Source organism: Alcaligenes sp. CHO6 (genome assembly GCF_037120595.1).
Classification (GTDB): domain Bacteria; phylum Pseudomonadota; class Gammaproteobacteria; order Burkholderiales; family Burkholderiaceae_B; genus Alcaligenes; species Alcaligenes ammonioxydans.
The window spans coordinates 682,199-739,869 of sequence record NZ_JBANCI010000002.1 but is presented as its reverse complement, the minus strand read 5'-3'; the positions used below and the strand labels follow the sequence as shown (position 1 = coordinate 739,869).

General features: G+C 55.2%; 49 protein-coding genes, 1 tRNA gene and 1 riboswitch (2 of these 51 running past the window's edge). Of the genes, 44 read left to right on the top strand and 6 right to left on the bottom strand.

What is annotated here, in order from left to right:
- The 4 genes from metK to metF form a co-directional block, all read left to right on the top strand.
- Window positions 1–242: the 3' end of a methionine adenosyltransferase gene (gene metK / locus V6936_RS11385; RefSeq protein ID WP_003804249.1), read on the top strand. The gene continues 922 nt to the left of window position 1, outside the view; 242 of the gene's 1,164 nt are visible here — the last part of the coding sequence; its start codon lies beyond the left edge, outside the window; the stop codon is at window positions 240–242.
- 201 nt (window positions 243–443) lie between these two features.
- Window positions 444–535: riboswitch (S-adenosyl-L-homocysteine riboswitch) on the top strand.
- Window positions 536–608: 73 nt separating this feature from the next.
- Complete coding sequence (ahcY, locus tag V6936_RS11380) at window positions 609–2,006, top strand: adenosylhomocysteinase (protein ID WP_003804247.1); 1,398 nt, start codon at window positions 609–611, stop codon at window positions 2,004–2,006.
- A gap of 42 nt (window positions 2,007–2,048) precedes the next feature.
- The gene (locus V6936_RS11375) at window positions 2,049–2,387 is read left to right on the top strand and encodes a phage holin family protein (protein WP_003804245.1); all 339 of its coding nucleotides are present in this window, start codon (window positions 2,049–2,051) and stop codon (window positions 2,385–2,387) included.
- Window positions 2,384–3,223, top strand: a complete 840-nt coding sequence (gene metF, locus V6936_RS11370; protein WP_131071227.1) for a methylenetetrahydrofolate reductase [NAD(P)H] — start codon at window positions 2,384–2,386, stop codon at window positions 3,221–3,223. Before V6936_RS11375 ends, metF begins: the two co-directional genes overlap by 4 nt.
- A gap of 139 nt (window positions 3,224–3,362) precedes the next feature.
- Here the strand turns inward: metF and V6936_RS11365 are convergent, their stop codons facing one another.
- On the bottom strand, window positions 3,363–3,992 hold the full coding sequence (locus V6936_RS11365) for a 5-formyltetrahydrofolate cyclo-ligase (protein WP_003804239.1): 630 nt from the start codon (window positions 3,990–3,992) through the stop codon (window positions 3,363–3,365).
- On the opposite strand from V6936_RS11365, the gene V6936_RS11360 reads away from it, so the two are divergent.
- Together V6936_RS11360 and V6936_RS11355 are read left to right on the top strand one after the other, a co-directional pair.
- On the top strand, window positions 3,991–6,120 hold the full coding sequence (locus V6936_RS11360) for a lytic transglycosylase domain-containing protein (protein ID WP_336579904.1): 2,130 nt from the start codon (window positions 3,991–3,993) through the stop codon (window positions 6,118–6,120). The two genes, V6936_RS11365 and V6936_RS11360, sit on opposite strands and share 2 nt — an antisense overlap.
- Window positions 6,121–6,134: 14 nt before the next feature.
- Window positions 6,135–7,277: a tRNA CCA-pyrophosphorylase gene (locus V6936_RS11355; protein ID WP_235587698.1), complete on the top strand. Its 1,143-nt coding sequence runs from the start codon at window positions 6,135–6,137 to the stop codon at window positions 7,275–7,277.
- Window positions 7,278–7,525: 248 nt separating this feature from the next.
- On the opposite strand, the gene V6936_RS11350 is transcribed toward V6936_RS11355, so the two are convergent.
- Together V6936_RS11350 and V6936_RS11345 are read right to left on the bottom strand one after the other, a co-directional pair.
- Window positions 7,526–8,740 carry a class I SAM-dependent methyltransferase gene (locus V6936_RS11350; protein WP_003804229.1) on the bottom strand — a complete coding sequence of 405 codons (1,215 nt, stop codon included), beginning with the start codon at window positions 8,738–8,740 and terminating at the stop codon, window positions 7,526–7,528.
- Between the two features lie 4 nt (window positions 8,741–8,744).
- The gene (locus tag V6936_RS11345) at window positions 8,745–8,966 is read right to left on the bottom strand and encodes a hypothetical protein (RefSeq protein ID WP_003804227.1); all 222 of its coding nucleotides are present in this window, start codon (window positions 8,964–8,966) and stop codon (window positions 8,745–8,747) included.
- Window positions 8,967–9,085: 119 nt separating this feature from the next.
- Between V6936_RS11345 and V6936_RS11340 the strand changes: the two genes are divergently transcribed.
- On the top strand, window positions 9,086–9,628 hold the full coding sequence (locus tag V6936_RS11340) for a class I SAM-dependent methyltransferase (RefSeq protein WP_336579902.1): 543 nt from the start codon (window positions 9,086–9,088) through the stop codon (window positions 9,626–9,628).
- 62 nt (window positions 9,629–9,690) lie between these two features.
- Here V6936_RS11340 and V6936_RS11335 read toward each other — a convergent pair whose 3' ends face one another.
- Together V6936_RS11335 and ppc are read right to left on the bottom strand one after the other, a co-directional pair.
- A complete protein-coding gene (locus V6936_RS11335; RefSeq protein ID WP_039943810.1) occupies window positions 9,691–10,473 on the bottom strand; it encodes a sulfite exporter TauE/SafE family protein in 783 nt (260 codons plus the stop codon).
- 139 nt (window positions 10,474–10,612) lie between these two features.
- Window positions 10,613–13,447 (bottom strand): phosphoenolpyruvate carboxylase, encoded by a 2,835-nt coding sequence (gene ppc / locus V6936_RS11330; RefSeq protein ID WP_336579901.1) that lies wholly within the window; start codon window positions 13,445–13,447, stop codon window positions 10,613–10,615.
- Window positions 13,448–13,610: 163 nt separating this feature from the next.
- On the opposite strand from ppc, the gene ilvD reads away from it, so the two are divergent.
- The 7 genes from ilvD to V6936_RS11295 all read left to right on the top strand — a co-directional run bounded on the left by ilvD (window position 13,611) and on the right by V6936_RS11295 (window position 24,383).
- A complete protein-coding gene (gene ilvD, locus V6936_RS11325; RefSeq protein WP_336579900.1) occupies window positions 13,611–15,470 on the top strand; it encodes a dihydroxy-acid dehydratase in 1,860 nt (619 codons plus the stop codon).
- A gap of 494 nt (window positions 15,471–15,964) precedes the next feature.
- Window positions 15,965–16,792 carry an ammonia-dependent NAD(+) synthetase gene (gene nadE / locus V6936_RS11320; RefSeq protein WP_336579899.1) on the top strand — a complete coding sequence of 276 codons (828 nt, stop codon included), beginning with the start codon at window positions 15,965–15,967 and terminating at the stop codon, window positions 16,790–16,792.
- Window positions 16,793–17,321: 529 nt separating this feature from the next.
- On the top strand, window positions 17,322–18,386 hold the full coding sequence (locus tag V6936_RS11315) for an AI-2E family transporter (RefSeq protein WP_003804212.1): 1,065 nt from the start codon (window positions 17,322–17,324) through the stop codon (window positions 18,384–18,386).
- A gap of 308 nt (window positions 18,387–18,694) precedes the next feature.
- Window positions 18,695–18,779: transfer RNA gene (locus V6936_RS11310), tRNA-Leu, on the top strand.
- Window positions 18,780–18,913: 134 nt separating this feature from the next.
- Entirely contained in the window at window positions 18,914–20,041 is a 1,128-nt protein-coding gene (locus V6936_RS11305) for a site-specific integrase (protein WP_336579898.1), read from the top strand.
- 61 nt (window positions 20,042–20,102) lie between these two features.
- Window positions 20,103–20,729, top strand: coding sequence for a hypothetical protein (locus V6936_RS11300; protein ID WP_336579897.1), 627 nt, complete (start codon window positions 20,103–20,105; stop codon window positions 20,727–20,729).
- Window positions 20,730–21,080: 351 nt separating this feature from the next.
- Window positions 21,081–24,383, top strand: a complete 3,303-nt coding sequence (locus tag V6936_RS11295; RefSeq protein WP_336579896.1) for a DEAD/DEAH box helicase — start codon at window positions 21,081–21,083, stop codon at window positions 24,381–24,383.
- A gap of 533 nt (window positions 24,384–24,916) precedes the next feature.
- Here the strand turns inward: V6936_RS11295 and V6936_RS11290 are convergent.
- Window positions 24,917–25,606, bottom strand: a complete 690-nt coding sequence (locus tag V6936_RS11290; protein WP_336579895.1) for a metallophosphoesterase — start codon at window positions 25,604–25,606, stop codon at window positions 24,917–24,919.
- A 405-nt stretch (window positions 25,607–26,011) separates the two neighbouring features.
- On the opposite strand from V6936_RS11290, the gene V6936_RS11285 reads away from it, so the two are divergent.
- The 30 genes from V6936_RS11285 to V6936_RS11140 form a co-directional block, all read left to right on the top strand.
- Window positions 26,012–26,281 (top strand): hypothetical protein, encoded by a 270-nt coding sequence (locus V6936_RS11285; RefSeq protein WP_054439150.1) that lies wholly within the window; start codon window positions 26,012–26,014, stop codon window positions 26,279–26,281.
- The gene (locus V6936_RS11280) at window positions 26,278–27,288 is read left to right on the top strand and encodes a hypothetical protein (protein WP_336579894.1); all 1,011 of its coding nucleotides are present in this window, start codon (window positions 26,278–26,280) and stop codon (window positions 27,286–27,288) included. Before V6936_RS11285 ends, V6936_RS11280 begins: the two co-directional genes overlap by 4 nt.
- Window positions 27,285–27,824 carry a plasmid mobilization relaxosome protein MobC gene (locus V6936_RS11275; RefSeq protein WP_336579893.1) on the top strand — a complete coding sequence of 180 codons (540 nt, stop codon included), beginning with the start codon at window positions 27,285–27,287 and terminating at the stop codon, window positions 27,822–27,824. The genes V6936_RS11280 and V6936_RS11275 overlap by 4 nt, the downstream gene beginning before the upstream one ends.
- The gene (locus V6936_RS11270) at window positions 27,821–28,816 is read left to right on the top strand and encodes a relaxase/mobilization nuclease domain-containing protein (RefSeq protein ID WP_336579892.1); all 996 of its coding nucleotides are present in this window, start codon (window positions 27,821–27,823) and stop codon (window positions 28,814–28,816) included. The genes V6936_RS11275 and V6936_RS11270 overlap by 4 nt, the downstream gene beginning before the upstream one ends.
- Before the next feature lie 25 nt (window positions 28,817–28,841).
- Window positions 28,842–29,099 (top strand): hypothetical protein, encoded by a 258-nt coding sequence (locus V6936_RS11265; protein ID WP_336579891.1) that lies wholly within the window; start codon window positions 28,842–28,844, stop codon window positions 29,097–29,099.
- Between the two features lie 364 nt (window positions 29,100–29,463).
- Window positions 29,464–30,189 carry a P-type DNA transfer protein VirB5 gene (gene virB5 / locus V6936_RS11260; RefSeq protein WP_336579890.1) on the top strand — a complete coding sequence of 242 codons (726 nt, stop codon included), beginning with the start codon at window positions 29,464–29,466 and terminating at the stop codon, window positions 30,187–30,189.
- Between the two features lie 10 nt (window positions 30,190–30,199).
- A complete protein-coding gene (locus tag V6936_RS11255) occupies window positions 30,200–30,646 on the top strand; it encodes a hypothetical protein (RefSeq protein WP_336579889.1) in 447 nt (148 codons plus the stop codon).
- Window positions 30,643–30,903: an EexN family lipoprotein gene (locus V6936_RS11250; RefSeq protein ID WP_336579888.1), complete on the top strand. Its 261-nt coding sequence runs from the start codon at window positions 30,643–30,645 to the stop codon at window positions 30,901–30,903. The genes V6936_RS11255 and V6936_RS11250 overlap by 4 nt, the downstream gene beginning before the upstream one ends.
- A 1-nt stretch (window position 30,904) precedes the next feature.
- The gene (locus tag V6936_RS11245; protein ID WP_336579887.1) at window positions 30,905–31,957 is read left to right on the top strand and encodes a type IV secretion system protein; all 1,053 of its coding nucleotides are present in this window, start codon (window positions 30,905–30,907) and stop codon (window positions 31,955–31,957) included.
- Between the two features lie 653 nt (window positions 31,958–32,610).
- On the top strand, window positions 32,611–32,844 hold the full coding sequence (locus V6936_RS11240; RefSeq protein WP_336579886.1) for an antitoxin VbhA family protein: 234 nt from the start codon (window positions 32,611–32,613) through the stop codon (window positions 32,842–32,844).
- Window positions 32,845–32,951: 107 nt separating this feature from the next.
- Complete coding sequence (locus V6936_RS11235) at window positions 32,952–34,685, top strand: ATP-dependent nuclease (RefSeq protein WP_336579885.1); 1,734 nt, start codon at window positions 32,952–32,954, stop codon at window positions 34,683–34,685.
- A complete protein-coding gene (locus tag V6936_RS11230) occupies window positions 34,621–36,096 on the top strand; it encodes a UvrD-helicase domain-containing protein (RefSeq protein WP_336579884.1) in 1,476 nt (491 codons plus the stop codon). The genes V6936_RS11235 and V6936_RS11230 overlap by 65 nt, the downstream gene beginning before the upstream one ends.
- A gap of 223 nt (window positions 36,097–36,319) precedes the next feature.
- A complete protein-coding gene (locus tag V6936_RS11225) occupies window positions 36,320–37,312 on the top strand; it encodes a hypothetical protein (RefSeq protein ID WP_336579883.1) in 993 nt (330 codons plus the stop codon).
- Window positions 37,313–37,884: 572 nt separating this feature from the next.
- Entirely contained in the window at window positions 37,885–39,096 is a 1,212-nt protein-coding gene (locus tag V6936_RS11220; protein ID WP_336579882.1) for a tyrosine-type recombinase/integrase, read from the top strand.
- A 207-nt stretch (window positions 39,097–39,303) separates the two neighbouring features.
- Entirely contained in the window at window positions 39,304–40,026 is a 723-nt protein-coding gene (locus tag V6936_RS11215) for an ATP-binding protein (RefSeq protein ID WP_336579881.1), read from the top strand.
- Window positions 40,023–40,859, top strand: a complete 837-nt coding sequence (locus V6936_RS11210) for a hypothetical protein (protein WP_336579880.1) — start codon at window positions 40,023–40,025, stop codon at window positions 40,857–40,859. Before V6936_RS11215 ends, V6936_RS11210 begins: the two co-directional genes overlap by 4 nt.
- A gap of 102 nt (window positions 40,860–40,961) precedes the next feature.
- Entirely contained in the window at window positions 40,962–41,192 is a 231-nt protein-coding gene (locus V6936_RS11205; protein ID WP_336579879.1) for a helix-turn-helix transcriptional regulator, read from the top strand.
- A gap of 4 nt (window positions 41,193–41,196) precedes the next feature.
- Complete coding sequence (locus tag V6936_RS11200) at window positions 41,197–41,958, top strand: Rha family transcriptional regulator (protein WP_336579878.1); 762 nt, start codon at window positions 41,197–41,199, stop codon at window positions 41,956–41,958.
- A gap of 747 nt (window positions 41,959–42,705) precedes the next feature.
- The gene (locus tag V6936_RS11195; RefSeq protein WP_336579877.1) at window positions 42,706–42,951 is read left to right on the top strand and encodes a hypothetical protein; all 246 of its coding nucleotides are present in this window, start codon (window positions 42,706–42,708) and stop codon (window positions 42,949–42,951) included.
- Between the two features lie 482 nt (window positions 42,952–43,433).
- Entirely contained in the window at window positions 43,434–43,655 is a 222-nt protein-coding gene (locus tag V6936_RS11190) for a plasmid-related protein (RefSeq protein WP_336579876.1), read from the top strand.
- A gap of 10 nt (window positions 43,656–43,665) precedes the next feature.
- Complete coding sequence (locus tag V6936_RS11185) at window positions 43,666–44,730, top strand: DNA cytosine methyltransferase (RefSeq protein WP_336579875.1); 1,065 nt, start codon at window positions 43,666–43,668, stop codon at window positions 44,728–44,730.
- A gap of 2 nt (window positions 44,731–44,732) precedes the next feature.
- Window positions 44,733–46,259, top strand: coding sequence for a hypothetical protein (locus V6936_RS11180; protein WP_336579874.1), 1,527 nt, complete (start codon window positions 44,733–44,735; stop codon window positions 46,257–46,259).
- A gap of 721 nt (window positions 46,260–46,980) precedes the next feature.
- Window positions 46,981–47,295, top strand: a complete 315-nt coding sequence (locus V6936_RS11175; RefSeq protein ID WP_336579873.1) for a nucleotide pyrophosphohydrolase — start codon at window positions 46,981–46,983, stop codon at window positions 47,293–47,295.
- Complete coding sequence (locus tag V6936_RS11170) at window positions 47,292–49,484, top strand: DNA/RNA helicase domain-containing protein (RefSeq protein ID WP_336579872.1); 2,193 nt, start codon at window positions 47,292–47,294, stop codon at window positions 49,482–49,484. The genes V6936_RS11175 and V6936_RS11170 overlap by 4 nt, the downstream gene beginning before the upstream one ends.
- 662 nt (window positions 49,485–50,146) lie before the next feature.
- Window positions 50,147–50,362, top strand: a complete 216-nt coding sequence (locus V6936_RS11165) for an antitoxin VbhA family protein (protein ID WP_336579943.1) — start codon at window positions 50,147–50,149, stop codon at window positions 50,360–50,362.
- 255 nt (window positions 50,363–50,617) lie between these two features.
- Window positions 50,618–52,909, top strand: coding sequence for an NACHT domain-containing protein (locus V6936_RS11160; RefSeq protein ID WP_336579870.1), 2,292 nt, complete (start codon window positions 50,618–50,620; stop codon window positions 52,907–52,909).
- Window positions 52,910–53,572: 663 nt separating this feature from the next.
- Window positions 53,573–54,799: a chromate efflux transporter gene (chrA, locus tag V6936_RS11155; protein WP_336579869.1), complete on the top strand. Its 1,227-nt coding sequence runs from the start codon at window positions 53,573–53,575 to the stop codon at window positions 54,797–54,799.
- Window positions 54,800–54,988: 189 nt separating this feature from the next.
- Complete coding sequence (locus V6936_RS11150) at window positions 54,989–55,510, top strand: ferritin-like domain-containing protein (protein WP_219235575.1); 522 nt, start codon at window positions 54,989–54,991, stop codon at window positions 55,508–55,510.
- A gap of 762 nt (window positions 55,511–56,272) precedes the next feature.
- Window positions 56,273–57,274 carry a 2Fe-2S iron-sulfur cluster-binding protein gene (locus V6936_RS11145; RefSeq protein ID WP_336579868.1) on the top strand — a complete coding sequence of 334 codons (1,002 nt, stop codon included), beginning with the start codon at window positions 56,273–56,275 and terminating at the stop codon, window positions 57,272–57,274.
- Between the two features lie 120 nt (window positions 57,275–57,394).
- Window positions 57,395–57,671: the 5' portion of a GNAT family N-acetyltransferase gene (locus V6936_RS11140; protein ID WP_336579867.1), read on the top strand. Its footprint extends 275 nt past the window's final position; only the first 277 of its 552 coding nucleotides appear in the window; its start codon is at window positions 57,395–57,397; the stop codon falls past the right edge of the window.

Below are 57,671 nucleotides of genomic sequence, written 5' to 3'. Positions count from 1 at the left end.
GCGTGGCCGAGCCAATCAACATCACCATTTACACCGAAGGCACGGGTGTGATTCCGGATACCGAAATCGCCAAGCTGGTGCGCCAGCATTTTGACCTGCGCCCACGCGGCATTATTGACATGCTGGATCTGCAGCGTCCCATCTACTCCAAGACAGCCGCCTATGGTCACTTCGGCCGCAGCGAGCCTGAGTTCAGCTGGGAGGCCACGGACAAGGCGCAGATTTTGCGTCAGGCCATCTAAGCCTTTTGGGCGAACAGGCAAAGGCCGCATGAGCGGCGCTTTGCAGACGTAGTATCGCGTTGTGGGTTCCCGATCCGGGTGCCCGCAACGTGGGATGAGGCGGGCCAGACTCGGACTCAGACAAAGAAATGATGTTTTTTACCAGTGAGGCTGTCTTCCCAAGAGGAGCCAAACAGGTACAATCACCAACAGTAAATTGCCATCCTCGAGGGGCGTTGCGACAAGACACTGATCTTGCCAGGCTCGGGGTATGGATAGGTGGTATCCACCTTGGAGAACGACGCTCACCACGACCCGCATGGCGGGCTGCTGGTGAGATTCATTTGCTCTCCGTGCAGTCCGCGTGCCGTATAACGGAGCCCGACTGTGACTTTTACCGATTACAAAATTGCCGATATTTCCTTGGCTGAATGGGGCCGCCGCGAGCTGACCATTGCCGAGACCGAAATGCCTGGCCTGATGGCCACCCGCGAGGAATTTGCCGCCTCGCAGCCCCTGAAGGGCGCACGCATTGCCGGCAGTTTGCACATGACCATTCAAACCGGGGTGCTGATTGAAACCCTGACGGCTCTGGGCGCTGAAGTGCGCTGGGCCTCGTGCAATATCTTTTCCACGCAAGATCACGCTGCTGCGGCCATTGCCGCCTCCGGTGTGCCCGTGTTCGCCGTCAAGGGTGAAACCTTGGAAGAGTACTGGCAGTACGCCCACGACATTTTTGACTGGCCCGGCGAACAGGCCAACATGATTCTGGACGATGGTGGCGACGCCACCCTGTTGCTGCATCTGGGCGCCCGTGCTGAAAAAGATCTGTCCGTTCTGGACAATCCCGGCAGCGAAGAAGAGCGCGTCATGTTCGCCTCCATCCGCGCCCGTCTGCAAAACGACAAAACCTGGTATTCCACCCGCCTGGCCCAAATCAAGGGTGTGACTGAAGAGACCACCACAGGCGTGCACCGTCTGTACCAGATGGCCAAGAAAGGTGAGCTGGCTTTCCCTGCCATCAACGTGAACGACTCGGTGACCAAGTCCAAGTTCGACAACCTGTATGGCTGCCGCGAGTCCCTGGTGGACGGCATCAAGCGTGCCACGGACGTGATGGTTGCCGGCAAGATCGCGGTGGTGTGTGGCTTTGGCGACGTGGGCAAAGGGTGTGCGCAAGCGTTGGCTGCCTTGCGCGCCCAGGTTTGGGTCACCGAAGTGGACCCCATCTGCGCCCTGCAGGCCTCGATGGAAGGCTACCGCGTGGTAACCATGGAAGAAGCTGCCGACAAAGCAGACATCTTCGTGACCGCGACAGGCAACTACCATGTCATCGACCGCTCGCACATGGAACGCATGAAAGATCAGGCCATCGTGTGCAATATCGGTCACTTTGACAATGAAATCGATGTGGCCTCGGTGGAAGACCTGGAGTGGGAAGAGATCAAGCCCCAAGTCGATCACATTATTTTCCCCGACGGCAAGCGCATCATCCTGTTGGCCAAAGGTCGTTTGGTGAACCTGGGCTGCGCAACTGGGCACCCCTCGTTTGTGATGTCGGCGTCGTTCACGAACCAGACCATTGCACAAATTGAATTGTTCACCCGTGGCGAGCACTACGAAGCAGGTAAAGTATATGTACTGCCCAAGCACCTGGACGAGAAAGTAGCTCGCTTGCACCTGAAGAAACTGGGTGTGAACCTGACTACCTTGTCCCAGGCGCAGGCAGATTACATCAACGTGCCTGTGCAAGGGCCCTTTAAGGCTGAGCACTACCGCTACTAAAACACACCGGCGTCTTCGGACGCCTGTTCTTGGAGCCCTATCATGACTTTGCTACTTGTCTGGATCCTGAATGCTGTTGCTTTGCTGGTTGTTGCCTACATCCTGCCCGGTATTACCGTGGCCTCGTTTGGCTCAGCCCTGATTGCGGCGCTGGTATTGGGCTTGCTCAATACGTTGGTCAAACCTTTGCTGATTGTGCTGACCTTGCCCATTACCATTGTGACCTTGGGTTTGTTCCTTCTGGTACTGAATGCCTTGGTGTTCTGGTTTGCCGGTTCCATTCTCAAAGGGTTTCAGGTTGAAGGATTCTGGTGGGCGGTGATTGGGGCGATCGTCTACAGCCTGGTTTCCGGGCTGCTGTCGGGATTGTTAATTAAATGAGCAAGAAGCAAACCTTGAGCCTGGAGTTTTTCCCGCCGCGCGATAGCGCGGCGCAGGAAAAACTGGTGCGCACTGCCAAGACCCTGATGGGCTTGAATCCGGCCTATGTCAGCATGACGTTTGGAGCCGGTGGCTCCACACGTGCTGGTACGGTCGATGCGGTGGCATTGCTGCAAAACCTGGGCTTGGATGTGGCACCGCACCTGTCGTGCATCGGTACGGCTCCGGCCCAGTTGGGCGAGATGCTCGATACCTACCGCGATCAGGGCATACGCCGTATTGTTGCCTTGCGCGGCGACTTGCCCTCGGGCATGGGCGGTGACACGGGTGAGCTGCGCTATGCCAGTGATCTGGTGTCCTTCATTCGAGAGCACTATGGCGAACACTTTCACATCGAAGTGGCTGCCTACCCTGAAATGCATCCTCAGGCCACCAGCCTTGAGGAAGACCTGGGTCACTTTGTGAACAAGGTCAAGGCCGGGGCGCATGGCGCAATCACCCAGTATTTCTTCAACCCGGATGCCTACTTCAGTTTTGTGGAGCGGGCCCAGGCTCAAGGTGTCACCATTCCGATCACGCCGGGCATCATGCCCATTACCAACTCGTCTCAGTTGCTGCGTTTTTCGACCATGTGCGGTGCGGAAGTGCCACGCTGGATTCGTTTGCGACTGGCCGATTTTGGTGATGATCGGGCATCGATTCGCGCTTTCGGGATCGATGTGGTGGCGCGCTTGTGTCAGGATCTGCTCGATGGCGGGGCGCCGGGTATACACATGTACACCCTGAACGGGGCCGATGCCAGCATGGCTATCTTGCCGAATCTGACTTGGCGTTAAGTTCTCCAGCATCAAAAAAACCCGCCAGATGGATTTGGCGGGTTTTTTCATGACCCGGCTCAATGGCTCACACCGAGCGTTGCGTCATACGATGCGCGGCGTGGGTAAGCCGGCAAAGCCGGGTTGGCGAACCAGGTGCTTATAGCTGCGGTGCAGGTACGGCCCAGCCTTTGTCGGTCAGCACACTGTCCAGCCGTTGGTCGTGGGGGGCGGGCTGATAAGGCAGGCCCGACAGGTCACCCACTGCCCAGGCAATACCAATGCTGGTAAAGGCATGGTTTTGCGCTTTTAGCGCCGCCAGGGTCCGGTCGTAGTAGCCTTTTCCATACCCTAGGCGGTCGCCTTGGCGGGTGTAGCCCAAAGTAGGGACCAGGACAATGTCCGGTTGCAGGGTTTGGGAGGAGCTCGGGATTTCTATGCCGTAGCGCCCTTTTTCCATTTTCGTCTCGGGTGTCCACTGAACAAAGCTCAGGGGAGCGTCCGCTTCTTTGACGACAGGAAGACAGACATTGAGGCCTTCTTCTTCCACCCATTGAACCAGCAAAGGGCGCAGGTCCGGTTCGTCGGCCATTGGCCAGAAAGCTGCAATGGTGGTGGGTTCGGCACGGCCTTGTTCACGCAGGCGAGTGCGGTTGGTGGCCAGCCAGGTGAACAGGCGGCCCCGGATCAGCAGGGCGCCCCGGTTGGTGTCAATGGAGGGCTGCCCGGCTCGCAGGTCTTTTAGTCGCGTGCGCAGCGCGGCTGCGTTATGCTCTACGTTCTGAATCATGGGTGATTTTCTAAAGGCCGTCACTATGGGTATCAACCAGCTAAAGTACCAGAAAACACCAGCTTGGGGCATGGCCGGCGCGCTTCCACGTCCGTCCTTGAGCGCCCTGGTGGTGTTCGCACTGGGTTTGGTCGGCTGTGCGGGTTCGCCCTCGCCGCAGGCCCAGACCCATTCCCCCGAAGCGACAATCACGAATCAAGCCGTACTTGTGCAGCCTGCCAAAGAGGCGGTACGGCGCTGGGATCGCGTCCCGCCTGTTCCGCCGGTGGCACGCCAGGCGCTGATCGACGCGCGGCAAGCCATGCAGGCCAAGCGCTGGAGTGCGCTTGACGCCCTGGCCCCCGTGGCAGCAGACGATCCCGTCCTGGGTTCCTATGCCCAATACTGGCGGCTGCGTCGCCTGTTACAGGACTCGACCACGCCGGTGCCAGACGAGCAAGTCCGTTTGTTTTTGGCCGGCAATCAAGACGAATACCTGGAAAATCGCCTGAAGTCTGATTGGATCGTGGCGGCAGCACGGGCAGGTAACTATGCGCTGGTGCGTGAACTGGCGCCCGTGCATGCGCCCAGCTCGGCGGTGAAGTGCGCCGTGGCGACAGCCCGAAACGTGGCCGGAGAGTCGGTCGATGTCGACGATCTGATGGCTTCTTTTGCGCCCAGCCAGGCTTGCTGGTCCGCGCTGGATCAACTGTACGCCCGCAAAGTGATCAGCAAGAATCAGATCCGTGACCTGATGCGGGACGCGCTTGAAAACAACCGTACTGCTCAGGCCCGACGCCTGGCGGCAATTATTTTCACTGCGCCGCAGATGAAGGATTACACCGCCTTGATGGCCTCGCCACAAAAATGGCTCGACCGTAATGTGAACAATAGCTCGGTCAATCCCGAACTGGTGTCGCTGGCCTTGTCTCGCCTGGCCCGCGGTCAGCGGGATTCGGCAGCAGCCTATATCGATCGCACCTGGGCGGGCAAGATTCCCCAGGAAAACCTGAATTGGGTCTGGGGCCAGTTTGGTCTGGTCAGTGCCTTGCGGGTGGAGGATGATGCGGCCAAATGGTATCGCCGCTCCGGTCGTACCCCCATGACGGATTACAACAACGCCTGGCAAGTGCGCGCCGAGTTGCGTCAGGCCACGATCGACTGGAAGCAGGTGGCTGCAGCCATCGATAAAATGAATGATGCGCAAAAGGCGGAGCCGGTTTGGGTGTACTGGTCAGGACGTGCGCATGCGGCCTTGGGACATAAAGACAAGGCTCGTGCTCTGTTTCAGTCCATTGTGGGAGACCTGGGCTTTTATGGGCAACTGGCAACCGAGGAGTTGGGGCTGACCCCGTCCTTGCCGGCGCAACCGCAGCCTTTGACGCCTCTGGATATGCAAGATGCTCGTACCAATGCGGGTCTGTTGCGCGCGGTGGAGCTGTTCAAGCTGGGCTGGCGTCCTGAAGCGGTTCCCGAGTGGAATTTCGCTTTGCGCGGCATGAACGACAGGCAGTTGCGTGCGGCGGCCGAATTTGCTCGCGAGCAGCATATTTACGATCGGGTGGTCAACACGTCCTTGTTGACCAAGAACGAGATCGACTTCAGCCAGCGTTTTATTGCTCCTTTCGAGGGGCGCGTGACCGAGCAGGCCAAATCCATCAATCTGGACCCAGCCTGGGTGTATGGTCTGATTCGTCAGGAATCGCGCTTTATTACCGATGCCCGCTCGGGTGTGGGGGCGTCGGGCCTGATGCAATTGATGCCCGCCACCGCCAAATGGGTGGCCAACAAGATTGATATGCACGATTTCTCGCCGGCACGGGTGAATGAGTTCGAGGTAAACACGGTATTGGGTACCAACTACCTGAACATGGTTCTGGGTCAACTGGGCGGGTCACAGGTATTGGCCTCGGCAGGTTATAACGCGGGACCTGGCCGTCCCATTCAATGGCGTTCGCGTCTGAATGGCTCGGTTGAAGGGGCCATTTTTGCGGAAACCATCCCCTTTACCGAGACACGCCTGTACGTGAAAAATGTGCTGTCCAACGCGAACTACTACGCCATGATGTTCAGTGGCCGGCCTCATTCGCTGAAGGATCGCCTGGGTGTTATTGCTCCTGGCGGAACGACGACGGCGTCCTTGCCTTGATGATGGCCTGCTCCATGCTTGATGACAGACAACGTGCAGCCCTGGCGGCCCTGATGGGGCCGCCAGATCCGCTGCTGGCGGGCTTGCAGGTGTATGTGGTCGGCGGCGCGGTGCGTGACGCCTTGCTCGGTTTGCCGGCCGGCGACAAGGACTGGGTGGTGGTGGGCGCCCGACCCGAAGACATGGCTGCGCGCGGCTTTGTCCCGGTAGGCGGCGATTTTCCTGTGTTTTTGAATCCTCACAGCAAAGAAGAGTTCGCGCTGGCCCGGACTGAGCGCAAATCAGGTCGCGGCTACAAAGGCTTTACTTTCTACACGGGTACCGATGTCAGTCTGGCCGATGATTTGCGTCGTCGGGATCTGACCATCAATGCCATGGCGGTGGATGCAGCCGGCAATCTGCATGATCCTCTTAATGGGCTGGCAGATTTGCAGGCTCGCTTGTTCCGGCACGTTGGCACCGCTTTTAGTGAAGATCCCGTGCGCCTGTTACGCCTGGCACGCTTTGCTGCGCGCTTTGTCCAGTTCACGGTGGCTGATGATACCTGGGCCTTGGCGCGCGAGCTGGTGGAGCACGGCGAGGTTGACGAGCTCGTGCCCGAGCGTGTTTACCTGGAGGTGGCCAAGGGCCTGTCTGCCAGTCAGCCTGCCCGGATGTTTGAGGTGCTTCAGGAGGTGGGGGCGTTGGAGCGGATCATGCCCGCCCTGACCTACAACGAGCAGGTCGGTCAGCAGGTTCAGATCGCCCGAGATCGGCAGTTGGATCTGGCAGGATGCTTTGCCGTGCTGTGCCATGTTTCCGAGACGCCCGCACAGGTTGCTGAGCAGATACGTGCACCGTCTGAATGGCGTGACCAAGCCCGTTTATTGCCCGTTCTTTTAAGTAGTCCAGCCTTGTTGCAGCCCCGCTCGCAGCCAGAGTTCGCCTTGCAGGTCATGGAGTCTTTGGATGCTTTGCGTAAGCCTGATCGTTTCCAGCAACTGATTCAGGCCGCTGCCTGTTTGAAGGCCGTTCCCGAGCAGGATTGGGACACCTTGCGTCAGATTATGGCCAGTGTGGATGCAGGGGCTGTTGCTGCGCAACACAAGGCTGAACCTGGCAAAATCCGGGAGGCAGTGCGCGCTGCCAGACTGGCGGCCCTGGAGCAGTCGCTCTAGCGTTCCTTCGCTACAGGCCGTGTGCAGGTTCCCGCTTTGGCCGATGCAGCCCATCGATCGCTTAACTCGTCACCTTGTCTTCGCGACAAGGTGAAGGGTGATCCGCAGAATCACAGTCGTACTGCAGCCAAAGGACGGTTGGGCGCGCTTAACGGACGCTCAAGATGGCAGGGTCGATATCTTGCCATTTCATGGGCAGGGGTCCCGTCCCTGGGCAAGCGGCTTTCAGGGCTCGACAGGCAATGTGTTTACAGGCGCTCGCGTCGATCTCCGCTCATTGTTCCTAGTACCGGGGCCGGAATATCACGCCCGATAATCAGCACCTTGAACAACTCGCCCATTTCCGCCTCAGACAGCAACTTGTTGGCAGCACTCATGGTCTGCGCCCATTGCTGCTGGGCGGCAGGGGAAGGATCGTCGGGAGGGGAGGCCAGGTAGTGCGTAATACCGCAGTTCATCAGGAACCGGGCCTGGCTGGTATAGCCCAGCACATCCAGCCCTGCCTCCAGAGCAGCGTCGGCCATGGCTGTGAAGTCCACGTGGGCGGTAATGTCTTGCAGGCCCGCCAGCACCAGAGGTTCGGCATGGGCAAAATGACGGAAATGGCACATCAAGGTGCCTTTATCGCGTTGTGGATGGTAGTACTCGCGCTGTGGAAACCCGTAGTCGATCAGAATGGCAGCGCCGTGCTTTAACCAGGTGCCCATGCTACGCACCCAGGCTTCAGCCTGCAGATTGATCTCGGACAGGTAAAAAGGCTGCGCCTGAACACGTTCGGCGACCAGCAACGCCAGATGCTCAGGAGCGGGGCGGGTTGCCAGATAGAAGGGCGCGGGCAGGCCCTGGGCGGTGCTGTCGTCTGCGGCAATGACGCCCACTTCCAGCACCTTGCCCTCTACGTCAAAGGTGAACAGGCTGACGGGCATGGCGTCCAGAACTTCATTGGCAATCACGCAGCCCTTGAAGCTATCAGGCGTGCTGTCCAGCCATTGCACTTGAGCCTGCAGGCAAGCCAGACGTTCTTGCTGGCGGGCGCGCAAATCAGGGGATACTTCCAGAATGAAATACTGCGGTTCGATGCCTTGCTGGCGCAGTTCGGTAATCAGCGCGTAAGCCAGGGCGCCGCTGCCCGCGCCAAACTCCAGAATGGACAGGGACTGGCTGCCTGCCAGGACTTCTTTGACCTGATGGCTCAGGGTTTGTGCAAACAGGGGCGAGAGCTCCGGCGCAGTGGTGAAGTCTCCTGTTGGCTGATTGCTGCCGAATTTGGTGCTGCCGCCGGTGTAATACCCCAGATGCGGTGCATACAGCGCATGGTGCATCCATTGATCGAAGGGCAAAAAGCCGCCTTCATCTTCAATGCGCTCCAGCAGGTAGTGGTTGACCTGCGCAAGGTGCTTTTTCAGCTCGTCCGACAGTGGGGGCAGGCCGTGTGGCAGGGCGGGGGCGGACAGTACATTCATGGCGTCAGTGGGGCTTGTCGTTAGGGGTCTCGGAAGAAGCCGGGTTGGCGCTTCTTGCGCTGGCTTTTTTGGCCTGGGTCACTTGGTGCAGGGTGCGGATCATGCCCACCAGCATCCCAATCAGGATGGACGTGGCTGCAGCCAGGATGAAGTTGCCGTAGATAAACCATAGCGGCAGGCACAGAACGGCCATCAGCAATATGGGTTTTTGCAGCAGGACTTTCATACACCCTCAAAAAAATAGCGTGGAATCCGGGCCAATTGTAGCCCAGGCCAGCGGGGAGCTTGAGCTTGTCCCCCGCTGCGTTACCATGAGCGTTTTGTCTGCTGAGCAAAGAGGTAAGGATGAACGACAGGGGTCAGGCCAGCGCCTGGTTACAGGCTTGGGCCCACTTGATTCCCAATCCGGGCACCGTCCTGGATGTGGCCTGTGGCCGGGGGCGCAATGCGCGCTGGCTGGCCCAGCGCGGCAATACCGTCATTGGTGTGGATCGGGACCCGGAGGCGGTAGCGGCTACCTCGCCCTACGGTGAAATTGTCCAGGCTGATATTGAAAATGGTCCCTGGCCGTTTGCGGGGCGCAAGTTCAACGCGCTGGTGGTGACCCGGTATCTGTGGCGTCCCTTGGTGCCGACATTGCTGGAGAGCCTGGAGCCGGGCGGGATTCTGGTCTACGAAACCTTTGCGGTGGGGAACGAGCGCTACAACGGGCCACGTAATCCGGACTTCCTGCTGCAGCCTGGGGAGTTGCTGCGTTGGTGTGTCGACCTGGATGTCGTGGCTTATGAGCATGGTTTTCAGGCTGAGCCGGACCATATTGTTCAACGTATTGTGGCTGTGCGGCCGCGGGACGGGGGCTCGTTCAGTGACTACCGGCTCAATCCGTAAAAGAGGGGTGGCATCAGGTGTGAATTGCCGAGTCGGCAGGACCTTGCGTTTCGTCCCCTGTCCTAAAACAGATAGGTGCGGGCCAGCATGGACAGGGCGACCAGGGCAGTCAGAATGCTAAAGCCTTGCTGTAGACGCACAGGAGGAATACGGGGAGCCAGTTGTCGACCTATCATCATCCCACCCATGGCGGCCGCTACAAACACCCATCCGCTAAGAGGAATGACGGCCCCCTGAGCCAGGCTCATGCCAGAGGCGCTCAAGGAGATAAGGGCGATCAGCATCAGCGAGGTAGCGACAATGCTGTGCATGGACAGATCGCTAAAGCGTTTCAAGGCGGGGACGATCAGGAAACCGCCGCCTACCCCCAGCATGCCCGAGAACAAACCGGCCACTGCGCCAATGGCAGCCAAGGTGAACGTGCCAAGGGGTGTCCAATGCAGGCGCCCTGTTGTGGGGTTCACGCAGCAGGGTGTGTGGGCATGTTCCGTTACGGTGGGCCGCCGCAGCATCTTGGTGGCAATCCACAGCATGATGAGCACAAACAGGGTTACCAGTACCTTTTCCGGTAAAGCGTGGCTGATGCGCACGCCCAGTGACGTCACCAGCGCGCCCGTCACGGCCATGAAGACGGCTGCACGATAGCGCACGATATGTTTGTACAGGCCGTCCAGCGCACCCAGCAAAGCGGCCGCGCCCACGGCCAGCAAGGCGACGGGAGTGGCCGCCGTCATGCTGTAGCCCATGCCCAGCACCAGGGCGGGCACGGCCAGAATTCCCCCGCCTGCGCCTGTCAGGCCCAGCGACAGACCAGTGAGCATTCCCAGAATGATTGCAAGTACCATAAGCCAGAGGGCGTGATCCCCGTAAGGATCACGCCTTATACAAAAAGCGACGTAATGGCTTATTGTACGCTTTTAACTTCTTTTGGAAATTAGCTTATTTATAAAAGTAATTAACAAAGCCGATTTCCTGGTTTCTGCTTTAGCCCGAGTTACGCAGCCCTGCGGCAATGCCGTTAATTGTCAGGTGGATGACGTGTTGCTTATTGACACCACTGCGCGTTGGCTGACTGGCTTTTTGCCCTTGGCGGCGATGGCGGCGCAGCAGTTCCACCTGCAAGTGATTCAGCGGGTCAATATAGGCAAAGCGTTCGGTCAGGGCATCTCGCAGTGCCTGATCGTGCGCCAGCAGCTCATGACCGGTAATTTCACGGAACAGTCGGTGTGTGAGCTCGAACTCGTCGCGGATTTGCGTGAAGATGGTCTCGCGCAGCTCCGGGTCTTCGACCAGCCCGGCGTATTTCAGGCCGATGTCCAGGTCTGTTTTTGCCAGCACCTGTTCCATATTGGAGAGCAGGGTACGGAAAAATGCCCAGTCTCGTGCCATGGCTTGCAGCTGGGCCAGGCGCTTGGCACGGTTCAAGCCATCATCGGGCAACCCTGATTCCAGGTAGCGATGCAAGGCGGTGCCCATGCCGTACCAGCCTGGAATGGGCAGGCGGCATTGTGCCCAGGAAAAACTCCAGGGAATGGCGCGCAGGTCTTCAATGCTTTGCGTGGCCTTGCGGGACGAGGGACGCGAACCAATATTCAGGCCGGCAATTTCCTTGATGGGCGTGGACTGGAAGAAGTACTGATCAAAATTGGGCGTGCCGTAGACGAGCTCGCGATAGCTTTGATGTGCCTGCTCGGACATCCAGGCCATGATTTCGCCGTAGGCGGCCAGATGTTCGTCATCATTCGGTGCCCCTTTGCGTGCGCCCAGACTGGCTTCCAGCGTCGCAGCGACAAAGAGCTCCAGATGCCAGCGCCCCACGTCTGCATCTTTGTACCGTCCCTGAATCATCTCGCCTTGCTCGGTCAGACGGATCTGGCCGTTCACGGTGCCCGGAGGTTGGGCCAGAATGGCGTCGAAGCTGGAACCGCCGCCTCGGCCTACCGAGCCGCCACGGCCGTGGAACAGTCGCAGACGGATTTTGCGGCGCGAGAACACCTGGGCAAATTCACGTTCGGCACGGTACAAGGTCCAGTTGGAGGTCAGATAACCGCCGTCCTTGTTGCTGTCCGAGTAGCCCAACATCACTTCCTGCACACTATCCTGGGCATGGCGTACACGCTGGCGTATTTCTGGCATGTCCAGCCATTCCTGCATGATTTGCGGGCCCCGTTCCAAGTCGGGGATGGTCTCGAACAGGGGAACGACCATCAAACCCTGGTGTTCAGGCTCATCGGAGTTGGGCACGATCAGCCCGGTCTCCTGCTGCAATACCAGCACTTCCAGCAAGTCGCTCAGCGTTTCAGTGTGCGACACAATCGTCTGCTCCAGAGCCCGGGCGCCAAAGCGGCGACGACATTCGGCCGCTTTGCGCAGGATGGACAGTTCTTTTTCGGTTTCTTCCGAGTAGCGATACCAGGGCGAGACCAGGGGGCGGTGATGGCGCAGTTCGGAGCGCAGCAAGTGGACACGGTCCTCTTCGGACAACTGGCGGTAGTTGACCGGTTCGTCCTTGTACAGTGTGCCGGCCACGCGAAACAGCTCGTCCAGCACGCGTTCGTGGACATCGGAGCTTTGGCGCAGATCCAGGGTGGCCAGATGAAAGCCAAACACTTCCACGGCTTGAATCAATTCGTTCAAACGCAGGCCGGCAATGGCGCCGCCTTTGTTTTCTGCCAGCGAGTCCGCGATGATCTGCAAGTCGGCTTTGAACTCCTGGGGACTGGCGTAGGGCGGGGCGGCGTAAGTGGGGCGATCGGCCAGATCGCGACCTAGCAAGGTTTGCGCCGTGGCAGCCATACGGGCGTACAGATGGATGAAGCTGCGACGATAGGGCTCGTCCATCCGGTGTGGCGAGCGGTCCTGGCTGCTGGCCGACAAGGCCGCCAGGTCTTTGCTGACCCGATTTAACGCGTCGGACACCGAGATTTCCGTACCGAGCAGACGAATCTGTTCCAGATAATGCTGAAGGGCGCGGGTGGACTGACGCAGTACCGCCTGTTCAACTGTCTCCGGGCCTACATTGGGATTACCGTCACGGTCGCCACCAATCCAGCTGCCCATGCGCAAAAAAGCGGGAAGGGCGCGGGTTTTCTGATCCAGCAGACTTTTCTTGCCCGGTTCCAGCAGACGGTCCAGATCGTGGTAGAGCTGGGGGATCGTAGGTAAAAAGGTGGAGCCGTAATAGGCCAGCGCATTGTCGATCTCGTCCAGTACGGTCAGCTTGTGATCGCGCAGCATGCGGGTTTGCCACAGCAGCGACACCAGACCGGTCAGCTTCTCCTGGGTGCGGGCCGATTGCGCGGCGCTGGCCTTGTGGTCCAGGCCGTTTAGCTCATCGGCAATCGCCATATGCACGGCCAGGGTACTTTGGCGCTGAACTTCGGTTGGGTGAGCCGTCAGCACCGGCATCACACATGCCTCTTGCAGATAACGGCGAATTTTCTTGGCGCTCAGGCCCTGATCCATCAGGGTCTGGATGGCGTGCTGCAGGCTGCCCAGCAATTTTTCCGGGTCCTGCTCTTCGCGGCGACGATTCTGGTCGCGGTCCTCGGCAATGTTGGACAAGTGCAGAAAGTAGGCAAAGGCACGGGCCACCGAGCGGGCCTGGGCATCGTTCAGCTTGGGAATGTCTTTTTCCAGAATCCGTGCTTGCTGCGGATCGTGTTCACGTCTGAAACTGACGGCAGCCCTGCGCAAGGCTTCAATCAGCGTGAAGGTCGCCTTTCCTTCGCTGTCACGAATCACCTCTCCCAGGGTCTTGCCCAGAAAGCGGATGTCCTGTCTGAGCAGGTTGGAAAGGTCAGGCACGGCCTGCGGCATAATCAATCTCCTGTTAACTAAGGGGTTTTGCTGCAAAGGATTCTGGGTGCCAGATCGGTAGCTGCCCTATGGTAAGACGCCTGCCCGACCTTGACGCGCACAAAGCGCCTTGGGACGTTTATGATAGGTATCTTTACATAATTTTCCTGTTCAGAGAGTAGTCATGCCCCAATATCGCTCCCGTACCTCGACACACGGTCGGAATATGGCCGGCGCGCGTGCCCTGTGGCGCGCCACCGGTATGAAAGACGAGGATTTCTCCAAACCGATCATTGCGGTGGTGAACTCCTTTACGCAATTCGTACCGGGTCACGTACACCTGAAAGACATGGGTCAGTTGGTGGCCCGTCAAATTGAAGCGGTTGGTGGCGTGGCAAAAGAGTTCAACACCATTGCGGTGGACGACGGTATTGCGATGGGCCACGGCGGCATGCTCTATTCCCTGCCTTCGCGCGAACTGATTGCCGATTCGGTGGAGTACATGGTCAACGCGCACTGCGCCGATGCCATGGTGTGTATCTCCAACTGCGACAAAATCACCCCCGGCATGTTGATGGCCGCCATGCGTCTGAACATTCCCGTGGTATTTGTGTCGGGCGGACCGATGGAAGCGGGCAAGGTCTACTCGCCAGATGGCAAAACCGTGGTGCAGAAGCTGGATCTGGTCGATGCCATGATTCAGGCAGCCGATCCCAACGTGAGCGATGAACAGGCCGAAGCCGTGGAGCGTAGCGCCTGCCCCACCTGTGGTTCCTGTTCGGGCATGTTCACGGCCAATTCCATGAACTGCCTGACCGAGGCGCTGGGCCTGTCCCTGCCGGGTAATGGCACCATTGTGGCGACGCACGCGCGTCGCCAAGGCCTGTTTGAGCGCGCAGGCAGCCTGATCGTGGATCTGGCCAAGCGTTACTACGAGCAAGACGACGAATCCGTTCTGCCCCGCAACATCGCCACCTATCAGGCTTTTGAGAACGCCATGACGCTGGACGTGGCCATGGGCGGTTCCACCAACACCGTTTTGCACTTGCTGGCCGCAGCCCAGGAAGCCGGGGTGGAATTCACCATGGCCGATATCGACCGCATCTCGCGCCGTGTACCTTGCCTGTGTAAAGTTGCGCCTGCCACCCCCGAATACCATATGGAAGACGTACACCGCGCAGGTGGCATTATGGCGATTCTGGCCGAGCTGGCTCGGGCTGACCTGCTCAATCTGGACGTGGGCAACGTACACAGCGGCACCTTGCGTGAAGCCATCAAGCGTTGGGACGTCAAGGGCGACAACGTCAAAGCCATCAGCGACTTCTTCCGTGCTTCCCCTGGCGGCATTCCCACCCAAGTGGCCTTCAGCCAGGACCGCTACTATCAGGAACTGGACACCGATCGTGCCAATGGCTGTATTCGTGACAAGGCCCATGCTTACTCGCAAGACGGCGGGCTGGCCGTGCTGTACGGCAATCTGGCCATCAACGGGTGCATTGTTAAAACGGCAGGTGTGGATGAAAGCATCCTGACCTTCACTGGCACAGCTCGTGTTTACGAAAGCCAGGACGATTCCGTTGCCGCCATTCTGGACGGTGTGGTCAAGGCGGGTGACGTGGTCATCATTCGCTACGAAGGTCCCAAAGGCGGCCCCGGCATGCAGGAAATGCTGTACCCCACCTCCTACCTGAAATCGATGGGGCTGGGCAAAAGTTCGGCGCTGTTTACCGATGGCCGCTTCTCGGGCGGATCGTCCGGCTTGGTGATTGGTCATGCTTCCCCGGAAGCGGCCGAGGGCGGCAATATCGCCCTGGTACAAGATGGCGATACCATCGAAATCGATATCCCCAACCGTCGTATTCACCTGGCGATCAGCGATGAGGAATTGGCGGCACGCCGCGCCGAAATGGAATCGCTTGGTGCCAAGGCCTGGAAACCCGTGAACCGCGAACGTGTTGTGTCGCAGGCCCTGAAAGCGTATGCCGCGCTGGCTACTTCGGCAGACCGTGGCGCTGTGCGCGACGTGTCGCAACTGGATCGCTAAGCCCAATTAAGGTTTAGCTGATGAAACCCCATCTGTTCTGGCAGATGGGGTTTTTTTTATGGTTTTGAGGGTGGGGGTGGTGTTGATCTTCGTATAAACGTAGCCCAGGCCCGCAGCCCCTGGCTCCAGGCGGATGGCTTGCCGATGCTGCGCACCGCTACCTTTGTCTGAGTTTGCCTTCGGGCGCACGCTGAACGCGCGCGATAGCTCATCTGCCGGACGAACTATAAGCGTCGCGCTTAAACAGCAGAGTGCGTGAATCCCGAAGACAGACTCCCCCTGCGACAAGCTGTCTGACTCGTCTGGAGCCAGGGGCTGCGGGCTTGGGCGGCTTTAGAGGAGCAACAGTCCCTGGTTTTCTGTTGTGTTGGGCTTTCTGGTCCAGCATAGCTTGCTTACGCATTAAATAACGGGAGATGCCCCTCCCGTCTGGCACAGTTTCTCCAGTCCTTTACAATCGAATTATTGTTCACTTTGTGTAGAGAGCCTGCGCCATGACTGATGATCAACGCGCTTTGCAAGCCAGTATTCGTGCGGAATTGGGAATGATGGATCATTTCGACGTTCAGCAGGAAATTGAACGTCGCGTCCGCTTTCTAAGTGACTATCTACTGCGCACCGGTTGCCGTAGCCTGGTCCTGGGGATTAGTGGGGGCGTGGACTCCCTGGCGGCAGGATGCCTGTCTCAGCGCGCTGTCGAGCAGGCGCGGGAGCAAGGCCATCAGGCGCAGTTTATTGCTGTCCGTCTACCCTACGGTGAACAGGCCGATGAGAAAGACGCGCAAGGAGGCCTGAAGGTCGTCAATCCCGATCAGACGCTGGTTGTGAACGTGAAGCCTGCCTCGGATGCCATGCTGGAACAGTTGCTGGCCTCCGGCCTGACATTTCGTGATGCGGCGCAACAGGACTTTTTGATGGGCAATATCAAAGCTCGCCAGCGCATGGTGGCTCAGTATGCCATTGCCGGGGCCAGGGGGGGGCTGGTGGTCGGTACCGATCACGCCGCAGAGGCCTTGATGGGGTTTTTTACGAAATTCGGTGATGGCGCCGCAGACATTACCCCCCTGGCGGGCTTGAACAAACGACGTGTACGTGCTCTGGCCTCCGCGATGGGGGCCCCTGATGATTTGGTCTTTAAAGTCCCGACCGCCGACCTGGAAAGCCTGACTCCCTTGAAGCCGGACGAGGACGCCTTTGGAGTCAGCTATGAGCAGATCGATGACTTCTTGGAAGGTAAAGTCATTGATGACGAGGCGACACAGATCATCATCAAGACATTCCGTGCATCGGCGCATAAACGCGCCTTGCCGGTGGCGCCCTGATCGGGGCGGATAAGGAATGATCGGCCTGCGCTTGCCGACTCTCGTGCTGAGAGAGGCCCACTTCCCGGACTGATAAGCACAATAAAACGCCCAATGGCATGGTGCCTTAGGGCGTTTTTACGTCTGCCTGGATAGCGGGGCGAGTCCACCTTCCCAAGCTGGCCCCAAGCCTCCTGTCCGCCTATCGGTATACCAGACCCTGCTTGGTGAAAGAAGCGTTTAAGCGGTTTCACAGCAGCAGGAGTAGACTTGGCAAAACGTGGTGCGAAGCAGAACACACGAAGGGCAAAGAGCCGCCTCGCTCAAGTCAGGTAGCCTTCCCCTTTCATACTGCGACAACCCCCGTTCTGATGAGTCTTGACCTGTGCGGATCGCGCCTGCGGCCCCAACCCTGTCATAAGCTGAAGAACCGTGATCAGCTTGTTGTAAGAAACGGGTATTCCTTGGCCTGCGATCATGCTATCGTCAAAAAATACTTTCGGGCACCGACCCATGCCCAGACCAATAGACAAGAGGGTCTCCACCGTTTATGCAACCCGTCTTACCCGCATTTCTCATCGCTCGCTGGCTATTGCTGCTCTTGCTGGCCGCAGGCGTCTATTTTTTGAAGGGATTTCTGGTCCCTGTTCTGGCCGCACTTATCATTGGCCTGGCCGGTTGGCCTTTATATAAACGCTTGGTCGTCCGGTGCAATGGACGTAACGCATTAGCCGCCACCCTGGCCTTGCTGGTCGTCATCGTCGTGCTGGTTGTGCCCTTATCCCTGGCCTTGTCCTTTGCCATTCAGGAAGCCAGCAGCTTTATCACCTGGGCGCTGGCCGCCAACCGCTACGGCACACCCACGCCCGAGTGGATCAAGGCCATGCCACTGGTGGGCGAACGTCTGACCGCGTATTGGCAGCTCTATCTAGGCGAACCCCATGCACTGGGTGAACTGGTGGAAATGGTCAGCGGCCAGCATCTGGGCAATATCTACCGCATGGTGCTTTCCGCCACCGGCAACGTGTTCCACTTGTTGCTGACCGTATTGTTCATGCTGATCACGCTGTTTTTTATTTTCAAAGATGGCGACCGCTTACTGGCTCAGCTGGACATCGTGGGCGAACGCATCCTGCCGGGTCGCTGGCAGCGTTTCTCCCGCGTCGTGCCCGCAACCGTGAACTCCACGGTCACTGGCATGGGCCTGATTGCCTTGGGAGAGGGCGTCGTCCTGGGGATTGCCTATTGGATTGCGGGTGTGCCGTCACCCGTATTACTGGGCGTTATCACCGGCTTCATGGCGCTGATTCCCGGTGGCGCACCCTTGTCCTTCACCCTGGTCTCGCTTTATCTGGTCGGTTCAGGCCACCTGGTTGCGGGCGTCAGCCTGTTTCTGTGGGGCGCAATCGAACTGTTCATTGTGGATAAAACGCTAAGACCTCGCCTGGTCGGCGGCCCGGTAAAACTGCCTTTTCTGCCCACCTTTTTTGGACTGGTGGGCGGGGTTCAAACTATGGGTATTGTGGGTTTATTCATCGGCCCGGTTTTGATGGCCTTACTGGTCGCGATCTGGCGTGAGTGGATACGTAACGGACAGGTGGCCGCTGCGGACTAGCCCCTTCACGCCGAGCAGAAGACGGAGCAGGCCAGGGCAATGCACCTGGCCTGTTTTTTTGCAGGCCTAGGAAGGTGAATCAGACCAGGCCGGGCAGAACTCAGGCCTTGTGAAAAGGGCTTGTCATAACTTAAGCAACTGTGACAAAGCGGGCGGAAAAGATGCAATAAAAGGGGAGTTGGACAGAAGATCGGCCGAGCTGGCGCTGAAACAAAAAAAATTGCCTGGGTACTTGCCAAAATCTTCAAAAATCTGCGTATAATAACAATCTTTCCTTCCAAGCCTGGATTCCCAGGTTGCCATACCTAGCCCGGGTGGTGAAATTGGTAGACGCAGGGGACTCAAAATCCCCCGCCGCAAGGCGTGCCGGTTCGATTCCGGCCCCGGGCACCATCTAAAAATCTTCTGATGATTCAAGCCGTTAGAAGATTTCGCAGTACAAGCCCCGCACCGGGGGATTTTCCTAAAATTGTGGTCAGGTACAGTTTCGGTACAGTGATGCGGCGCTAGCCCCATACGGAGTACTCATGGCTACGATCGTTAAGACTTCCTCGGGCACTTGGAAAGCCCTCATCCGCAAGACAGGCTGGCCGGCCACGGCCAAAACGTTCCGCACCAAGCGGGATGCCGAAGACTGGGCGCGCCGTACCGAAGACGAAATGGTGCGCGGCGTATATATCCAGCGGGCGCCGGCCGAGCGCATGACCGTCGAAGCGGCACTGACCCGCTACCTCAAGGAAGTCACGCCCACCAAGCGGGCCTCGACCCAAGCCGGCGAACACAAGAAAGCACAGGTCATCATCCGCCACCTTGGCAAGTACTCGCTGGCAGCCCTGAACGCTGAGATCGTGGCGCAGTTCCGTGACATGCGACTGGCGGGCGACCCGGACGAGAATGGCAAGCTACGGCCTCGCAGTAACAACACGGTACGCTTGGAACTGGCCCTGCTAGGCCACCTGTTCACCGTCGCGATCAAGGAATGGGGCATCGGCCTGCCCTTCAATCCCGTGTCCAACATTCGCCGCCCGGCCCCCGGCTCGGGCCGCAACCGGCGCTTGACCCAAGAAGAACAGACCCGCCTGCTGCAAGCCGTCGATAAGCACTCGAACCCGATGTTCGGATGGATAGTCCGCATTGCCGTCCAGACCGGTATGCGGCTGTCTGAGATTGCTACGCTGCGCATACGACAAGTGGACATCGAGCGTCGCGTCGTGCGGCTGGAGCATACCAAGAACTCTTCGCCCCGCACCGTTCCTCTGACTGCCGAGGCAACGCGCGTGTTCACCAAGGCGCTTGCCAACCCCGTGCGCCCAGCCGAAGCCGAACTGGTGTTCTTCGGCGAACCCGGCCGGGACGGCATACGACGCCCTTACCTGTTCGACAAAGCGTGGACCGATGCCAAGCGAGCAGCGGGCCTGGAAGATTTCCGCTTTCACGACCTGCGGCACGAGGCTGTCAGCCGGTTCGTGGAAGCCGGCTTGAGCGATCAGGAGGTATCGGCCATCAGCGGCCACAAGTCGATGCAGATGCTCAAGCGCTATACGCACCTGCGGGCCGAAGACCTGGTGCAGAAGCTTGACCGCCTCGCGCGTCGCGCGCCGTCCACTTCTAAACAACGGAGTGAGGCCGACTCCCAAACAGAGAACAACGCATAATCGCTCCATCGCGTTGCCATAATGAATAACCGGTTGTCTTAACCTACGGAGGAAGCTAGTTTTGCATACCGCTATCAAGATCGTCGCCATCAGCAGCCTTGCCCTTACCCTTGCCGCGTGCGGCAGCGCAAAAGACGCCAACAAGAGCAACTTCAGCAAGGCCATACAGGCATACCTGGACACTCAAAAGGGCCTATGCGCTGCGATTCCTGCTAAGGGCTTGCCGTTCACCCTGGCGAATCAAGACATGCTGGGCGGTCAGAGCAAGAAGCGCGCCGACGCGCTGGTCGATGCCGGGCTGCTGACGAAGCGAGACACCGAAGTCAAAGCCATGTTCGGCAACAAGATGGAGCCGGCCACCGAGTACCAAGTCACTGACACCGGCAAGAAATTCCTCGTCGCCAATGGTGCCAATACGATGGCTGGGCAAGATGCCTTCTGCACCGGCAAGTACACCGTTGTGGAAGTGAGCAACTTCACTGAACCCAGCGACATGATGGGCGTAAAGCTGTCGCAGGTGAACTACCGCTACAAGGCAGAGGGTGCAGATGATTGGGCCAAATCGGAAAGCATGCGTGCCAATTACAAGAATTTTGCGGAACAGACTCAGGGAGATATACAGGGTAAGGCGGCTGTCATCCTGACCAACGATGGATGGATGCACGAGCGCCTGTTCAAGCGCGGATAACAACCCTGAGCCAGTCCGAAACGAAAGGCCTTTCACCAATGAGTGAAGGGCCTTTTCTTTGGCTCTACGCCGATCTGCGGGGTAGTTGGGGTCGCAGAACGACCGGAGCAGTCGCTGGCTTCACCTCTGTATATGTCGGCGGCGCGGCAGTCTGCCGGACGTGTGCGTCACGTCATCGCTACTTATTATCTAGACAATAACTGCAATCCGAAGAAATGTTCTTCGCGGTGTCGATGGGCAGGGTTTCGACAATCACAAGTTAGCCAGTTCGATCGACTGGCCTAGAGCGCTTAAAAAGGCGATTGCAAATTTTGCAACTTTAAGTAATATCCCTTGAAACCTGGAGGGAGCATGCTGACAGATGTACAGATAGCGGCAGTAAACCGTATTCGTCTGCCGATACGGTATGCGTTTCAAATATCGGGAAAGACACTCGATTTGTCATGCATTGAAGCGCCCTCAACAATTATTGAGGTTTCGCTAGCGCCTTATCGCAGCCGAGGGCCAAATCACCGCCGATTTCTCGCGACAGCCGCTGACGGACGTGTTTTCGCCATTGACTGTGTATCTTCAATGTTCGACTATGACGAGGTCGAGACGGCTGGCATAATTCGCGCCCGATCAATTACCGTCACAGAGGGCTTTGGAGAGTTCGAGGAAGCCAGGTTCAAGGGTAGCTCAACCGCTCTTTCTGACGCATTAGCGCTGCGAAATGCGGCACATCAAGCCTGGCGTACTGGGATCAACTATATTGCCCAGCTAGACCCCGACGGGCAATTACCTGGGCGACCTGGTCTTCGAAAGCCCCAGGTGGGGGCGCTCCACGCTATAGCTGCGCACTGGAGCCTTCACAGAGAGCCCGCTGTCATTGTCATGCCAACAGGAACAGGCAAGACGGAAGTCATGGTCGCCGTTGCGGTCGAATCGCGTGGAGAACGCATCCTTGTTGTAGTTCCCAGCGACGCCCTGCGTGAGCAAACGGCCGGCAAGTTCCGAGAGTACGGCCTGCTACGCCATCTTGGCGTGGTCAACAGCACCGCCAACCCTGTCGTTGGCGTTCTCAAGGGTGCGCCTACTGACGACTGTATAGAGTCGTTGCGAGTATGCAATATCGTAGTCACAACCATGGCTTCAATCAGCCGGGTAGATGAAGCAGGACAAAGAGCTTTTGCGGCTCTGTTCAGTGAGGTCTTCTTTGATGAGGCCCACCACATACAAGCGGAGACATGGAAGAAATTCAGCACATATTGCGGCCATGCGCGCACGCTTTTGTTCACGGCAACTCCCTTTCGAGAAGACGGTAAAGCATTACCTGGCAAGATTATCTACAACTACCCGCTACAGGCCGCGCAGGACGAACAGTTCTTCAAGCCCATTCGGTTTCTGGAGGTCTTTGAACCCGATGACACCCTGGCTGATGCCGCAATTGCAGCGGCAGCCGTGGCACGGTTGCGCGAAGACCTTGCCGCAGGATACGACCACTTGCTACTTGCCCGGGCCGATGCTATCGACCATGCAGTATGGCTTTACGACCGGATCTATTCGCCCAACTATGCAGATCTGAACCCCATTGTGATCCACAGCCGCTCAGCGGGCCGCGCGCAGACTCTCCGCAGCATCCGAAATGGCAATCATCGGATCATTATTTGTGTGGACATGTTTGGTGAGGGATTTGATTTGCCGCGCTTAAAGGTCGCAGCGCTTCATTCTGTTCACAAGAGCCTCGGGATCACGCTCCAATTCATCGGCCGCTTTGCCCGTTCAGCAGGCGAGGCGATTGGACCAGCGACATTCGTTGCCAACACGGCTGAAGACGGAGTGCCTGAGGCACTGGAAGGCCTCTATCAGGAGGATGCAGACTGGAATGTTCTGCTCTCAGACTTGAGCTACGACGCTATTGACCCACAGGCCCGTCTTTCTGAACTCGTCGAGAACCTTCAACCAATTCGCAAAAATCCGGATTCCGTCCATATCTCCACTCTAACGCTCCGCCCGAAGTTGAGTGCGGAAGTGTTTCGTGTGACGGACTTCCGCCCGCAAGACTATGTGAAGGCATTTCGGCCGCGACAGGTAATCCATCAGCCCTATTTCAGCCGTCCAGACGGAATGCTTGTGTTTATTGTCAATCAGAAAGAGTTACTCGACTGGACTGATTCACGGGATATCGCAACGGATAGCTGGGACCTCTTCATTGTTTTCCATGACGCCGAGCGAAATCTGCTTTTCATTAACAGTTCACGCAAGCGCGTTGCTGAGAACTTGGCGTCCAAGGTCTCTACCGAGCCAGCCCTTATCAAAAATGAGGAGGTGTTTCGAGCTTTCACAAATCTCCGCAGGTTGGTGCTGCACAGCGTAGGACTGACTAGCTTAAGCAAAAATGTCCGATATCAGATGTTTGCAGGACTGGATGTGAGGGACGCGATCGATCCGGCACTGCAAGCCAACAAGCAGAAATCGAACGTCACGGGGGTCGGCTATGAGAACGGCCAACGCATTAGCGTAGGCTGCTCTCGTAAGGGGAAAATCTGGGCCCTGAGCACGGGCACGCTTGCCGAGTGGCGGGAATGGTGCCTTCATCTGGGAGCCAAGCTCTCTAACAATGAGACCGAACCCGACGACTTTCTTCGGTACACACTCGTCCCGACCGAACTACAAGGTTTACTACCTGACGAGGTAGCACTGCTGGCCGACTGGCCTGATCAACTATTTGAAGCAGCGACGTTCAGGTTTAATGTGGTGGTAGGTGACCGAAGCTTTGACTTCCATGATTGCCAGCTTGACCTCGGGGAATGGCGCGCCGGGAGCAACGCCTTTACGTTCACCTTAACGGCAGGCGCAGATGTGTCTGCGACATATCGGCAGACCCTTCTAACGGTAGCGATAGACGGCTTGAAGTACGGAATTGAACAGATCGCAGGCCCGGAGCTTCGAATTGACGCTTTCTCCCGCCGAGTTACTGCTGTCGAGTTCTTTACAACAAGTCCACCTATGGTGCGCCTTGCTGATGGCTCACAGCTCTCTGGAGAGATTCTTCTTAAACCTCGGGAGGCACTTGGGGAGACTTTCCCCCGTGAATCGATTCAGTCTTTGGACTGGGGGAACACGAATATCCGTCAGGAAAGTCGATGGAGAAACGGGGTGTATCGTCCCCAATCCATTCAGCAGAGATTCATCGAGTACCTTGAAGAAGGACCGTACTCATTCATCATTGACGATGATGACAGTGGCGAGAGCGCGGACATTGTCGCGATTGAAGAGACTGCGGACACCATTACTGTGCTGCTTTGGCATTGCAAGTTCGCGACAGGAGATAGCCCGGCAAACAACGTCCAAGACCTTTATGAGGTCTGCGGACAAGCTCAGAAGTCCACAAAGTGGGCCTGGAGCTTTCCAAACCTCGTCCGCCACATCGTAGACCGGGAAACGCGGCTGTTGCGGGGTCGTGATAGTCGGTTTGTCCGTGGTTCCTTGCGCCAGCTCGTAGCGTTGCGAAAGGCTTCTCGACGGAAGTTTATTATCTTTAAGGTGGGTATCGTTCAGCCCGGACTGCACGCAGCAGGCATCACGAACGAACACCTGACGATCCTAGGTGCGACGAACAATTTCCTGCGCACTGTGACCAACAGTCCACTGACCGTATTCGCATCGCCTTAGGCTACCTATCATGGCTGAAATCTCGCGCCAGCTCGATTCGGCTTGGCGAAATCGCTGTAAATCGTGGCGGCTGCACAAACTTGCCATCCCAACCATGCAACTGTGCGGCGTCGCAAACCGAAGTGTCTCCGTAAGTTCCCCTTTCCACGTAGACATTCAAGCACGTGCTGCGAACCTTTCAGGATAGATAACTGCTGTAATGGTTGTAGCTGTCGATCAGGCACTGAACCGTGTATGACTCCGATCAGCCTAAATCGGTCCACTAGAAGGAAGTGCCGATCGACCGCTTCTGGCCGAACTCGCCGTATGTCTTCCTGAGCAAATCATCCCTGCCTACGCGGCGACCGAGTGGCGCGCAAGATCATCAGGTCCTCGCGCTGGCTGCTACTCCGCAATCTCGAAAACGTCAGGCGAGAAGCCCTTCGCGGAAATCGGCGGCGAACTTTTTTGCCCTATCAGATTACTTCTCTGATCTGCCCGTATGTCGGGTCTTTAAAGGCTACGCCATGTATTTCAGAGGTGGCAGAATGAAATTAGCGCGGCCACGACTTAAGCGTATGCAAGTCCAGCAACGTAAATCTCCCCGCATCCTGCCATCCACCTGTATCGATGTAGTAAACATTACCAAGCTGCACAGGCTTGCGCAGCGTCAAATGTCCATGGACCACCGCACGTACATTGCGGACTGGCTGGGAATACTGCATTCGATAACGATCTACGGACCATAGGCAGGCATCTTCGTCCTCTGGACTGAAGGTAGCGCCGTGAATAGCCTGCCAATCGTCATAGGGGAAGTCGGCGTGAACCATACCGACCACACCCCTCGGCGTTTCCACCTCGATAGCCAGCGGCAAGGCGCTCAAGCTGGTCGCAATGCGTTCACGAATATCGCCAGCGCAGGCGTCCAACCATCCACCGCCGTGGGCGCGGTGATCGACGTCCGGAATCGGATCGCCCATCGCCCGTCGCCACGTCATCAGGTCGTGATTCCCGCAGATCGCGTGAAACCACGGGCGCTCCAACCATTTCAGAACATCGGCCGATTCAGGGCCTCGGTCCACAAGGTCGCCTACGGAAAACAATCGGTCCTTTTCTGGCGAAAACTTTACGGCAGCCAGCGCGACCTCAAGCCGACCAAAATGACCGTGGATATCACCCACCGCAAAATCACGGCCGTTTGCATTCAATTGAAAGCGCCGGACTCGAGCATTACCGGGCGTCATTTCTAAGTTCCATATAACTTCCTAGCGACTCGACCTGCATACCCATCATGATACTTGGCTCGCCAGGGTAGCGTGATCCCCGATTCACTGCTCCTGATGTCATCAACCTCGGATACTAGCCAATAGTTTGATCACGTCCACATCGCTGGCAATTTCTCACAATTTTTTCCTTTGCCCGTAGAGGTTTCAGGCGCCCAAATCAAGCTCTGTCTCTGACCATTTCTAAGCCTTTGATTTACAGATTTATTTCGCTTGATCGCTGCATCGAAAAAAACCAATATGCCTTATCTTGGCACTTGACGATGCCAAATTTTGGTTTTCGCAAACGCGCTATTTTGGCCTTTGACATTCATTCCTTCACAGTAAAGACTGGCCTCACCTACGGTGAACTTGTGAGGCATATGAATGACTACTGGAGAATATTTGTTGGGACGGTTTGGGCCGTTGATGAGCATCGTTGACGTTGCCACCTTGCTAGGCCGATCTCCCGATGGCGTCCGCGTTGCGCTTTATACCGATACCGACTTTTCGCGCAAGCTGAAACCAGCCATGCTGCGGGTCGGCCGCCGCGTTTATTTTCGGACGTTGCAGGTCACGGAAGCCCTGAATCTCGAACAGCCGGCAGACGATGAAATCACGCCCGCAGAGGCCGCTACGCGAGGGCCTCGCGCATGAGTCGACAAAGAACCATCAACGACCAGATATGGCGCTCAAATCGCCTGTCAGGCTGCACGGTCGAAGACCGCTATGCGCTGTTCTATTTCCTGACCTCGCCATTCAGCAATGTCATCGGCGCCTATGAAATCGTCATTCGCGTTGCGGCCTCTGAAATGGGCTGGGACCCCGATTCACAACTGATGCCAGTGATGCGTCGTCTCATCGATGCTGGCATCTTGGATTTTGACCCGCAGGCGAATTACATCTGGATCAAAGATTGGTGGGACCACAACTCCGCCAAGATGGCAGTGGCAACGACCCTTAGGAAAAAGACACTCGAGCAAATAGCGGCACTGCCCCAAGGCTGGCGTGACGCTTACGTGAATGACTTTATCGATCGACTGCCTACTGAGGATCCGCTGCGCAATACGGTAGCCAAAGCCCTTGGATACGGTCCATATAGGCTATCGACACCCTATGCAGGACCCGACGACGGCCGGACGTCCATTCAGGCCGAACCAAAAGACATCCATAGAAATCAATCAATTAGCAACGGGCACACCCCAGCGACAGCCTATCTCCAGGGTATGGGCAGGGGGCCGGGTAACACTACTACTAACACTAACCCTATCTATAACCCTACTACTACAACGAGAACCGACGACGGTCTTCAGTACCCTACCGCGCTGGTCCCCGCTGAGAAACTGTCAATCCAAAACTTGCTTACCGACGTCCAATCAGTCGATGCGCAAGCATTGCTTGACGAACTGGACGGGGCCATCAAGACACCCGGAACCATCAGAAAGACGAAGGTCGCCTATTTCAAAGGAATCCTTGAACGCCACCGCACAGGGGGATTCGTGCCGTCTGCTGGCATCCCGATAGCAACCAGAAGGGAACGCCTGGCAGCGACACAAGATATGTCGCATGCTTCGGAATCAGCACCACTCAGCAAAGCTGAATCCCAAGCCCGGCTTCAAGAAATCAAAGCCCAACTGGAGCTGCATACGAGGATGCCGAAATGACGCGCAAGACCACACTCAGCATCCGCCTGGATGGTGATCTGAAGCAGCGTTGGCAGGCACTTTGTCTTCGACAAGGTAGCACGCCCAGCGACGGCCTGCGGCAGATCATTGTCCGCCTTCTCAACGGTTCGGCAACGGACACTTCGCCCACTCCATCAACACATGAGCAGCCCGATACTTCGCGTCGCCGCTTGGAACTCCGCCTGACTGAGACGGAATACGCCCGCATCGAGGCACTGGCCTTGCAGCAGGGCATGTCTGCTAATCGTTGGGTAATTCACCTGATACGGGCCAATCTCAGCGGTGAACCACAGTTCGGCATGACAGAGCTACGGACGCTGGGCGAATCGAATTCACGACTGCTGGCCATCGGCCGCAATCTGAACCAGATTGCCCGGCATATGAACGCAGGACGCGCGCTGGAGACGGTGGTAACCACTGAACATATCGACACACTGACCCGTCATATCAAAACCCACACCGCGCGGGTGGCAGACATCATGCGCGCCAACATTGACCGCTGGAGGTTGGAATGAGTCTGGTCATTGATGGAATTTTGAAGGACTGGGGCGAACGCATCTATAGCAAGCCCGTGACCAGCCAAGGCATAAAGCGCACAGTGACGCGATCACGCACTTCGCCGCCCTCTAAGCCTCTGCTGCTGACCGGCAGCGCTCGGGTCCGCGACAAGTTGATGCTGACCACTCGCAAAGCGCCCGAAGTCATGGTGAAGATCTCCGGCGGCGGCAAAGGCATCGCGCAGGTGAAAGCACACCTCGACTACATATCGCGCAACGGCCTGGTCGCGTTGGAGAACGAAGACGGTGAAGTCATTCTTGGCCGTGAGGCAGTGCAGGACGTGCGCGACGAATGGAAAAGCGGCCAGTACGGGTTGCCTGATAACGGCTCGCGCCGCGAAACGTTCAATATCGTGCTGTCCATGCCACCCGGCACCGACCGACGCGCAGTCAATGACGCTATCCGTGTATTCGCGAAAACGGAGTTCGGCGCCAACCACGCGTATGTCTTCGCCATCCATGACGATGAAGCCCATCCCCACGGCCACCTTTGCGTTAAGGCGCTGGGTCTCGACGGCAGCCGGCTCAACCCACGAAAAGCGGACCTGCAACGCTGGCGGGAACGCTTCGCCGAGGCTCTGCGTGAACAAGGCATCGAGGCCAACGCCACACCGCGTAGGGCACGGTCTAACACGCATGCTACGGTCAAGCAGGTGACGCGACATGCCGCCAAGCGTGGCAAGAGCGCCAAAGCGGCCGCGCGGGAACAACGCAAGCTTTCGGACGTTTCACGTGCCATCAGGAATGGCTACGGGCACATTGCGAAAGCCTTGGCCGCTGGAGACATACAGGACAAATCGCTAGCCCTGGAAATTGTCCGGTTCCTTGATCCCTCGCACGACAAGACGCTACAGGTCCCACAGCGTAGCCAGAGCAGCACAGAAGTGATCAACGACGCCCAGCAACTGGACAAGACCAACCACCCAGGCAAAGGCGACCTGAGCCGTTGATTGATTGCGCAAGAAGGACCATAAGATGGCTTTACGCTACGACGCGCTGCAAGACTACTGTGATGATCCAGCGCGCACCGGTGATGTGCAGGTCATTCTGTATGCGCACTACTGGAAGGGCTTTGCCTTGGCCGTGCAGGACGGCACTACAGAGCACCCCGTCATGGACGACAAGGGCCAGCAGTACCGGTTCCGAACCGTAGAAATGGCCTTGGCGGAATTGGCGAACATCTCGTACCTGTCAGACCGCATCATCATTGACCGCCGGATGTGGTGGCCGTAGTCGGAAATCTACTTTGCATTAACCGTAAGTACGACCAGCTTCGGCTGTACTTTTAACTGATACGAACGCTGCAACCGCCCCAAGAACGCTTCGGCGTACCGGGTGCCGGCCCGAAAAGAAGGGCCTGACGCGGGGAGATGAGCCGCGTGACCGCACCGAAGAGTAGTGTGCTGACTGCCTCGGAAAAGTTGAGGATGACTGCCCCGGAAAAGCAGGGGATGACAATACGGTAGAGACGTGTCTTCGAAAGCCCCAAGAACACTGAACATGTGTGCCGGGCAAGAGCCTTAAATAAGCTCCCAATGACTGGCTGGAAAGACGGCCCAGCGTTCGCCATCAACACCTACTAAATGGAGTGGCGAACATGAAGAAATTATCAGCCTCTTGCATTCTGACCGTCGGCATTGCCGCGTCGTCGCCCGGCTTCGCACAAATCCCCGTGACAGATGGCGCTTCCATCGCCAAGAGCGTGGAAAACCAGATCGAAACGATGGCGAAGTGGAAGATGCAGTATGACCAGATGGTCAGTCAAATCGACCAAATGAAGCAGCAATACGCAGCAGTCACTGGCGCGCGCGGCATGGGCGAACTATTCAACAATCCGCAGTTGCGGGACTACCTTCCGCACGACTGGCAAGGCGTCTACGACTCCGTCAAATCAGGCGGCTATGCCGGCCTGAGCGGGCGCGCTGAGTCCATCTACAACGACAACAAGGTGTATGACGCCTGCGCCGCCTTTGCCTCGACGGAGCAGCGCACAAACTGCGAAGCCCAAGCTGTCAAAGGTGCGCAAGACAAAGCCTTTGCGCTTGATGCCTACGACGCGGCGAAGAACCGTCTCAGCCAAATCGACCAGTTGATGCGGCAGATCAACCAGACACAAGACCCGAAAGCCATTGCTGAACTGCAAGGCCGCATCGCAGTCGAGCAGGCCATGATTCAGAACGAGCAGATCAAGCTACAGATGTACCAGATGGTCGCGGCAGCCGAAGACCGCCTACAGCAGCAACGGCGGAAGGAGATCAACGCAAAGATTGTTGATCAACGGGGCTACCCCACTCTTCAAGTCTTCAACCCGCTTGCACGCTAAGGAGAACATCATGGGTCCGTTCTACGCAATCACACTGGTTCCAGTGGTAACGCTATGCCTTGCCATCTATCGCTTCTGGGCTTGCGCTCGCCGCCTGAGTCCCGAGTATTACCGAGAGCTTTTGCAGCGTGCGCCGCTGATGAGAACCCTTGATGTCGTGGCTATCGGTATGGCTGCTTTCACGGCCTACTACGCGGCTATGGGCTGGTTTGGATTCACGCTGCCGTTCATTGATGAAGAACCGTTGCCGCCTTGGATGAACATCATCCTGTCTGCCGTCACATCCATTGCGTGCATCGGCATCGTTTGGACAAACGCGCCAAATCGCTTCACACAGCCGACATGGGGCGGCATGCGCGAAAGCGTCGTGCGAACCCTTGTAGCGTTACGCATCATTGAGGCCGCCGAAGTGGCCCACGCACTCGACATCATCAACGCACGTGAGGCATACAAATGAAAAACATCCTCTTCCCTTTCTTCATCGCGCTCACGCTGGCAGCTTGCGGCGAAAACACCCCCGTTCAAACCGTCGATTGGTACAAGGCGCATGCCCCCGAACGCAACGCGATGATCGCGCAGTGCGAAGCCAGTCCTGGCGAGTTCGCCGCATCCGCCAACTGCATCAACGCCAAGACAGCGGCAAACCATCTGGCCGTCGACAAGCGGGGCTATTTCGACCTGACACCGATCAATCCGCTCAAGGGAGGTCAATAACATGGGATTCGCCTTATTCCAGTGGATAGGCAGCAGCGTCGATGCGATGCTGAACACCTTCGTATCGGAAACCGCTTCAAACGTCATCCTCGGCTTTCAAATGCTGATGCTGACCGGCGTCACGCTGTACATCACCTTGACTGGCTACGCCATCAGCGCGGGCGCGGTTGAAGCTCCGTTTCAGACCTTCATCAAGCAGTGCATGAAGATCCTCATCATCACGGCATTCTGCATGACAGCTGATTCTTACACCGCCACTGTTGTGTCGGCCATTCAAGGCCTGGAGACAGGTCTCGCCGACATCATGTCCACGTCTAACGCTCAAGCGACAAGCATCTATCAGGTGCTGGATAACTCGGCGGACAAAGGGCTTAACGTGGCTTATGACATGCTAGGCAAAGTCGCAAAGCGCGAGTTCTACGAACTAGGTCATATGTTCTGGGATGCCCTGAATGCACTCATGATGGCCATTGCCGTGTTTCTTATTCATTTGCCTGCGGCCGCGACCATCATCATGGCAAAGCTCGGTCTCGGAATAATGCTTGGTCTCGGACCACTATTTATCGCGGCGCTAATGTTTCCAGTCACCGCGAAATGGTTCGACAAATGGTTTGAGCAGGCCCTGGCCTACATCCTTGAAATTGCCATCACAATGGTTGTCGTGTCTGTCGGTGTGGCGCTATTCAAGGCGCTGTTCGACAGGGTAATAAGTACGACCGCGGACAATCCCATCAATTCGTTTGTGCAGATCATCGTTCTTGCCTTGATCATCTTCTTCGCGCAAAGAAAAACGAGTGGCTTAGGGGCGAGACTGGCTGGCGGCATCGCCTTTGACGCTGTGACATTCAGGAGCATGGCGCAGGGTATTGGCAACGTGGTGAATCCTAAGACGACTCGCCGCGATATGCAGTCGGGCATGATGGTTACTGCTGGCCGAACCAACCACATGATCGCAGGCAACACCATGTGGAATCCAGCCTATCGGCAACACGTCTTGCAGAACATGGGCAAGAACTGGGGACCGGCAACGGGCGGCTCCGTCAACGGTAAGTGATGTGCATGTTGCGTCCGCATCGGCCTCGCCATCAGCGAGGCCTTTTCATTTATGGCCGCACATATCTCCGCGCTACGCTTGGGCAACCCCTTCGGTTGCATCCCGCGTCCGTTCTTGCCGGACTGGCCGCGGGGGCAGGCCCAGGCGGCTTCGCCTTGTTCCTCCCCCCGGCCGACAGGCTGCATGGCTTCCAGAGGCATCAAGGGTGAAGGCTTCGCCCGGGATCCTCACCCGTTCCCTGCGCTGCGCTTCGGGCTGCGGCTTCCGGTCCCGCCCTTGACGCCTCTTCCGGCCAAACGGCGTCAGTAGCGGTGCTATCAAGCGGATGACGGGTCAAGGGGTTGGTGCGGCCCGCAGCCCACAGGGCGAGGACACGGCCCCTTGACGCGGCAGGAGCGCCCCACGCTATGCCCGGGGGCAGGAGTTCCGGGCCAAGGGCCCGCAACCCCTGCTCCCGAGGCTCCCGCCGGCGAGGGTGGAGAGTCCAGAGAGGCAAAGCCTCTTTGGAAACTACGGCTAGTACGCAACCGATATTGGCGTCCATAGCAGGTAAAACAAGACAATTTCAGCGCACCTCCTCTGTAGCTACGCGTACCTAAACCAAATTACCCATACTTCTTGTAAGATCGAGTTACCTACAGCAAGGAGACACCATGGCTGGCAAGGGTAAATGCACGCAACAGCCCCATAAAACCATATCGGATACCGAACGCAGCCGCCGGCAATCGGCAGTTAACTATGCACGGGCCTCCGTCGGTCTAGAAGGTTTCTCGCTAAGTGAAGCAGATGAGGCCCACGCTCAGCGTTTCGTCGATGGTCAGATAAGTCTGCAAGAGTTTGTGCAGCCGCGCGCTGACGCATTAGCACTCCCAAAGTCTTCGTCATGACGAAGAAATTTAGGATTTGGGGACTAGTGCAGGATAGGCTGTCGCCGGTTTTCGAACTACAAAGTCCGTCGCGTTGGGTTATTTGCTTCATTTAAGTGAGAGGAAACATGACGCGTGTCCGTCGCCTTAAAATTCGCAATTTCCGCTCGATACAGACCCTTGATTGGACGCCCTCCAACGGAGTGAACTGTCTTGTTGGCCCGGGTGACAGCGGTAAGTCGACTATCCTTGACGCTATCGACCTATGCCTTGGAGCGAGGAGGAATGTGCCTTTCGGCGACACGGACTTCTTCGGTCTAGACGTCACCCGCACCATCGAGATTGCGGTCACACTTGGTGCACTACCGGACGCGTTGAAGAATATCGACACCTATGGAGAATTCCTTCGCGGATTTAGCCTCGGCACCGGATTGCTTGAAGACGAGCCGCGAGCAGGCCTAGAAACGGTTTTGACACTGAAGCTCGAGGTTAAGAACGACCTCGAACCAAGTTGGACGCTCTATTCCGATCGAGCCGCAGACCAACAACTGGAACGGTCTCTGGCCTGGAAGGATCGCAGCTTCCTGACACCAGCCCGCGTCGGCACCTATGCGAACGCGAACCTTTCTTGGGCGAGAGGTTCGGTATTGAATCGGCTGACGGAAGAGCGCGCGAACCTTGGTTCGGAACTCGCTGGCGCGGGACGCGCCGCCCGGGCCGCCTTTGGCGCGCAGGCTGGCCCTCAACTCGCTGAGACCCTGCAAGTAGTCACACAGACAGCTACAAACCTCGGCGTAGCCGTCGGTACCAGCGCTCAGGCGTTACTTGATGCTCACGCGGTGTCGATTGGCGACGGAGCTATCGCGCTACACAGCGAGACCGGCATTCCTCTGCGGTCGCTAGGCACCGGTTCAGGGCGCCTCCTTGTCGCCGGATTGCAAAGGGCAGCAGCGGCAGCGGCCACCGTTGCCCTGGTAGACGAAGTCGAGTACGGACTTGAGCCGCACCGCCTCATGCGACTGCTCGACTCTCTCGGAGCGAAGGACGAGACCCAGCCACAGCAGGTCTTTATGACAACCCATTCACCAGTGACACTCAGGGAGCTCTCTGGCGACCAGCTTTTTATCGTGCGCCAGCGTTCGGGCATCCACACGGTCACGTGTGCCGGGACTGACGACGGCATCCAGGGGACTTTGCGCAAGGCGGCCGAGGCCTTTCTATCCAAGTCCGTCATCGTCTGCGAAGGCGCCAGCGAGGTCGGATTCGCTCGCGGGATGGATCAGTGGTGGGTCCACTGTGGCGCGACGTCATTCCTGGCCCATGGCGGCTCATACGTGGATGCAGGCGGAGGAAGCCCCGACCAATGTTTCACCCGAGGGGAGGCGTTTCTCAAGTTGGGCTATCGCGTCTTAGTCTTCGTCGACGCGGATAAACCTGTTTCAACTGTCGGACTCGTCGAGAGATTCGTTACGGCTGGTGGTCAGTACCTCACATGGCGGCCTGGCTTGGCACTCGAGGACGAGCTATTCCGCCATTCAAGTAATGACGCGGTGCATGCGCTACTAAACAAGGCGGACGAGATTGTCGGCCGCGAACTCATGGCTGAGCACATCAAGTCCAAGTCAAACGGGCAAGTCACCTTAGACACCATAGAGGCCGAACGGCTGAATGGCGGCTACACACCTGCGAGCCGAGAATTGCTCGGGCTTGCCGCTCGCAACAACAAAAATGGTTGGTTCAAGTCACTGACCAGCTTCCAGGAGGTCGCCAAGGAAATCGTCGGCCCTCACATAGCGAATGCAGAGCCGGGCTTTATCGAAGTTACGAACCAGCTCTGGAGGTGGACGAGTGCCACCGCCTGAAATTGACATCTTTCAAGTGCGCCTAGGCTCAGTTACCGCCCCGGCAGGATGTGGCAAAACTCAGCTCATCGCGGATGCGCTAAGTCTCCACACCAACAATAAGCCAGTCCTGGTGCTGACGCACACCAACGCCGGAGTCACCGCTCTACGCGCCAGGCTCCAACGTGGCGGCATCCCAAACTCAGCCTACAGGTTGTCAACCATAGACGGCTTTGCGATGCGGCTAGCGGCCAAATTTCCGCTCCGAGCAGGCCTCAATGCGCGTGCTCTCGAACTAGCCAACCCGAATTCCGATTACCCTGCTATTCGGAGTGCCGTCCAAGGACTCCTGCAGGCTGGTCACATAAATGATCCCATTACCTCGACTTATTCGCGCTTGCTGGTCGACGAGTATCAGGACTGCAACACCGCGCAGCATGCCATCGTCTATTCCATCGCGCAGACAGTGCCCACGTGCATCCTTGGTGACCCGATGCAAGCGATATTCGGCTTTCGTGACCCTCTCGTGCACTGGGAACGTGAAGCTCAAGCGGCGTTCCCGCCCATTGGCGCACTACAGACTCCATGGCGATGGCGACTCGCAGGCATGGACGCGCTAGGAGCTTGGCTACTTCAAGCCCGCGCATCCTTGCAGGCAGGTCAACCAGTCGACCTGCGTGGAGCGCCGGAGGGAGTCCAGTGGGTTCAACTAACCCAAGGTGCGGAACTGCAACAGCGACTAGCGGCCGCCCGAACAGAAGCGCCTAACCGAGACGGCCGCGTTCTTGTCATCGGCGACTCCATCAATGTTAATGGTCGCCATCAACTGACTATGCAGACGCCGGGCGCCACTTCCGTCGAGGCGGTCGACCTGAAAGACCTCGTGAACTTCGCCCGCCAGTTCGATTTGGCGAGCCCCAACGCGCTGCGACAAATTGTCGAGTTCGCGGCCTCACTGATGACCGGGGTAGGTGTCGCAAACCTTCTCACGCGAGTCGAAACGATACGAGGCGGCCGAGCCCGCACACCGGCGACGCCCGCCGAAGCCGCAGCAGTTGCATTCATGGCTGCTCCCAGTCACCCGACTGCTATCGACCTACTCCAGTCCTTATCAGACCAACACGGTGCCCGTGTGTACCGACCCGAAGTGCTGCACTGCTGCACGTCAGCGCTGCGAGCGGCCGGGGGCAAAGCTGGGTTTATTGGCGCGGCAATTCAGGCGCGTGAGCGTAACCGCCATCTGAGTCGGCCATTGGGCCGCCGCGCCGTTGGAAGCACGCTTCTTCTAAAAGGGTTGGAGGCGGATGTGGCAGTCATCCTCGAGCCCGAGCGCATGACTGCGCAGCACCTCTATGTGGCTCTCACACGGGGTGCGAGGAGAGTCGTAGTTTGCTCGTCGACGCCTTTGCTAAGGCCCGCCACGGGCCGCTAGTGAATGCTCGCAGGCTTCGGTTTTGCCGATTGAACTTGCGCTTTGAAACGAACGGCCGCCCTGCCATGACAGCGTTCGATCGTAATGAAGTTTTCGAGAGATTTGATCAAAATAGTCGCTTCACGGGAGCCGCTAAAAGGTCGCTAAGCCCTGCTTCTTAAGCAGCATTCCAGTCTGTTTAGACGTCAAATTTTGACGCATGTTTTTAGGCACTATGTTTGCGATGAGTAACTTGATACCGCATTATCTAGCCTTAAATGGAATACCAATTAGTGGCACTCTGGATGCTGGAGCTACTGTCTTCTGGCGAGATCCGCAGGGCACGTGGCTTCCTAATCAAGGAAACTATCTTTCCCAGGTAGAGCAGATCTGTGTCCAGCTTCATGAAGCTTTGGCAGAACGGATTTTTGGTACCAAAGCTGCCTATTGGGAATTCTTGCGAGAGTCCCCTGAGCTCCTATCGACCGCCGGAGTAAACTCAGAGTGCACATTATCAAAGGAGCAATTTAGCAAGCTCCTGCCGCAGCTTTCCCAGCGACTTCCAATTAATAAGGCACTCTATCTTTATGATTGCCGGAAGCTGGTATCGAGCATTCAAGAATGCAGCAAAGAAGTGATGCAGCTCCAAGGCGAGTTCTATCAGGCATTAAATCTAGAGACGCTTTTTTTCCCAGAAACAGATGAACCCGATGGCCTTCGTTGGGTTACATCACCAGTCGTAACCAAGATATTTGCTCTACTTGGTTTTATCTACATCCGACTACATAGCCTTCTCGACTACGCAACTAAGCTGGCCATCGAGGTTGAAAATCTCAAAACGGAATTCGCCAAGTACCCCAGGCTTTCTTCAAAGAACTGCCTATATAGCGATCGAAAACGGGTTTCATTCAATGGAAGGCCGGGCACACTGTTCGAACAGTGTACTGAGCTTGTCGAGGTGGAGGCGGTTAGAAACCACGTCATTCATGATGGATTGCTTGACGACATGCCAAAGGCATATCGTGTGATATCCGAAGGCGTCTGCGTTGAAAAGTACATCTTGTTCCCGGATCGCAATAACGAGGGTCGTTTGGATACTTTCACCAATAGAAATTTATTCTACGGCGGGGAGGACAAGATCAATTTGCGCTTGCCGGCTCTCATTGCAAACTTCCAACTTCGGTTGATTCAGTCATTACAACCTTTGCTGGCGAAACTAAATCGCGTTGCCAAATGATGTCTGAAAGCAAGGCGGTAGCCGAGGCGGCCGCCAAGAAATGGTTGAACCGTACGTCGTCCATTTCTACCTTCGTTTCACTGCACCAAGAAGCATCGCCGAACTAACTCATGGAAGGCCCACTATCCAATCTGTTGAGCGTCAACCTTGGATTGAAGGCGGTCTTTAGGTGCGGTCGCCCTTCTTCTTGCACTGTACCGAAATTTCAGTACAGTACAGGTACAGTGAGCAGTTTTCACCAATTCAGCCAAACTACGCTAACTTACTGATTTAAAACTAATTTCCTCTATTTCAACCTACGCTAGGATTCGCCCCATTTCGCTGTGGAAACACTGTAGATCGCCAACTCAAAATCCCCCGCCGCAAGGCGTGCCGGTTCGATTCCGGCCCCGGGCACCAAATTACAATCTACAGCAGTCTCTTGTAGTACACAGAACCCGCACCAGCCTTAGCTATGCGGGTTTTTTGTTGTCTCCAACAGTCTATGGCGGTGTATTGCCAACTACCGTCAAGTGGCGGTACTTTTGACGGTAGTTGGCGGATACCGCCAGATTTTTGGGGGAAATACCGTCATGCCTCTTACAGATACCGCCTGTCGCCAAGCAAAACCTACCGACAAAGCCCGCAAGCTGGCTGATGGTGGCGGCTTGTACCTGCTGGTGAACTTGGTCGGCAAATATTGGCGCATGGACTATCGCTATGGCGGGAAGCGCAAGACATTGGCCCTGGGCGTTTATCCTGCCATTAGCCTGGCAGACGCTCGTGAGCGGTGCCAAGAGGCCCGTAAGCTGCTGGCTAGTGGCATTGACCCCGGGGAGCAAAAGAAGGCTGATAGGAGGGCCGAAAAGCTGGCCTCTGCCAATTCCTTTGAGGCAGTGGCTCGGGCATGGCTCGATGAGCGTGGACAGACGGTAGAGCCTGAGCAAAATAAGAAAACCCAATCCCGCCTGGAGAATGATGCTTTTCCTTGGCTCGGCAGGCGGCCTATTGCTGAAATAGATGCGCCTGAAATTCTGTCGGTACTTAAGCGCGTGGATGCTCGAGGGGCGAGGTACACCGCCCATCGACTACGCAGCGAGATAAGCCGGGTATTCCGATACGGCATTAAAGAGGGTTATTGCAAGACTGACCCAGCCCGTGATCTGGTGGGCGCAATCCCTCAAGCTAAGCAACAGCACTTTGCGTCTATTACCGATCCCGCCAAGGTGGGTGAAATGCTGCGAGCTTTTGAAGGCTTTTCCGGCACCTTTCCCGTTCAATGCGCCTTGCGGCTGGCTCCTATGCTGTTTGTGCGGCCTGGTGAGCTGCGCACTGCTGAATGGGCTGATATTGACTTGGAGCGTGCTGAGTGGCGCTATCGGGTAAGCAAGACAGGTACTGACCATCTTGTACCGTTGGCTCAACAGGCAGTGACCGTACTGCGTGAGCTGCAAGCATTGACTGGCCACGGGCGTTACTTATTCCCTGGTGGACGTTCCCCTACCGTGCCTATGAGCGGAGCGGCCATCAATGCGGCATTGCGTCGCATGGGGTACGACACCCGCACTGAGATAACGGGTCATGGATTTCGGGCAATGGCACGCACCATTTTGCATGAAGAGTTAGGCCATAAGCCGGAGGTCATCGAGCACCAACTTGCCCATAAAGTGCCTGATGCTCTTGGGGCAGCCTATAACCGCACGAAATTCATCAAAGAGCGTCGAGTCATGATGCAGGTCTGGGCCGATTATCTTGATGTGCTTCGTGTCGGCGGGAATGTGCTGCCAATGCCTCGAAGAGCGTAAAACGGATTGATCACCGATAGCGTCATTACGCTATCTGCGGCGCTGCTTAATCAGCTTGAGCCGTCAGGCTGTTTGTATGTCCAGTATAATCTACAGCAATATATAACGGTTTACGCCAGCATCTAGGCTGATCCCCGAAAGGCCGGAATGTCCACCGGCTTGGTGCTGGCCCTTGTTTACTTTGGACGACGTACTGGACGAGTGCGAATGAGTGGCTACGACTCAAAAAGTTGTAATGCGTTGGAGAAACCTTATTACCGCCCTATAGAGGCGGCATTGCGGTGGTGTGGGCTAATCGAGGAAGAAGCTCGTATATTGACTACGGTGGGTGATGATCTTGTTCCTGGCCCGGCTGTTTTTCCTCAGTGGCCATGCTTGCGTGCAAACTCTGAGCGAATACTGGAAGCGACTTTAAATGATGAGCTTCCATATGGCCGTGATGGCAGAACTGTACGGCCTGGAGATCAAGTGGCCAAACATCGCATCACGATCCGACACTCGGACTTGAAATCATGGATGGAAAAATTCTATCCAGGCCAAAAACCTGCATTTTTATTTGATGAGATCGAGCGCACAGCTCATGCGGCAATCAATGCAGATAGCTTCCGGGCACTTCAAGCTGAGCGCGATGCATTGAAATCACGGATAGAAAAAGCTGAAGTAGCTTGGAAAGAACAGGCAGCACCTGCAATAAAACAAATTGAGAGTCTTAAAAAGCAAGCCACACAGATGGCAACTACCGAGCGCAATACGCTGCTAGTTATTATTGCCGCACTCTGCAAATATTCTGAAATCGACCTTAATGAACGTAGCGCGACCGCAAGCCTGGTGCAGCGAACAGATGATATCGGCGCTCCTGTTTCGGACGATACAGTAAGAAAAATCTTAAATCAGATCCCTGATGCCGTGGCAACGAGGAAGAGAGCATGAGCAAGCTATTTACTCTCAAGAAATGGGTAACTCTTATTGAAGCTGCTAACTATCTTTCAGTAGCTTTTGGTGAGCTTGTTAGCGAATCGGATGTAATCCAATTGGCGTTAGATGGTCATTTGAAGTTATCTATTCGCCTTCTTAGTGATGTGTACGCACACCGGTGGTACAAAAAGCTTGAAACTGAAGTTGAGTACGAGGAAGTCAAATATGACTCGACAGATTGGCGGAATGGGGAAAAGACCTTCTATACGAGAATGGAGCCTGTTGGGGGGCGAGTAATACACTTGCCTGAGTTTTGCGACACAGGAGAGGTTTTGCAGTTGGGAACATGGGCGGTTAGTTATGCGCGGCACTTCCCGGAACGCGAGGTTGTAGATCTACCCCTTACGCGTTGCTCGCGAGTATTTTTATTGCAGTGCTTAGATGGTTTGAATGATCAACCTTCAACATATGATACGGGTAGATTGCTCATTGAGGAGGAGAGTGGCGATCTCTGGGATATTGAGTCGTATGAAGATGATCTCTTAGGCGATATTGATATAGTCGTGAAAACAAAGGCATTACGTGATCTTGAGGACTCTCTCACTCCAGCTGCGGACATGAGGAATGAAGCACCTCTATCTTCACGTGAAAAAAATACACTGCTCAGAATTATTGCAGGGATCACCGCAGCGAACTATAAGTCTTATACGGGCGAAAAAGGAACGTCTACAGTTTCAGAGATATTGCTGGATTTGCAAACTGTGGGGATTGAGGAGGTTAAAGAGGACACATTACGGAAGCGGTTACAAGAGGCTGCGGTGCATCTCCCTAAGAAGCCTGAAAATTAATAAATCAATACCCGAATTAGGTTCTTCCAAACCCGAGTTAGGACTAACACACCGTCTATCTTGCAACACTGTGCTCGTGATTAATTCTTATGCGAGTACAGCATGGCACAGCACACTACACAAGCCGAAGATCGGCTAATCACTGATAAGGAAGTCGCGCACCTGCTGGGTGCGTCCCGTTCCTGGCCTTGGAAGCTGGCACAGGATGGGAGACTGCCTGCACCTATCCGACTGACCGCACGCTGCACTCGCTGGCGCTTGTCGGAAATCCGCGCCTGGATGGCTGACCCACAAGGTTGGCAGGCCGCCAATGCCCCCAAGATGGAGGGCTGATGCCATGGCGACGACCAAAGAAAAGGGCCGCGACTCCGGCAAGAGCGCGACCCAGACGACCAGCACCCATGATACCGCGCTTGTTCATTTGAGCAAAGGCGTCCCTGTTACGGACAGTTTGGCAATTGCCCGAGAATTTGGACGCTCTCATAAGAACGTGCTGCGAACGCTGGATGATCTGATCGCAGACGGGACAATAAATCGGCTCAATTTTGAGCCGATCTCCTATACGGACGGGATGGGCCGCCAGCAACGTCTGTTCGAGCTGGACGAGCGTGGCGCACTGGTTGCCATGCCCTTCATTGGTGGACGGAAGTCACGCCAGGGTCAGACGAGGCTAGTTGATGCTTTCCTTGCCTTGCGTGATGCCAGCGTGAATGCGGCCAGAACACAAGCGAGGATTGAGAGCAGTGCTGCTCGCCAAGAGGCTGCAACCGGCTATCGCACCGTCTCAATGACGCTAGAAATGTGTCGTACTGAGGTGGGTAAGACGACTAAGCCCTACCACTACGCGAACGAAGCCCGCCTTATCAACTTCGCCCTGACCGGTAAATATGATGCTCTGAATCGGGACATGCTGAGTACGCACGACCTGCGCATCCTTGCGAACCTGGAAGTGCGCAATGCTGCCCTGATCGCTATGCGGAAAAGTTACGGTGAGCGTAAAGCCGATCTGCTCCAATACGCCAGTGCCCAGCGTATGCCGTGCCTACGGGCCAACAAGCGGCGTGCCGTGGTTTTTCAGGAGGTAGTGAGCCATACATAGCAAACCCACCTCCGGCAAGGCCTAACGTACACGTATCTTGGAGGCGCTGATGATGCGCCCCCACAACTCCTGCGAATTGCGCAAAATGGGCTGCTATCAGGCTCTCACGCGCATTAGCTAGTTACGCCGCTTGGGCTTAAAATCACCACTGAGCGCGTGAGTATCTGGGATGACGAACGATACCGGCACGACGGCATCGCCCTCTATGCGTTGAAGGTGAGAGCATGACGCTCACGGTTTTCCCTCTTGCGCATATTCAGAGCCTTCGGCACACTAAAAGTGCCGCTAAAACAACCGCGACCTGGTTTAGCAGCCGGTATCGACAAAGGCGGCCGAACCGCCGCCCAGGCGGTATTTTTACGTCCGTATGCACTTGTGCGCCATCTTTGGGCGGGCGATTGTGGGAAGGCGTCGGCCTGCCGGTTGCCTTTGTCACCGGTCTGCTAACCCTGCTTTCTGCCCACCCGTCTCATTTAGCAGTGAGGAGCGGGCCTAACCCGACAAAGGAGGCCGCTATGCGTGTCAATGCCCTCGCTTGTCCTGAGCAAACACAATCCCCTACAGAATTTACTCCGTTCCAAGCTGGTATACAGTCTACACGTGCCTGGTTTGCGTGTCCGGAACTATCTGCTGCTAATTCACAGCGATAACGCCCGCTGCGTCTTTGTGCGGGCAATCATTGATGATTCCGAAGCTGCAATCGCGGCTTCGCTCATGGGTTGGTCAAGGCAATGGCAGAAATGAGTCATGGCTAAGTCGAACCAGCTTTGTTACCTGATTGCGCAAACCGAGAACTGCGCGGCTCAGCTCTCTTCTTTGCTGGTGCTGCTATACGGCAACGACTGCAAAACTTTCAACTCGCTGTTTGAGCATGATCGAGACAATGTCCTGTGGTTGGACAGCGATCTGGCGACGAGGGTTGATAAAGGCTTTAACGGTAAGTCGGGAGGATGTAGTGACTACGCCCACGACGTTACTAGGGCAGCATGGTAAGCCTGTAACCTGGATAGCCTGACAGGCCAGATTTCTCACACCGCCAATGTGCTGGATGTTTTGGGCCGAGTCTTGCCTGATGATCTGTAAAATGCCCTGCTTCTTGGGGTAAGCTTTGAAGTCATGAAAAAAGCCCTACAGTTGCCGCGGAAAAACGATGGCCTTTTCCCCGCCTACTCAAAGAAAAAAGGCGGCACGAATGCATTAGTAGCGGTCAGCAAGCTATTGAGGCCGTGAGGCTTTGCCGGTAAAAGTTTTCAGCACTCGCTTAAGGACCGACTACGGGAACCAGGTTGCCCTAAGAATAATCACGATGCTATTCAAGACCACGAGAATGGCGAGATAGCGGAGACCTATGATCTAGGGCATACCCTCAAAACGATGTAGAGCTGGTTAGAGAAGGCGCAGGTTCAGTTTAGCTAACCATTATGGAGCAACTCTTTTGCGCAGATCACTTGTAGCGGACACCTGATGTATAATGGATGTACACTGGATGTCATGCGGAGACACATGTGAAAGAGTCAGGATTGCGAATAAGGGTAGAAACTCAATTGAGGGAAGAATTTCTACACGCCTGCCGGAAGGAAGATCTGACTGCGGCGCAAGTTCTGAGGGCGTTTATGCGGTCCTACGTGGAAAAGCAGCGCCAGAGGGAACAAGTTGACCTCTTTGATGCTCCCGCACGCGTAACAAAAATCGGATAGGAGAAGTTAGATGACAAGTTCTGCAGCGGTTGCCGTGGAAAAGTGCAACGAATATCTTGCAGAACTAGACTCGCTGTCGGTACCTACCAAGAAGAACGGCATGGGCTACGTATCCGTTTTTTGCGGTGGCGGCGGACTAGATTTAGGTTTCGCAGCCGCTGGGTATAAGCCTCTATTTTCATCCGATGTTATACCTGTCTATTGTGAAACAATTCACAACAACCTTGGCGGACATATTGCCGAGCCGCACGACATAACTGAATTATCCGGATTAGCCGTAGTAGACCGAGTGAGCTCGAACGTAGATGTGGTTATCGGTGGACCTCCTTGTCAATCGTTCAGCATCTTGGGCAGCCGAAAGTCCACGAGCGACCCAAGAGGCCAGCTAGTCTACGAATATGCTCGTTTTATCAAAGAGATCGGCCCACGGGCATTTCTATTTGAGAACGTTCCCGGAATATTGACGCTCAACAAAGGTGCTGACTGGAAAGAGTTGCTAGCTTTCTTTGAAAATAAAACTGGCTATTATATTCATTGGACGAAATTAAACTCTGTTTGGTTCGGAGTTCCCCAGTATAGGCAGCGTGTGGTCGCAATCGGCTTCCGTGATGAAGCGGATTACAGGCGCTTTAAATGGCCTACACAGCAGTACTCAGAGTCATGGTCTGAGCCGGAACTCGGTCTACGCGTTCCTCGTCCAGCACTCCTCGCATTTGAAGATGTTGGCCATCTTCCAAACCACATCCTTCGGCAGCACTGTGAGCGCGTATCAACTCGTTATAGTGAGGTGCCCCCTGGTGGTCGGGATCGGAAAGACCATACAGACCGCGTACATCCTGATCGGCCTTCAGGAACCGTCTTAGTCGGATCCGGCGCGGGTGGGGGAAGGCCGTTTATTCATCCCTTCGAGCATCGACATATCACGGTCAGAGAAGCTGCTCGATTGCAATCATTTCCAGACTGGTGGGTTTTTGCCGGAGGCCCTACTGCTGCGTACCGACAAGTTGGTAACGCGGTCCCTCCATTGATGGCGAAGGCGCTTGCCAACCAAATCGAGGCCGCTCTTAGAGGATAGCAATGCCGCGTTCCCTGCCTTACCCAGGCCATACATGGTCATTTACTCAACACGCTGTTGGGCTCAATGCGCGAACCTTGTATAACTTTTTGACGTGTGTCGCACCCTTCGAGGGCGACGTAGCGGGTTACGACGACAAAATTACGGCGCTGATGATTGCGTCTGGTGTACTCACTCCGAATGAGCGAGATGGCGCGGCAGACGCATGGCGAGATTATCAGCAACTGCTTGTCGAATTAGGGCTACTTTATTCGACAAAAATTTGCCGCGCTTTGACAATCACGGAACTTGGTCAGATGTTCCTGGCAGGGGAAATCGGTTTTTCAGAATTAGTCGGAATTCAAGCATTACGTTATCAATATCCTAATGGACAAAAATCGACGATTCAGTCTCGCCTACGCTCTGCAATGGAGGGGGGCCCGACAGCGTTGCCAACGACATTGATAGAGATTCAGGTTGATAGCCAAGTACTGATAAAGCCGGGACTGTTAGTTTTGAGGGTGCTACTTGAACTATATGAGGCTGGCTACGCCCCCTCTCTATCAGTCGATGAGTGTCAAGTGTATCTGTTACCATGCAAGAAAAATTCCGATTGGCCTTTAGCATTTTCGGAAATTATCGCCTACAGAAACTCGCCCGAGAATATTTCGGCAATCAATCGACATTCCCGTAGAAACGTACAAGACTGGTTCAAGTTTCTGAAGGAGTCTGATTTTTTCCAGCTTGATAGCCCGGGGACGATCTCCTTAACTGAATTTGCTCTCAGAAACCTAGAGCTAATGAAACGGCAGTGTGATATCGAAGAAGACAGCGCAAACTTTTGGGTCCCTACGTCCTTCGACAAACCTTCGCGGCTTAGTTGGTTTAGCTGGTTCGGACATGTACCGTATTCGGCTCAGGCACTATTACTGTCCGACGTGGCTGAAACAACCGAATACGTGCGTGAGAATTTCATTGCCGGGATTGAGGATAATACAAAAGACGACACGTTTGTATCAACCGACAATCTTGACTTAAACCTGCAGCCGTTGGATTTGGTCTATTTGGGCCGCAATACATCTCTTAATTTTTCCACTGACGTGGATGCACTAGCTGATGCACTCCGAAGAGGAGCACAGAAGAGACACGCTAAAACTCTATTGCATGATCGGATTGTCAAACAGTTAGCCACACAGTATATCGAACAAGGCGCAACGGTATATTCCGATCCTGATTCAATTGATTTGCTGGCGACTTGGCCAGATGGAAATTCGGCAATTTTTGAAGTTAAAACAGTGACTCGGCGTAGTTTCCAAGGGCGACTTAGGTCCGCCATTGGGCAGGTAGAAGAATACGCGTATCGACGTCAATGCGAAGGTAGCCCGAGTTCGGACCGAGTGATAGTCATAAACGCTGACATTGGGCATGACGCTTGGCAACGAGCGTTTCTGACTGACCATCTTGATATTGGGCTTGTGTGCACGACGGCGACATCTTATTCGGCCTATGCCCCAAACTCTTCGCGATCGCAGCGATACTGGGTCGAATAGAGGCAACCATAAAGGTTTCTAGAGGACCTGCGGAGCTCTAACGCGTATACAGTTGGTATGGCCCTTACTTTCCAACCGACCAATCCTGTCTACAAGCTCGTTCACGGGATGACCGTTATACTCGCTGAACCACTACGACAACGATGTACTCGGTACCAGTCAGTCTCCGACGTAAAGCCCGCGCCACTGTGGTTCAACAGACAGACGGAAAAGACAACTTATCTGATACCAACGTCAGCACCAAGCATTAACCTCGTGCGCCTCCGGGAAGTGGGGGAGGTCCCCGCCTCCGTTAATGATGATGCCTTTTCAAGTGTCTGCCGGAAAATTTTTGGCCTTGTGCCCTTAGCGGATTTTGCAAAAGAGTTATGGGGTCTACTAAATGCGATGCGCTTATTTTCTAGCCACAAGAAAACAGAAAAAAATCAGCGCCTTAGTAGTAGGTTTGGTTTCCAATGTTCCGGCCCCGGGGACCACTTAAAAATCCCTAGTATTTACAAGCATCTAGCGCGATTTTTAGTCTTTCCTTCAGACCAGATAATTCCCTAAGTTTGTGAGCCATGTACGGTTTTGGTACTGTGGCGAAGCGCTGAGTGTATTTTCTAGATACTTCGCGCGCACGGCTACCCTCGTTAAGGCCTTCCTAGTTCCTGAAAAGTGCAACTCGCTGCTGGGCAGGCTATCATCCATTCCAGCAACCTTATTCAGGAAAAGGCAGGAAATGGACCAAGTCATTCAGCGACTGCGCCGGTTCTGTGATGAGCGAAACTGGCAGCAATTCCACAATCCTGAAGATCTGGCCTTGGCGCTCAGCATCGAAGCCAGTGAACTTGAACTGCGAGAGGCTTTTCTATGGAAGATGCCCGAAGCCGCCGACTCTGAGAAGGTGAAAGAAGAGCTTGCCTATGCGCTGTTGTTGTCCGATGCGTACAACTTCGACATAGAGAAAATCATTCTAGAAAAAATCGAAAAGAATGAAGAACAGTATCCAGCAAGCAAGGCAAAGGGAACCGCAAAGAAATACATTGAGCTATGAGTCAGACCCACCTTGTCGAAGTGAACCGCTATAGGTTTTGCGCAGAAGCACTGACGGAAATTGAGTCCGATGCGTACGCGGCCAACAATTGGCCGCTCGTATATATCCTTAGTGATGAGAAAACATGCCGTGCCTACGTCGGCGAAACCACTGACACGATCACTCGCTTGGGTACGCATCTTAAGCACCCCCAGAAACAATCCTTGACGACGGTGCACCTTGTCAGTAGTGAACGTTTCAATAAGTCGGCGACACTCGACATCGAGTCCTCCCTCATAAAGTACATGTCAGCTGACGGCCGTTTCAATTTGCTGAACGGCAACCTGGGCTTGAGCGACCACAACTACTATCAGAGGAACGAGCTCTATTCCAAGATATTTCGGGAAATCTGGGGCAGGCTACGCAGGCACGGAGTTGCACAAAAGTCGATTGAAGTCATCGACAATTCAGACGTTTTCAAATATTCGCCGTACAAGTCGCTGTCGGCTGATCAACAGCAAGGCCTGATCCAGATAATGCGGTCTTTGGTCGACCCGGGGCTGAAAAATATCATCGTTCAAGGCGGCGCCGGCACTGGGAAGTCGGTACTGGCAATATTTCTTTTCAAGCTCATTCATTCCGATCTTGAAGAGTTGGATCTACGTGAGTTTTCCGACGAAGAAAAGGAATTGCGAGATCTTCTGCGACAGCTTAAGCAACGTCTTCCATCCCCTCGCATGGCCTTGGTGGTGCCTATGAATTCGTTCCGACGCACGTTGAAGAAGGCATTCGAGAATGTTGTCGGTCTGCATCCCAAGATGGTCATCAGTCCTTCGGAGTTGGCGAGGCAGAGCTACGACATTGTCCTTGTGGATGAGTCGCACCGCTTGCGCAAGCGCGTCAACCTGGGAGCATATTACGGGGCTTTCGATAAGGCCTGCGCCGCTCTTGATTTGGATAAAAGCACGTGCAGCGAGGTGGACTGGGTTATCCGCCAATCAGATAAGGCCGTTTTCTTCTACGATCCGAACCAGAGCATCAAGCCATCCGATGCCAACGCATCAGACTTTGATGACATCAAGTCTTCGCTAGACAGCAAGATCATGACACTGGTTTCCCAGTTTCGGGTTCGCGCGGGACTGCATTATGTGCAGTTCGTTGACGACCTTTTGAATATGCGACTTCCCGTAGGCAAGAAATTCAGCTCAAGCAAGTACGAATTTCTGGTCTTCGATGAACTGTCCGACATGTTGAGGGAGATCGAGCATAGAAATAATAGCTATGGCTTGGCACGCTTGGTGGCAGGCTATTCATGGAGCTGGGTTTCCAGAACAAAACCGGACTTGTATGACATTGAGATCGGTGATGTCCAACTGCGTTGGAACAGTACGAATGAGGACTGGATCAATGCGAAGGGTGCCGAGGATGAAGTGGGCTGTATCCATACCACCCAGGGCTATGATCTGAACTACACCGGAGTTATCTTTGGTCATGAAATTCGCTATGACGAAAGGCTGGATCAGATTGTCATTGAAAAGGACAGTTATCATGATCGGAACGGAAAGCAGACTATTAAAGATCCGGATGAGCTCAAGCAATACATACTGAACATTTATCGGACCATCATGCTGCGAGGCATACGCGGCACGTTTGTTTACGCTTGCGACGATGGTTTACGGAGCTACCTGAAGCGGCATGTGGAAAGCTATAAATCCAATGTTATTGCATTTCCGGAAGCCGCGAAGCCGCTGGAGCCATACATCAATGCAGTTCCTCTCTATGATCTACGAGCCGCAGCAGGCGGCTTCAGTGCGCTTCAGCATGTCGAACATGAAAACTGGGTGCTCGTACCTGAGGGCATGCCCGTGGGGAAGAATATTTTTGCCTGCCATGTGTTAGGCGAATCTATGAACAAGATTATCCCCAACGGTGCCGTCTGTCTCTTTCGCCTGAACCCCGGGGGTAGTCGCAACGGGAAAATCGTGCTGGTGGAATGTGCCGATGTCCAGGACGGCGACGCCGGTTCGCGTTACACAGTCAAGGAGTATCAAAGTTTCAAAGCGCGTACTGAAGACGGTACTGAAAATCTACAGATTTTGTTGAAGCCAAGGTCAACCAACCGGGAATTGACCACCATCGAGCTTAGCAATGACGATGATATGCATCGCTATCAGGTCGTCGGCGAATTTCTAGGTGTGATCAGTCCCTGATCCATATTCAGATATGGCCACTCAAGGCCAGGAAAGCTGATTGCGACGATATTGTTAGATTGCATCCAGTGCCCCTTCTTGCCGGACTGGTTGCGGGGGCAGGTCGGGCGGCTTTGCCTTGTTCCTACCCCTTGCCGGTAGGCTACATGGCCTTCAGCTGCGTCAAGGGTGAATGCTGTGCCCGGCATCCTCACCCGTTCCCTACGTTTTGTTGCGGGCTGCGGCCCCCGGACCCGCCCTTGACACCTCTTCCAGCCAGAATCACTACACGCATGCCGAATTAGGCCATATACAGCGCGGATGACGAGTCAAGGGGTTGGTGCGGCCCGCAGCCCTATGGGCGAGGACACGGTCCCTTGGTGCGGCAGAAGTGTTCATATGCCCCGCCTGGGGATGGATGTTCCGGGCCAATGATCTGTAACTTCTGCCCCCGAGGCTCCCGTCGGTCACGATAGAGAGTCCATAGGGGCAAAGCCTCTTTGGAAAGAGACCTCACGGATGACGCCCTATTGCTGTCAATCTGGAAAACCTATTTACAGGCAGACAAACAAGACAATGTCTGCGTGAAGCCTTATGTGCTGGTTTTCCCTACAAATCACAAAAAAAATTCCACATCTTGTAGGATAGCGTTACCTAAAGCACGGGAGACAACCTTGGCTAAGATGGGTTCGCACGAAACGGAACTAACCAAAACGATATCCGGTGCCGAGCGCGACCGGCGTGTAGCGGCCGTCAACTATGCACGCGCATCAGTTTGTTTGGAGGGACTCTCGCTCAGTGCAGCCGATGAAGAACATGCTCAACGGTTCATCGACGGGGACATTGTATTCGAAGAGTTTGTGCAGTCGCGTAATGCCTTGGCAGGCCCAAAAGCTTAGTCATGACGAAGAAAATATAGGTGATTGAAGCTAGTGCAGGATAGGCTGTCACCAGGATTCGTATTACATAAAATCTTTCGATCTGTAGGCTCTCACTTCAAGCCACCACTCAAAAATATCAATTACTGACTCTGGCGTATCTGTTAGAACCGTTTTCTTGAGGCTAGGTGGCTGATTAGGTAGAACTTACCGACTTAATTTAAAAGAATTTTGAAATTTACTGTTTAATTTTTTCCCATCTGGAGAAATAAATCGATGAGCCACTTGGATAAAGATTTTGAAAATGAAGTGAGGAGGATTGCCAGAGCAAAATGGCCGGATGCTCAATATTCCGGTGCAAAAATGCTAGACGGACGAGAGAGAGACGGAGTTTTTGAGACTGAAGACTCAATTAATTTTATTGAGGCGACAGTCTCATCAGGCACAGGGAAAGCTCGGGAAGATACGCGAAAGATATTCAAGTTGATTGTTGGCCATAATAAACTTTCAACCATGAAAGTCGCTGTTGGTTGGTTTGTAACAAAAAACGAACCTACTGCTGAGCAGCGAAAAGAGGTCCAGGAATCAGGCCGAGGTCAAGTAAAAGCTGTTTCATTTGCACAGTTTCAGCAAAGCTTGATTGATGTTAGGGGATATTTAGCAGCTCGCAAGAATCACATATTTGGAAGCGTACAAGATTTTTCTTCAACCGCTAAAGACCCCATAGTTCCTTTTATTGAAATAGGATTGTTAACTGGTGACCAAACGTTATTCATTGAAGAGATCGAGGCTCAGCTACTTGAAGGAAAACGCTTCGCCATAATTGGTCAGTATGGTGCCGGAAAAAGCATGACACTTAGAGAGCTTTTTTTTCGTCTTGAAAAAAAATACATACTCGGAAAAACATCGAAATTTCCAGTCTATATAAATCTTCGCGAGCATTCAGGGCAACGAGATCCCATTGAAATATTGGAGAGGCATGCTAGAAGCATTGGCTTTGATTCACCTAGTTCGCTTATAAGGGCTTGGCGAGCTGGATTTGTCATTCTGCTGGCTGATGGCTTTGACGAAATTGCATCTCTTGGAGTTCAAGGTACGTGGAAAAAATTAAAGGACCTGAGAACTCGATCTTTAGAGGGCGTTAGGCAACTCATACGCGCAAGCCAAGCTTCTGGTGTAGTCGTAAGTGGACGAAGTCATTACTTCGAAAATGATCGAGAGCTTAGTACTGCTCTTGGTCTCAGCGACGCAACTGTGCTAGCAGTAGATGAGTTCAATGAGACACAGATGCGCTCATTTCTAGCTGCATTTTCTCAGCAGGGGGAGACTATCTCCTTTCCGGCCTGGCTTCCTACTAGACCATTACTTCTTGGTTACTTAGCCTCTCGCAATTTTCTCTCTGAATTAAGCAGTGGAGAAAATCCACCTGATGCCGTAGATGGCTGGGATTATTTGTTAGGACGTATTTACGAACGAGAAGAGAAAATCGAAACGAACCTCGATGGCACAACATTAAGGCGCATTCTTGAAAGATTGGCTACTTTGGCGCGCACATCGGAAGATGGCTTGGGGCCAATCACACGGAGTAGTCTATTTTCTGCATTCACCGAAGTATGCGGTTATGAACCTGACGAGCAGGGTATCCTAGCCATTCAAAGATTACCGGGGCTTGGCATATATCGTGCTGAAGATGAAAGTCGGTGTTTCGTCGATAGCGAACTTGCAGCAGTCTGCAACGGGCGGGAACTGCTCCGCTTCTTTGAATCGCCGTATACCGTCGCAGCAGAACAAATTTGGGTTGATGCGATGAATAACTGCGACCGCCCGATTCAGGAAATTGGAGTTGAACTCGCCCATAGGAAACTCAAAGGACAAGGTGACATCCGCAAGAGTGTCCGACAAGCTGTCGCTTTCTTGAACACACGCACAGACCTTTCTTGTGTAAAGGGAGATGTTGCAAGTTTTATTATAAAAACCGACACAGCTCTGGACATAGATTTTCATGTCAAAGAAATCAATTTCTCTGAACATCAATTAGAGTTCGATGCAGAAAATAGCAATTTAAGCAATTTGTCATTTTCACACTGCCTCTTTGATCAAGTAGCAATTAGCCCGGCAATTGCCCCTCAGAATCTGCCGACATTTGACAGCTGCATGTTCCAGCAAATTGTTGGACGTGTATCGGTAAGAGATCTGCCACCCAATAAATTTTCCTCAAGTTGCGATTTTGTATCTTTTGATGCTACGGGGACGAGCGGTGCAATTCGGAGCACGCAGATGAACACAGCCCAAAAAGTGCTGCTTATAACCTTGAGAAAACTGTTCGTACAAAGCTTTTCTGGTAGAACTGAAAGTGCATTATATAGAGGTCTAGATGTCGATGAGCGCAGATACGTTCCGGATATACTGAGGCTTTTAAAGCGCCACGAACTCGTCACAGACTATTCTAAGGGAGACGGGGTTATCTGGCTGCCAGCGAGAAAAGCACTCGAAAGGGTTAAGAAGATCCTTATAGCCCCGGCTGAATGCAATGAGCAAGTTGTAAAAGATGCTTTATCTATCTCATAGATTCACGACCGCAATTTTGAGATTTCCTCTCTACCTTATGAGATTCGGGGCTGAGAGGATCGACTGACGCTCCATATCTATGTAGTACAGGCTTTGTCAGTGTTAGTACGGCATATCGTCTATTTAGACAAAAATTTTCGCCCAGTCTGGCACTGGGCGATGGCCGCTCCCATTTACCACTGTACCGAAATTTCGATACAGTACAGGTACAGTGACCAGTTTTCAATCATTCAGCTGAAATACGCTAACCTACTGATATAAAACTGGTTTTGTCTATTTAAAATTCGCCTCATTTCCCTGTAGAAACACAGTAAATCACCGACTCAAAATCCCCCGCCTAAAAAACACCCATCCCCTCCCACCCTCCTGGTAGTTAGTATCCCTGACCCTTGAATTAGCCTCCCCTCAGCGATCTCCCCCTTCCAGGCCGGCTCTGTGAAAAAGTAATAATCTTTAAAAAAAGAGCAGTGGGTTGGGCTGGTACGGTTTCGGTTATTTCTTATGCTGGCCTTCTCATCTCAATGAACCAGGAACTCGTACACTAGTGGTCTTTAGCGTCACAGGGTTTACTGCTTAAGACTGGCAATTCTCGTGTGTCTCTTTAGCCCGTCCTCTTATTTGGACACAGCGCATGGCCGGTCGTGACAGGAGAATAAAGCTGCAATGAACCGTTGGATTCCGCCGCGACAGGCGTCATTGGAGTCTGGGAATGGCTCCGCTCTGGAGGTGTTCTGGGCCTTCCTGAAATTAGGCCTGACTTCGTTCGGCGGCCCTATTGCCCATCTTGGGTATTTCCGTGCGGAGTTCGTCGAACGCCGGCGCTGGCTGGACGATCGCAGCTACTCTGATCTGGTGGCCTTGTGTCAGTTTCTGCCGGGTCCGGCCAGCAGTCAGGTGGGGATGGCGATTGGCTTGGGGCGGGCTGGCTGGATGGGTTTGCTGGCTGCCTGGACGGGGTTTACCTTGCCGTCCGCGATTGCCTTGATTCTGTTCGCCTTGGGTTTGGCCGGGCAGCAGGGGATCGCGCAGTCCCCGTGGGTTCATGGGCTCAAAATTGTAGCGGTGGCCATTGTGGCTCAGGCGGTGCTGGGTATGGCCCGTTCCTTATGTCCTGATCGGGGCAGGGCGGGGTTGGCGATTCTGGCCGCTTTGCTCAGTCTCTTGCTGCCTTCTGCGTTCGGGCAGGTGCTGGCGATTGCGGTCACGGGCTTGTTGGCCTGGTGGAGGCTGGATTCTGTGCAGGCCGGTGCTATGCAGGCCCATTCGTATCCAGTGTCACGTACGGTCGGGACGGCGGCGTTGGTGCTCTTTGCGGGTCTGTTAATGGTTTTACCGGTGTGGGCAGCAGTCAGTGCTTCGTCCACGGCGCAACTACTGGAAGGGGTGTACCGTTCCGGGGCTTTGGTGTTTGGTGGTGGGCACGTGGTGTTGCCTTTGTTGCAGGCTGCGGTCGTACCCAGTGGGCTCGTCAGTAATGCCGATTTGATGGTGGGGTATGGCGCTGCCCAAGCAGTTCCAGGGCCATTGTTTACCTTTGCGGCTTATATCGGCGCGATGGCTCAAGGCCCCTTGCACGGGTGGCTGGGCGGGCAGGTCTTGTTGGGGGTTATTTTTGTTCCGGCCTTGCTGATTCTGATCGGGGTCTTGCCTTTTTGGCAGGGTTTGCGACACAGGGCGGGGATTCGCACGGCGATGGCCGGGGTGAATGCGGGTGTAGTGGGCATTTTGGGCGTGGCTCTGTATGACCCGGTGTGGACCAGTGCCATTCATACTCGGGCGGATTTTGGGCTGGCTTTGCTCTTGTTTGGTTTGCTGACAGTAGGGCGTGTGCCGCCCGCCCTGGTCGTGCTTCTGGCGGGGCTGGGGGCATCGTTGCTGGCCGTGTTCTGATAGAGCTTAACTGGGGTCGCGGCAAGCTTGCTTCACACCCGCCTCGGGCGGGCCGAACGGGTTAAAAGTCGCCCTGCGGTCAGTCTTGTTCTGAGGGCAGGGACAACAATTTCGCGGTTTGGGAACGCTTTGTGCTGGGTATCCATCGCTTGTCGCCGTTGCGACAGGGTAAACCGACTGGAGGATCTCATGGACAGCACTCACTCACGCGCAAGCAAACATTTAATGGACTGGCTGCGGGACGCGCATGCGATGGAAGAACAAGCTGAAACAATGTTGAACAGCATGCTCTCGCGTGTCGAGCATTATCCCGAACTGCATCAGCGCATTCAGCAGCATATTGAAGAAACCCGGACTCAGCAGAGCTTGGTGCGTCAGTGCATTGAGCGGCGCGGTGGTGACACATCCCTGCTCAAGGATCTGGGCGGCAAGGTCATGGCAACCTTTCAGGGGTTTTCGGGGATGTTTGCGTCTGACGAGGTGGTCAAGGGCAGCATGTTCAGTTTTGCCTTTGAGAGTCTTGAAATTGCCGCCTACAGCCAGATCAAGGAAGCGGCTGACTATTTGGGGGACGTCGAGACGGCCGCCGTTTGCCAACAGATTCTGGAGCAGGAACGTGCCATGGCCCATTGGCTGGAAGTGCATTCCCCTGAGTTGGTACGGGTCTTTCTGGCTCGGGCCGATGAGGGCCACTCCCAGGCAAAGCGTTGACACACGACAAAGGCGGCGAGCGGCGCCCGGTTTGCTGGTCTGGCTGGGCGGGGGTGATGCAACTTTGCCATAGATACGCTGCTTGCCTGAATTTGCCTGCAAAACCTGATTGTTGGAGGCTTATATGAATACATCACGCCAAGATCGCCGGGCATTGCCAACGCAACCCGAGGCCCCAGAACCCAGCCGTGAATCTCAAGCGGATATTGCGAGGCGGGTGCAGGAAGATTTGAAAGAAGTAAATAAGCAGAGTCAGGACAGGACGCCAAGCAAAACGGGTGATCAGAAGGCGACGCAGTTTGACGGCTCTCCCAAGCCAAAGCCTGACCCTAGCCCCAACTGGTTCAAACCAAAAGATGATACCCCTGCCATTTTGCCCAAGCGCCACGGGCCCAAGAACCCCGACTGAGCTTCTGGGCTAGCCCTTGACTGGATAAACGCAGCCTAGGGGGGCTGTAGGGCAAGGGGCAGGGTGACATTCCAAGCCGTGGCTGCACAGATAAGGCGAAATGCTGGAGCCTTCACTGTGCCGCTGTGGCCTGGCGTGTCGGTTGGCGGGCCTTGTTTCGTCGCCCCAAGTAAGCCTGGGCGTGAAATAATCTCTTGAAAAAACAGACATATTGCCGGGTTTGCGTGCAAACTTCCGGGAAAGTGTCATGTCACATACAACGATGAGACAGTCAGACCTTTCTGTGGTGCCAAGAAAGGGGCTGGAGTTGACCGCTATGCAGGGCCTGTGCGGCCCTACTTGAAAGGGCAGCAATGAGCAGCAAAACCATTATCATCCGCCAGACCGGCACGCAGTTTGACGCTCAGGAAGGGCAAAACATTCTGCAGGCAGCGTTGGAGAACGGGATCGTCTATCCCTACGGCTGTCGTCAGGGCCGCTGCGGTGGCTGCAAGACCCGTTTGGTGCAGGGACAGGTGGATCTGCTGGATTACTCCCGTTTTGCCCTGACGGAAGCTCAAAGCGCGCGCGGCTTGATTCTGGCTTGCCGGGCCATCCCACGCAGCGATGTCACGCTGGACTGGATAGGGACCGATGACGTCCGGGGACGGGTCCCCCTGCGTCAGGTCGAGGGCACAGTCGTCACGCTGGAGGCGTTGACCCACGATATACGGCGTGTTCGCATTCGTCTGGCCGACGAGCAGTCCCTGATGTTCTTTGCCGGCCAATATGCTGATATCAAGTTCGGGCAGGCGCCAGCGCGTAGTTACTGCATGGCTAATCGACCGGGGGAGGCGGAGCTGGAGTTTCATATCCGTCGTGTCCCCGGCGGGGTGGCCTCTGCGTATGTGCATACCGTGCTTGAGCCTGGCGAGCGGGTGACGCTGGAATTGCCCAAGGGAACGTCGTATTTGCGTGAGGGGCATGGTGGGCCCATGCTATGTATCGCAGGGGGAGCAGGTCTGGCTCCCATTAAATCGATTGTGGAGACAGCGCTGGCCAGTGGCATGAGCCAGGCGATTCATGTGTATTTTGGTGTCCGTGAAGGGCGGGATTTGTACGGGCTTGAGGAGTTCCGAGCCTTGGCGCGCGACTATCCCACGCTGCTTTTCACTCCGGTCGTCTCGGGGATACCGGTCGCACACTGTAGTCGGGGCCTGGTGACCGATATTGCAGGCAGTGAACAAGCGGATTTGCGGGGTTGGAAGGTCTATGTGGCGGGCTCCCCGACGCTGGTCGACGCTACCATTGGCATGGCGCTCAAGCGTGGCCTGAAGATTCAGGATCTGCATGCGCAAATCTATGTGACCCCCTAGGAGATTTGCGTGTGAACCCGAGCATGGCGTTCCGTCTCGCAAGAGGAGGGAGGAACGCTATGATTCAAGCCTGGGCTTAACCTTCACTGTTGTAAAACCGTATTTTTCAAACCGATCATCATGTTCTTTGTGCTTGCTGGCCTGACGCTGCGCCCCTTGAGTGAAACCGAATTGAATTGGGTGTGGTCCATTGATCGCAGCGAGCAAATTGAGGCCTTGTATGAATGGCGCGAAGGCGTGCTGCACAAACAAGAGGTGGTGATAGATCTGCGTGGCTGGCCAGAAGGCGATCCCGAGAAATACCATCCGGAACACGAGGAGGCCTTTCATCGCGGTGCCTGGTTTATGGGGGTCTTCAAGGATGACCGTCTGGTGGCCGCGGTGGGTTTGGACCGTT

What these genes read in the sequence shown, in the direction of transcription:
- V6936_RS11195 (WP_336579877.1), top strand. Translation starts at nt 42,706, where the DNA reads ATGGCTAAGTCGAACCAGCTTTGTTACCTGATTGCGCAAACCGAGAAC.
- V6936_RS11375 (WP_003804245.1), top strand. Translation starts at nt 2,049, where the DNA reads ATGACTTTGCTACTTGTCTGGATCCTGAATGCTGTTGCTTTGCTGGTT.
- V6936_RS11280 (WP_336579894.1), top strand. Translation starts at nt 26,278, where the DNA reads ATGAGTCGACAAAGAACCATCAACGACCAGATATGGCGCTCAAATCGC.
- V6936_RS11205 (WP_336579879.1), top strand. Translation starts at nt 40,962, where the DNA reads ATGGCACAGCACACTACACAAGCCGAAGATCGGCTAATCACTGATAAG.
- V6936_RS11160 (WP_336579870.1), top strand. Translation starts at nt 50,618, where the DNA reads ATGAGCCACTTGGATAAAGATTTTGAAAATGAAGTGAGGAGGATTGCC.
- metF (WP_131071227.1), top strand. Translation starts at nt 2,384, where the DNA reads ATGAGCAAGAAGCAAACCTTGAGCCTGGAGTTTTTCCCGCCGCGCGAT.
- V6936_RS11210 (WP_336579880.1), top strand. Translation starts at nt 40,023, where the DNA reads ATGAGCAAGCTATTTACTCTCAAGAAATGGGTAACTCTTATTGAAGCT.
- V6936_RS11365 (WP_003804239.1), bottom strand. Translation starts at nt 3,992, where the DNA reads ATGATTCAGAACGTAGAGCATAACGCAGCCGCGCTGCGCACGCGACTA.
- V6936_RS11170 (WP_336579872.1), top strand. Translation starts at nt 47,292, where the DNA reads ATGAGTCAGACCCACCTTGTCGAAGTGAACCGCTATAGGTTTTGCGCA.
- V6936_RS11265 (WP_336579891.1), top strand. Translation starts at nt 28,842, where the DNA reads ATGGCTTTACGCTACGACGCGCTGCAAGACTACTGTGATGATCCAGCG.
- chrA (WP_336579869.1), top strand. Translation starts at nt 53,573, where the DNA reads ATGAACCGTTGGATTCCGCCGCGACAGGCGTCATTGGAGTCTGGGAAT.
- V6936_RS11270 (WP_336579892.1), top strand. Translation starts at nt 27,821, where the DNA reads ATGAGTCTGGTCATTGATGGAATTTTGAAGGACTGGGGCGAACGCATC.
- V6936_RS11315 (WP_003804212.1), top strand. Translation starts at nt 17,322, where the DNA reads ATGCAACCCGTCTTACCCGCATTTCTCATCGCTCGCTGGCTATTGCTG.
- V6936_RS11335 (WP_039943810.1), bottom strand. Translation starts at nt 10,473, where the DNA reads ATGGTACTTGCAATCATTCTGGGAATGCTCACTGGTCTGTCGCTGGGC.
- V6936_RS11340 (WP_336579902.1), top strand. Translation starts at nt 9,086, where the DNA reads ATGAACGACAGGGGTCAGGCCAGCGCCTGGTTACAGGCTTGGGCCCAC.
- V6936_RS11165 (WP_336579943.1), top strand. Translation starts at nt 50,147, where the DNA reads ATGGGTTCGCACGAAACGGAACTAACCAAAACGATATCCGGTGCCGAG.
- V6936_RS11355 (WP_235587698.1), top strand. Translation starts at nt 6,135, where the DNA reads ATGCTTGATGACAGACAACGTGCAGCCCTGGCGGCCCTGATGGGGCCG.
- nadE (WP_336579899.1), top strand. Translation starts at nt 15,965, where the DNA reads ATGACTGATGATCAACGCGCTTTGCAAGCCAGTATTCGTGCGGAATTG.
- V6936_RS11245 (WP_336579887.1), top strand. Translation starts at nt 30,905, where the DNA reads ATGGGATTCGCCTTATTCCAGTGGATAGGCAGCAGCGTCGATGCGATG.
- V6936_RS11295 (WP_336579896.1), top strand. Translation starts at nt 21,081, where the DNA reads ATGCTGACAGATGTACAGATAGCGGCAGTAAACCGTATTCGTCTGCCG.
- ilvD (WP_336579900.1), top strand. Translation starts at nt 13,611, where the DNA reads ATGCCCCAATATCGCTCCCGTACCTCGACACACGGTCGGAATATGGCC.
- V6936_RS11150 (WP_219235575.1), top strand. Translation starts at nt 54,989, where the DNA reads ATGGACAGCACTCACTCACGCGCAAGCAAACATTTAATGGACTGGCTG.
- V6936_RS11220 (WP_336579882.1), top strand. Translation starts at nt 37,885, where the DNA reads ATGCCTCTTACAGATACCGCCTGTCGCCAAGCAAAACCTACCGACAAA.
- V6936_RS11235 (WP_336579885.1), top strand. Translation starts at nt 32,952, where the DNA reads ATGACGCGTGTCCGTCGCCTTAAAATTCGCAATTTCCGCTCGATACAG.
- V6936_RS11285 (WP_054439150.1), top strand. Translation starts at nt 26,012, where the DNA reads ATGACTACTGGAGAATATTTGTTGGGACGGTTTGGGCCGTTGATGAGC.
- V6936_RS11175 (WP_336579873.1), top strand. Translation starts at nt 46,981, where the DNA reads ATGGACCAAGTCATTCAGCGACTGCGCCGGTTCTGTGATGAGCGAAAC.
- V6936_RS11180 (WP_336579874.1), top strand. Translation starts at nt 44,733, where the DNA reads ATGCCGCGTTCCCTGCCTTACCCAGGCCATACATGGTCATTTACTCAA.
- V6936_RS11200 (WP_336579878.1), top strand. Translation starts at nt 41,197, where the DNA reads ATGGCGACGACCAAAGAAAAGGGCCGCGACTCCGGCAAGAGCGCGACC.
- V6936_RS11225 (WP_336579883.1), top strand. Translation starts at nt 36,320, where the DNA reads ATGAGTAACTTGATACCGCATTATCTAGCCTTAAATGGAATACCAATT.
- V6936_RS11350 (WP_003804229.1), bottom strand. Translation starts at nt 8,740, where the DNA reads ATGAATGTACTGTCCGCCCCCGCCCTGCCACACGGCCTGCCCCCACTG.
- V6936_RS11275 (WP_336579893.1), top strand. Translation starts at nt 27,285, where the DNA reads ATGACGCGCAAGACCACACTCAGCATCCGCCTGGATGGTGATCTGAAG.
- V6936_RS11145 (WP_336579868.1), top strand. Translation starts at nt 56,273, where the DNA reads ATGAGCAGCAAAACCATTATCATCCGCCAGACCGGCACGCAGTTTGAC.
- V6936_RS11230 (WP_336579884.1), top strand. Translation starts at nt 34,621, where the DNA reads ATGCAGAGCCGGGCTTTATCGAAGTTACGAACCAGCTCTGGAGGTGGA.
- V6936_RS11185 (WP_336579875.1), top strand. Translation starts at nt 43,666, where the DNA reads ATGACAAGTTCTGCAGCGGTTGCCGTGGAAAAGTGCAACGAATATCTT.
- V6936_RS11255 (WP_336579889.1), top strand. Translation starts at nt 30,200, where the DNA reads ATGGGTCCGTTCTACGCAATCACACTGGTTCCAGTGGTAACGCTATGC.
- V6936_RS11215 (WP_336579881.1), top strand. Translation starts at nt 39,304, where the DNA reads ATGAGTGGCTACGACTCAAAAAGTTGTAATGCGTTGGAGAAACCTTAT.
- V6936_RS11360 (WP_336579904.1), top strand. Translation starts at nt 3,991, where the DNA reads ATGGGTGATTTTCTAAAGGCCGTCACTATGGGTATCAACCAGCTAAAG.
- virB5 (WP_336579890.1), top strand. Translation starts at nt 29,464, where the DNA reads ATGAAGAAATTATCAGCCTCTTGCATTCTGACCGTCGGCATTGCCGCG.
- V6936_RS11305 (WP_336579898.1), top strand. Translation starts at nt 18,914, where the DNA reads ATGGCTACGATCGTTAAGACTTCCTCGGGCACTTGGAAAGCCCTCATC.
- V6936_RS11345 (WP_003804227.1), bottom strand. Translation starts at nt 8,966, where the DNA reads ATGAAAGTCCTGCTGCAAAAACCCATATTGCTGATGGCCGTTCTGTGC.
- V6936_RS11240 (WP_336579886.1), top strand. Translation starts at nt 32,611, where the DNA reads ATGGCTGGCAAGGGTAAATGCACGCAACAGCCCCATAAAACCATATCG.
- ppc (WP_336579901.1), bottom strand. Translation starts at nt 13,447, where the DNA reads ATGCCGCAGGCCGTGCCTGACCTTTCCAACCTGCTCAGACAGGACATC.
- V6936_RS11190 (WP_336579876.1), top strand. Translation starts at nt 43,434, where the DNA reads ATGTACACTGGATGTCATGCGGAGACACATGTGAAAGAGTCAGGATTG.
- V6936_RS11250 (WP_336579888.1), top strand. Translation starts at nt 30,643, where the DNA reads ATGAAAAACATCCTCTTCCCTTTCTTCATCGCGCTCACGCTGGCAGCT.
- V6936_RS11290 (WP_336579895.1), bottom strand. Translation starts at nt 25,606, where the DNA reads ATGACGCCCGGTAATGCTCGAGTCCGGCGCTTTCAATTGAATGCAAAC.